Below are 57671 nucleotides of genomic sequence, written 5' to 3'. Positions count from 1 at the left end.
GGCCACCCCGTTCATGGTGGTGCACGCCGCGTTCGCGGTACTGCTGGCCCGACTCTCGGGCACCTCGGACATCGCCGTCGGCGCTCCCGTGGCCGGTCGCGGCGCGGCCGCGCTCGATGATCTGGTCGGCATGTTCGTCAACACCCTGGTGCTGCGCGTCGAGGTGACCGGCGCGGAGAGCTTCGCCGAGGTGCTGGGCCGGGTCCGCGAGACCGACCTGGACGCCTTCGCCAACGCCGAGACGCCGTTCGAGCGGTTGGTCGAGGTCCTCGACCCGCCGCGCTCGCAGGCCCGCCACCCGCTGTTCCAGGTCGCGCTGTTCTTCCAGAACCTCGCCGCCACCGGAATGCGCATGGACGGACTCGGACTCGACGAATACGCCGTCGACCACGAGACCAGCCGCTTCGACCTGCAACTGACCGTCACCGACGACACGCTGCGCTTCGGCTACGCCACCGACCTGTTCGACCGCGCCACCGTCGCGGGCTTCGGCGCGCGCTTCACCCGCTTGCTCACGGCGGTCACCGCCGATCCGGCGCTGATCGTCGGCGATGTCGATCTGTTCGGCGCGGGGGAGTTGGACCGCGTCGTGCGGGTGTGGAACGACTCCGCGCACACCGCGTACGTCGCCGAGATGCTGCTGGACGAATTCGAGGCCCAGGCCGCGGCGACTCCCGAGGACCCGGCCGTGGTCTACGTCCCCGAGCACGGCCCGAGCACCGTGCTCAGCTACGGCGAACTGGACCGTCGCACCAACCGCCTCGCGCGCCACCTGATCGACCTGGGCGTCGGCCCGGAATCCCTGGTGGCCCTTGCCATCCGGCGCTCGACCGACCTGGTGACCGCGATCTACGCGGTGCTCAAGGCCGGCGGGGCCTACGTCCCGATCGACCCGGACCACCCGGGGCAGCGCATCGCCCACATCCTCGACACCGCCCGTCCCGTCGCCCTGCTGACCGCCGCCGACGGCGACGCCTTCGGCTTCACCGGACCGGTCGTCGCGGTCGACGCCGTCGACCTCGCGGGCCACGACGACGGGCCGATCGCCGTCGAGGAACGTCGCGCGCCCGTGCACCCCGACCACCCCGCCTACGTCATCTTCACCTCCGGTTCCACCGGAAAACCCAAGGGCGTCAGCGTCTCGCACGCCGCGATCGTCAACCAGATGACCTGGATGCAGGCGCAGTACCGGCTCGACGCCGACGACGTCTACCTGCAGAAGACCGCCACCACCTTCGACGTGTCGCTGTGGGGCTGGTTCCTGCCGCTGCGGGTCGGCGCGACCCTGGTGCTGGCCACCCCCGACGGGCACCGCGACCCCGGCTACCTGGCCGAGGTGATCGGCGGATACGGCGTCACCGTCACCGATTTCGTGCCGTCGATGCTCACGGTGTTCGCCGGACACGTCGCCGCGGCCGACCTCGCCGCCGCGCTCACCTCGCTGCGCACGGTGTTCGTCATCGGCGAGGCGCTGCCCGCCGAGACCGTGCGTGCGTTCCGCGCGGTGAGTTCGGCGCGGCTGCACAACCTGTACGGGCCGACCGAGGCCGCGGTCAGCATCACCTACCGCGACGTCACCGACGAGACCGAGCGCGCCGTCATGCCGATCGGCAACCCCGAGTGGAACAGCCGCGTCTACGTGCTGGATTCGCGGCTGCGCCCGACGTTGCCCGGTGTCGCGGGCGAGCTGTACCTGGCGGGCGTTCAGTTGGCGCGCGGCTACCAGGACCGTCCCGACCTGACCGCGGACCGGTTCGTGGCCAATCCCTTCGGGCAGCCCGGCGAGCGCATGTACCGCACCGGCGACCTGGTCCGCTGGGACACCTCGGATTCCAGCGCGGAACTGGTCTACCTGGGCCGCACCGACTTCCAGGTGAAGTTCCGCGGCCAGCGCATCGAACTCGGCGAGATCGAGGCCGTGCTGGCCGGGGCCACCGAGGTCGCGCAGGCCGCGGCGCGGGTGGTCGCCACCGCCGCCGGGGAACACCTGGTCGGCTACCTGACCCCGCGTCCGGGCGCGGATCTCGACCGCGACCGCGTCCTGCGAGCCGCCGCGGCCGCGCTGCCGTCCTACATGGTGCCCTCGGCGCTGGTCTTGCTGGCGGAGTTCCCGCTCAACGCCTCCGGCAAGCTCGACCGCGCCGCGCTGCCCGAACCGGTCTTCGACCGCGTCGCCTACCTGGCCCCGGTCACCCCGGCCGAACGACTGGTCGCGGCCGCCTTCGAGGCGGTGCTCGGCGGTCGGATCGGCCTGGACGACGACTTCTTCGCCCTGGGCGGCAACTCGCTGAGCGCGACCAGGGTCGCCGCCCGCCTGGGCGAACTGCTCGGCCGCCGCGTCGCGGTGCGGATGCTGTTCGAGACGCCCGTGGTGCGCGCGCTGGCCGTGGCGCTGACCGCCGAGGCGGACGCGTCCGCCGCCGTGGTGCCGCTGATCGCGGGACCGCGCCCGGAGGTCGTGCCGCTGGCCCCGGTGCAGCACGGCATGTGGCTGCTCAACCGGCTCGACCCCGCCTCGGCCGCGCACAACATCCCGGTCGCGCTGCGCCTGCGCGGCGAACTGGACGAGGTCGCCCTCGCCGCCGGTTTCGCCGACGTCGTCGCCCGGCACGAGGTCCTGCGCACCACCTATCCCGCCGACGCGAACGGCGTGGGGCGGCAGGTGATCCTGCCCGCCGAGCCGGCCCCGGTGCGCCTTGGCCTGGAATCGGTGTCCGAGGACGGCCTGCACGCCAGGATCGCCGAGATCCTCGGCGCGGGCTTCGACGTCACCGGCGAGGTGCCGGTGCGCGCGGTGCTGCTGCGGGTCGCCGCCGAGGACCACGTGCTGGTCGCGGCGGTGCACCACATCGCCGCCGACGGCTATTCGATGACCCCGTTGCTGCGCGACCTGCTCGCCGCGTACCTGTCCCGGATGCTGGGGGCGAAACCGGCGTGGCCGCGGTTGGCCGCCCAGTACGCCGACTACGCGCTGTGGCAGGTCCGCGAGGTCGCCGAAGTCGAACGCGCACACCTGGAGTTCTGGCGCGAGACCCTGCGCGAGTTGCCCGAGGAGATCGCGCTGCCCGCCGACCGCCCGCGCCCGGCGGTGGCGAGCAAGCACGGCGGCACGGTCCGCGCGCGGATCGGCGGCGGAGTCGGCCGGCGGGTGCGCGAGTTGGCCGCGCGCGCGGGCGTCACGCCGTTCATGGTCGTGCACGCGGCGCTGTCGGTGCTGTTGGCCCGGCTGTCCGGGACCACCGACATCGCCGTCGGCACGCCCGTGGCCGGTCGCGGCGCGGCGGCGCTGGACGATCTGGTCGGCATGTTCGTCAACACCGTGGTCCTGCGCGTCGAGACCGACCCGCGCCGTGACTTCCACGACCTGCTGGCGCGCGCCAAGGCCGCCGATCTGGCCGCCTTCGCCCACGCCGCTGTCCCGTTCGAGAAGGTGGTGGAGGACCTGGGCGTGCCGACCTCGCTGGCCCGGCACCCGCTGTTCACCGTGGCCCTGAGCTACCTGGACACCGGCGCGGACACCTTCTCGCTGCCCGGCCTGGATCTCGCGCCGGTCGCCTTCGAGGAGGCGGTGGCCCGCTTCGACCTCCAGTTCACCGTCGCCGGAACCCCCGACGACGACGGCCATCTCGGCGTCGAACTGGACTACGCGACCGATCTCTACGACGCCGACACCGCCGCTGCCCTGCTGCGGCGCTTCGGCAGACTGCTCGGCGCGCTCACCGCCGACCCGGCCGCACCGGTCGGCGCGGCGGATCTGCTCGCGCCGGCCGAGCGCGACGAACTGCTGTCACGGCGCGGCCCGGCCGCGCCCGCCCCGCTCACCTTGGCCGACCTCATGGCCGCCGCGGTGGCCGCCAACCCGGACGGCCCCGCGGTCCTGGCGGGCGAGCACACGCTGACCTACCGCGAACTCGACGAGCGGTCCGCGCGCTTGGCGCGCCTGCTCCTCGGGGCGGGCGTCGGCGCGGAGGACGTCGTCGCCGTGGCGATCGACCGCGGCCTGTATTCGGTGCTCGCCGTCTGGGCGGTGACCCGCACCGGGGCGGCCTTCGTCCCGGTGGACCCGGACCATCCGGCCGAGCGCATCACCCACATGCTCACCGATTCCGGTGCGGCACTGGGCCTGACGACCGCCGCCGCCCGACCGAACCTGCCCGACGACGTCGAGTGGACCGTGCTCGACGCCGAGACCACCACGGCCCGCCTGCGCCGCCACAGCGCCGCGCCGCTCTCGCCCGGCGAACTGGTCCGTCCGGTCCGAGTGCACAACCCGGCCTGGATGATCTACACCTCCGGGTCGACCGGCCTGCCCAAGGGCGTCGTGGCGACGCACACCGGCATCGCGGGTGTGGCGCTGGCGCAACGGGACCGGTACGCGGTCACCGCCGCCTCGCGGGTCCTGCACGTGGCCTCGCCCAGCTTCGACGCCTCCATGTTGGAGTACCTGCTCGCCCTCGCGGCGGGCGCGGCGCTGGTCGTCGCGCCGTCGGGTTGCTACGGCGGCGCGGAACTGACCGCGCTGATCCGCGACCGCCGCGTCACCCACGCCTTCCTCACCCCGGCGGTGGTGCAGACCCTCGACCCGACGGTGCTGCCCGAGTTCGCGCACCTGACCGTCGGCGGCGAGGCGTACGGCCCGGATCTGGTGCGGCGCTGGGCTCCCGGCCGCGCGTTCCACAACACCTACGGGCCGACCGAGACCACCATCATCACCACGATCAGCGCACCGCTGCGCCCCGACGCCGATTTCGACATCGGCACGCCCATCCACGGCATGTCCGCCGTGGTGCTCGACACGGGACTGCGTCCGGTCCCGGTGGGTGTGACCGGTGAGCTGTATCTGCGCGGTCCCGGTCTGGCCCGCGGCTACCACGCCCGGCCCGGACTCTCGGCGCAGCGCTTCGTCGCCGACCCGTACGGCCCGGCGGGCGGACGCCTCTACCGCACCGGTGACCTGGTGCGCTGGACCGCCGCGGGGGCTGTCCAGTACGTCGGCCGCTCCGACCAGCAGGTCAAGGTGCGCGGTCTGCGCGTGGAACTCGGCGAGATCGACGCCGCGCTCAACGCCCATCCCGCCGTCGACCACGCGGTGACCGTCGGCCACACCGACGCCAACGGCGTCGTGGCCCTGGTCGCCTACGTGGTGCCCGTCGACGGCGCGAGCGTCGACGTGGACGATCTGCTGAGCTTCGCCGGTCGCTCGCTGACCGCCTACATGGTGCCCGCCGCGGTCACCGTGCTCGACGCCCTTCCGCTCACCCCGGTCGGCAAACTCGACCGGAAAGCGCTGCCGGAACCGGTCTTCCGCACCGCCGAGTTCCAGGCGCCCGCCACCGCGGCCGAACGGACGGTGGCCCGGATCTTCGCCGAGGTCCTCGGCCTGCCCGAGGACGCGCGCGTCGGCCGCGCCGACGATTTCTTCGCCCTCGGCGGCAATTCGCTGACCGCCACGCAACTCTCGGCCCGCCTCGGCGCGGCGCTGGGCGTCGTGGTCGGCGTGCGCGCGGTGTTCGAGCACGGCGCCGTCGCCGCGCTGGCCGCCGCCGTCGGCGCGGGAGCGGGCGACGCGCGTCCGGTCCTGGCCCCGCGCACCGGGACCGGTCCGGTCCCGCTGTCGCTGGCCCAGCAGCGCATGTGGTTCCTCAACCGCCTCGACCGCCAGTCCACCGCCTACAACATCCCGCTCGCGGTGCGCCTGACCGGACTCGACGTCGACGCGCTGAACGCGGCCGTCGCGGACGTGGTGGCCCGTCACGAGGTCCTGCGCACCGTCTACCCGTCCGGCGAATCCGGTCCGGTGCAAGTGGTGCTGCGGCCCGAGGACGCGGGCACCCCCGTCCTCGCGCCGGTTCCGGTCCCCGCCGACGACCTGCCCACCGCCGTCGCCGATTTCGTCGGCGCGGGCTTCGACGTCGCCGAATCCGTGCCGTTGCGCGCCCGACTGTTCGCCCCGACCGACGAGACCGACCGCCCGGCGGCCGATCACGTGCTGGTCGTGGTCGTGCACCACATCGCCGCCGACGGGTCCTCGCTCGTGCCGCTGGCCCGCGACGTGATGACCGCCTACGCGGCCCGACTGCGCGGCACGCCGCCGGACTGGTCGCCGCTGCCGGTGCAGTACGCCGACTACAGCCTGTGGCAGCGCGCGCTGCTCGGCGCGGAGGACGACCCGGATTCGCTGATCCGCCGGCAACTGGACTTCTGGACCGCGACACTGGCCGATCTGCCCGCGCAACTGGACCTGCCCGCGGACCGGCCGCGTCCGGCGGTCGTGTCCACCCGCGGCGGTCACGTCGATTTCACCGTCGAGGCTAGCGATCACGCCGCGTTGGTCGAACTCGCCCGGTCCGGGGGAGCGACGCTGTTCATGGTCGTGCACGCCGCGTTCGCGCTGCTGCTGGCCCGGCTGTCGGGCACCTCCGACATCGCCGTGGGCACCCCGGTGGCCGGTCGCGGCGACGCCGCCTTGGACGACGTGATCGGCATGTTCGTCAACACCCTGGTGCTGCGCGCCGACGTGCGCGCGGACCAGGATTTCCGGCACCTGCTCGAGCACGTCCGCGAGGCCGATCTTGCGGCGTTCTCGCACGCCGACGTGCCGTTCGAGCGCCTGGTCGAAGTCCTCAACCCGGAGCGCTCGACCGCGCGGCATCCGCTGTTCCAGGTCGGTTTCTCCTTCCACAACCAGGCCGAGGCGGCCTTCGCGCTGGACGGATCGGCTGCCGCCGCCGTCGATTTCGAGTCGGAGGTCTCCCAGTTCGACCTGCACCTGGTGGTCACCGACCGCTACGACGCCGACGGCGCGCCCGCCGGTCTCGCGGCCTCGCTCGCCTACGCCACCGCGCTGTTCGACGAGACCACCGTCGCCGGTTTCGCGGGCCGGTTGCAGCGCCTGCTCGCCGGGATCTGCGCCGCGCCGGGCACACCCGTGGGTGATCTGCCGCTGCTGGAGGCCACCGAGGCCCAGCGCGTCACGCGCACCTGGAACCTGCCGGACCGCGTCCTCGAAACGGGCACGCTGCCCGACGGTTTCGCCGCGCAGGCCGCCGCCACGCCGAACGCCGTCGCGGTGGTCGACGGGGACGAGGAACTCACCTACGGGGAGTTCGCGGCGCGGGTCAACCGGCTGGCGCGGGTGCTGATCGGGCGCGGCGTCGGCCCGGACACCCTGGTGGCGCTGGCCGTTCCGCGTAGTGTCGACCTGCTGGTCGCGATGTACGCGGTGGTCACCGCGGGCGGGGCCTACGTCCCGCTGGACCCGGCGCACCCGCTGGAACGCACCACCGCGGTCCTCGCCGCGGCCGCACCCCGACTGGTGCTCACCTCGGCGCGACGACCCATGCGCCCGCCGGTACCCGAGGACACGGTCCTCGACGTCACCGCAGTCGACCCGGCGATCTCCCCGGAACCGGTCCGCCAGGACGAACGGCTGTCCCCGCTGACCGGGGCGTCGCTGGCCTACGTCATCTTCACCTCCGGGTCCACCGGCACGCCCAAGGGTGTCGCGGTCCCGCACGCGGCGGTGACCCACCAGCTGTCCTGGATGCAGTCGGAGTACCGCCTCGGCGACACCGACGCCGCGCTGCTGATGACCTCGGCCGCCTTCGACCTGTCGGTGTGGGAGTTCTGGTGGGCGTCGCGCACCGGGGCGAGACTCGTGCTCGCCCCCTCCGGGGCGCAGCGCGATCCCGAGGCGTTGCTCGCGCTGATCGCCGGGCGCGGGGTCACCACCGTCACCCTGGTGCCGTCGCTGCTCGCGATGCTCACCGAGGTCACCGGATCGGGACGGCTGCCCGCGACCCTGCGCCGCGTGCTGGTCATCGGCGAGGCCCTGCCCGCCGCGACCCTGGACCGCGCCGTCGCGGCCACCTCCGCCCGGATCGACAACCTGTACGGCCCCACCGAGGCCGCGGTCTCGGTGACCCGGTTCCGCACCGACGGCGACGGACCGCGCCGCGCGGTCGTCCCGATCGGCCGGGTGCAGGCGGGCAACACCGTCTACGTCCTGGACGACCGGTTGCGTCCGGTGCCCGCGGGCGTCACCGGTGAGCTGTACCTGGGCGGCGCGCAACTGGCCCGCGGCTACCTGGGCCGCGCCGACCTGAGCGCGGAACGCTTCGTCGCCGACCCGTTCGGCGCGCCGGGCGCGCGCCTCTACCGCACCGGCGACCTGGTGCGCTGGTCGGCCGACGGCGATCTCGAGTACGTCGAGCGCCGGGACTTCCAGGTCAAGGTGCGCGGCTACCGGATCGAACCCGGCGAGGTCGAGCACGCCCTGCGCGGGCGTCCCGGCGTCGCCGACGCTCTCGTCCTCGCGCACGGCAACGGCGAGAACGCGCGGTTGGTCGGCTATGTCGCGGGGACCTCGGACCTGGACACCGACGCGCTGCGCGCCGAACTGGCCGAAACCCTGCCCAGCTATCTGGTGCCCGCGGTGCTCGTGCGCCTGGACGCGCTGCCGCGCAACGCCAACGGCAAAGTGGACCGGGCGGCCCTACCGCGGCCCGACCTGGACACCCGCGCCTACCGCGCGCCGGAGTCCGAAGCCGAGCGGACGGTCTGCGCGGTCTTCGCCGAGGTGCTCGGCCGCACGCGGATCGGCCTGGACGACAACTTCTTCGAGCACGGCGGCAACTCGCTGCTGGGCACCCGGTTGGCGACCCGATTGAGCGCCGAACTGGGCGAACGGGTTCCGGTGATGTGGCTGTTCGCCGCGCCGACTCCCGCGGGCCTGCTCGCACAGGCCGACGCGGCGCGCGCCGGACGCGGCCGGGTCGAGGTCGAGGCCGCCTTCGAGGTGCTGCTGCCGCTGCGGCGCGGCGGCACGGGCGCGCCGCTGTTCTGCCTGTCGCCTGCGGGCGGTGTGGCCTGGTCCTTCGCCGGCCTGGCCGCGCACCTGGACACCGACCGCCCGCTCTACGGCCTCCAGTCGCCGGTGCTGAACTCGGCGGCGGCGCTGCCGGAGTCGATCGAGGACTGGGCCGCGCGCTACGTCGAGGAGATCCGCGCGGTCCAACCCGAGGGCCCGTACCACCTGCTCGGCTGGTCGCTGGGCGGCGTGCTCGCGCACGCCGTCGCCGTCCGCCTCCAGGAGCAGGGACACCACGTCGCGACGCTGGCCATGATGGACAGCCCGCGCGTCCTCCCCGACACGGACCTCGCGGACACGGCCGTCCCGCTGGCCGACCTGGTCGGCGGCCTGCTCGGTGACCGGATCGAGGTCCTGCCCGCGACGGCCGAGGCCGCGCGGTTGCTCGAGCACCTGGACGACCTGCCCGAACCGTTCGCCTCGTTCGGCGCGGAGCGGCTCACCCGCCTGCTCGACGCGGGCACCCGCTCGCTCGGGCTCATCGCCCGGTACCGGCCGCGCCCGTTCAAGGGAAATCTCGTGTACTTCACCGCGGCACCGGACGATCCCACCGGCGCGACCGGCGCGGCGAGTTGGGCCGACGCGGTGGACGGCACCGTGCACAACCACGCCGTCGAGGCGACCCACTGGCGGATGACCTCCGACGCCGCGCTCGCGCGCATCGGCCACGTCCTGACCGCCCTACGGGACCGCGCGACGCGCCACTGACCCCGTCCGGCACCGGACTCCCAGAGAAAGGAATGCTCGTGAACAATCCGTTCGACGACGACACCGCCCAGTTCTACGTGCTGGTCAACGCCGAGGGCGAACATTCGCTGTGGCCGATCTTCGCTGCCGTGCCGACCGGGTGGACCATCGCCCACGGCGCGGCCTCGCGCGCCTCCTGCCTGGCCTACGTCGAGGCGCACTGGCTCGACATGCGGCCCGCCTCGCTGATCGCGGCCATGGACGCGGGCACCCGCTGAACACAGTGGGCACCCGCTGAACACAGTGGGCGCCCGCTGAACACAGCGGGTGCCCGTGGGAACACCGACCCCCTGAATACCGCGGGGCGCACCGGTTCCCCCGCCTACCGGTGCGCCCCGCCCCCTCCGTCGAGCGCGACCACACGCGCGGACCCGACCCCTCGGCGGACGCGCGGACCGGTCGTGCGCTCACGCTCGGATGGGTGTCGGCCGCAGGGCCGAGGCCGCCTGTTCCCGCCAGGTGCTCCGCGCGCGGCCGTGCTGCGGTGACAGCGCGGCGTCGAACAGTTTGGCCCGCTTGCTCACCGTCAGACCCACGTAGGTGCGCTGGTCGGTGATCGCCGCGGTCGCGACCGCGCACGCCTCGTCGACCTCGCCGGAGCGCAGCAGCGCGGTGGCGTGCTCGAAGCGGACCAGCGCCGGTTCCATCGTCTCGCGCGGGTCGTAGAGCGAGATCGCCTCGTTGGCGGCCTGCGCGGTCTCCTCGGCGCGCCCGAGTCGGGCGTAGCCGATGGCCTTGTAGAACGAGAGCTTCTCGGGCCGGAAGGAGAAGATGCCGGTCGGGAAGTGCTGTCCCTCCACGCTGTCCAGCGCGAGCGCCGATTTCTCCACGCAGTGCTGGAACCGGTCGGCCTGACCCATCTCGGCGTGCGCCCGCGCGGCCATGCCCCACAGCCACGCCGCGGCCGCGCCCGTGCGCGGGTCCTCGGCCAGACGGGGTTCGAGCAGGGCCAGGACCTCCTCGGGTCGGTCGCTGTAGGTGGGCAGATAGCTCATGCCCGCCAGCGCGATGTCCTCGGAATAGCGGTCGCCGATGTCCTGGGCCGCGTGAATGGCGGTGGTATACCAGAGTCGGGCCTGACCGAAATGGCCTTCGTTGAACAGAATTTCACCGACGACATTGGCCAGGCGGCCCGCCGTGCGGACCAGCCGGATCTGATGGATCGTGGCCTGTCTTTCGCCGAGACAGCCTCGAACCATGCGGAATTGCTCTAATGAGGTTTGCAATAGTTGGTGCGGGGGTACCTGGACGACCTCGGCGCCGAGCGCCTCGGCGGTCTGTTCCAGCAACCCGAGTCTGCGTTCGCTGATCGATCCGGCGTCCAGGGTGGCGAGCATCCGCTCCGGCTCGCTCACGACCAGTTCCGCCGCGGTCCCCGCCAGCCCTACCCCCAGGCAGGCCAGCAACTCTCGACGATTCACGTCGTCTTCCTCGACTTCCTTGTCGAGCCCGATCGGCGCCGGCCGGTCCTCCGCCGGTACCGGCGCACTTTCCCTACCGAGCTTGGTGTTCCGCACGAGCGCCGTGCTCGCTTCTCCGGTTTCACTGGCCGCGTCGTGGCCCGCCGTGATCGCGCGCTCGAACCGCGCGACGACGACCGGATCGGCCTCGGAGAGCACTCGGTCGAGTAAGCGCCTGCTTGCGGCATGCATCCGGGTTGTCCGGCCTTTTTCCCACAAGACCACGGTGCGCGGGGTAACGCCCACCATGCGCGCGAACTCGTAGCGACTTCGCCGCATCGCCGCCCGAAGTGCTACAACATCTTCGCCGGTCCAGTCGATCTCAACCATAGGTCCTACTTCCTCGTACCAGGCTGATTCAACCGGAAATTACTCGTAATTACCGCATTCGGGACTGTTATCAACCGAATCGCAACGCGCACTCTTGAAATCGCATCCGGTACCGGGGTTCTGCCCAGACCTTACGGGGGCGCCCGCTCTCCGGAAACCCGTCGCACGGTCCCGGGGCGGTCCGATCCAGCCGCCCCGAGCGCGGTTTCCGGCGGCGCCCCCAGGTGCCGGATGCACTGAACTCCCGTGGAGGTGAACGATGGACGTATTGCACTCGGATATCAGGGAATTGTGGCTGATCCGCAGTCGCGACTGCGGCCAGGACCCCGCCCTGGACCCGCTGCCGCTCGACGACGAGCGCGCCCGGTTCATCCTGGCCACGCACGCGGGCCACGGCGCCGCGTGCCGCCAGTACTTAGCGGCTTCGGCGCACTGTTCCGGACGAGCCGCCGGCAGGTAGTCGTGGGATCGCTGTGGTCGGTCCTGACCGGCTGCGGACTGCTGCTCACCATCGCGGGCGTGCTGGGAAGTTGGCTGGGCGGCGGGCTTTCGACGCCGGAGCGGCGGCCCGCGCCCGAGCGGCTGACGCCCGCTCAGGCCCACGAGATCATGCAGGCCCATCGCGGCTGCTGCGCCGACACCTGCGCCCGCAAGGCGGCGGCCTTCCGCGCCTTGGTCGACGCCGGGCGCATCGTGCCCGATTCACGCGCGGAGGGTTACACCCGCTGACCCCCCGCCACGGCGTACCCGGATTCCGCAGACCCGGGTACGGCAGAGGCCCGGTGCCTCGCGTTCGCGCGAGCGCACCGGGCCTCCGGCCGGTCTGTGTCCGTACCGCCTCAGACCAGCTGCTTGTTCCCCTTCAGCCTGCGGCGGATGTCGGCCATCATCGTGTAGGTGCCGCCGAAGCGCAGCGGACGGGGGATGAACCGGTTGACGAAGCCGACGAACACGAACAGGTGCTCGAAGCGGCGCTGATCGGCCTCGGTCCACTTCACCTGCATCTGCTCGCGGAAGTGCGGCGCGAGGAACCCGATGGTCAGGAATTTCAGCAGGCCGCGGAACGGAATCCGCAGGTACCAGTGGATCATCCGCAGGTTGAGCAGGTCGTCGACGTAGGCGCGGACGTAGTCGTCCATGACGGCCTGTTCGCAGGCCGCGTTCCAGTAGGCGTCGAAATCCTTGCGGGTGGCGGGCCACATCTCCTCGGTCACCTGCAAGGTGGTGCCCAGCGTGGAGGAGGAGGCGTAGAAGGCTTCGGCCTGTTCCTCGTTCATCCGCCCGTGCAGCAGTTGGTAGGTGTCCTCGAAGCCGATGAACAGGCAGGCGGCCACCCACATCTGGAGGTCGCGGTCGAAGGCGTTGTACTTGACCGGGGCGCCGGGTTCGGAGCGCACGTGGCGGTGCACGGCGTTGACCGCTTCGCGGTAGGCCTTGCGCTCCTCCTCGGTGCCCAGGATGGCGACCGCGAGGTACTGGGTGGTGGTGCGCGCGCGCTTCCACGGATGCTTCATCAGCGATCCGGATTCCACCTTGCTCTGGGCCACGCCGTATCCCACCCCGGGCCGCGCCATCTGCATCGCCACGTTGGCGGCCGCGCCGGCGAAGGCCCAGAAGTCCAGCGCGTCGGTCAACTTCAGCGGACGCTTGGTGAGCGGTCGGTGCGCGGCGCTGATGTGGATGCGGGTGCGGTCCCCGCCGAGCGGGGCCGATTCCCGGTTGTCGGTGGGATGTGCGGCGGCGGTCATGGCAGTCCTTTCGTGGCGGTGCGTTCGAAGCGGGGGAGCCGGTGTCGCGGTGCCGTGCGCGCGGTCCCGTGGCTCCCCGGTGTGTTCCTGACTGGCACCCCGGCCGCTATGTTACTGGAAATTCTGCTGGGTCGGGAGGGGTTTCCGAGCCCGTTCGCGGTGCCTGCCGCGCCGGGTAATTCCTGGTACTTCGCGCCGTAAACACAGGTGGAAGCTGCCGAACCGCACGGAGTAGACAGTTCGGGGACAAGTGCCACTTCCGCAACGATGTGAATCGTGCGTAACATATGGGCGCACCGGTGCGATCGTGGACGATCGCACCGATCCGCGGCGTCGCGGTCTCCGGGCTTCTCCCCGGGTCGGCGAGCGGTCGGCCCGGTGCGCGAAAGGAGGCAACGCCAGTGCTCGCCAAGCTGGATAGATTGTTCAGCTATGAGATGAAGGTGTCGGAGTTCATCGGCACCCTGATCATTCTCGCGATCCCGTACGGGATCATCGGTTTGATCTGGTCGCTGACCCACACGAGTCATCTCAAGCAGCTACACGGAATCGACGTCGTCGTCTCCTTCCTGGGCTCGATCGTGTGCTGGCCCGTGCTCCTGTTCGCGAATGTGACCATGACCTGATGATGGCGCTGGTCTGGCTCATCGACATCCTGGTGATCGGCATCAAGATCCTCGGTGGGCGTAGGAAAGTCAATCCGGTCCTGCGCTTCGGGCTCTGGCTCGCCGTGCTCGGCGTCCTGGCCGCGGGCGTCGGCGGAATCGGCCTGCTGCTGGTCCTGCTCGAGGACCGCCTCTCCGCTCCCGCCTGACCGTCCGCCGATCCTGCGTTGGTGCAGGAGTGTCGGAAACTTATCACCACATGAGTGCGGGGTATTTGCGCCCCATTTAATTATTCATCGGCGAATAACGCCAGTTCACATTGATGGAAGATGTCGATGAATGCTCTGTCAGGGTGGCGGAAATCCCCGCTCATGGCCGAGAATCAACATTCACATATCGCTTGTGTCGCGCATCTCTCTGTGCGAGACTTCACACGCTCCGAGCCTCGTGGGAGCGACCGGCGGACCGGTTGTCGTGTGAGCGGCGGACCGCCGAGAAAGGAACTCGGGCACCAGTGACCACCACCGAACACCCTCGACAACGAACCGACCTGGAGTTGGCCGTCGAGGATCTCAAGGGGCTGTGGCGGCGACACCCGCAGCAATCGCTCGAGACCTTGGGCCGCCAGGTGATGCTGGGCCGCGACGCGATCATCGAGCTCTTCCGGGCCCTGGCCGCGCGCCGATTCCCGTTCCACGAGTTCATCAAGCAGTGCGCGTTCATGTCCAGCGTCTCCGCCGCGCCGACGATCTTCGTCGCCATCCCCGTCGCGGTCGTGGTCTCGATCCAGGTGGGCGCCTTGGTCAACCAGGTCGGCGCGACCACCTTCATCGGCGCGGTCGCCGGCCTCGGCGTCATCCGGCAAGGCGCGCCCCTGGTCACCTCGCTCATGATCGCGGGCGCGGTCGGATCGGCCATCTGCGCCGACCTCGGCTCGCGCACCATCCGCGAGGAGATCGACGCCATGAAGGTCATGGGCGTCGACCCGGTGCGTCGCCTGGTCGCCCCGCGCCTGCTGGCCGCGGTCCTGGTCAGCATGCTGCTGTGCGGGTTCATCGTCTTCGTCGGCTTCGCGACCGCCTACATGTTCAACGTCTACGCCCAGGGCGGCACCCCGGGGTCGTTCATCGGCTCGTTCGCCTCGTTCGCGGTGTCCAGCGACCTGATCGTCGCGCTGATCAAGGCCGCCATCTTCGGCGCGCTGACCGCCATCATCGCCTGCGACGTCGGCCTGCACGCCAAGGGCGGACCCGGCGGCGTCGCCAACGCGGTGAACTCCGCGGTCGTCACCTCGGCGCTGATGTTGTTCGCCACCAACATCATTCTCACGCAGCTCTACAACACGCTGTTCCCGACGAAGGTCATCTGAGGTGGGTACTCGCTACACACCGCCCGCGCTCAAACCGCTGCGGGCGGTCCGCTCCGTCGCCCTGGTGCCCTACGGGCTCAACCAGCGCATCGGCCATCAGGTCGTCACGTTCTTCCAGGCCGTGGCCGCGATCCCGTTCGTGCTCAAGCACTATCGCAAGGAAGTGCTGCGCCTGACCGCCGACGTCGGCTGGGGCAACGGCTCGCTCATCGTCGGCGGCGGCACCGTCGGCGTGGTGATCATCCTGTGCGCCTTCGGCGGCGTCACCGTCGGCATGGAATCGTTCACCGCGCTCAACCTGCTGACCATGGGTCCGCTGACCGGCGCGATCTCCGGTTTCGCCACCACGCGCGAGATCGCGCCCATCCTGGCCACCTTGGCCTTCGCCATCCAGGCCGGCTGCCGATTCACCGCCCAGCTCGGCTCGATGCGGATCTCCGAGGAGATCGACGCGCTCGAGTCCATCGCCATCCGGCCGCTGCCCTACCTGGTGAGCACCCGGATGATCGCGGCCACGCTGACCATCATCCCGCTCTACACCGTGGGTCTGGCCACCGCCTACCTGGCGACCAAACTGTCGGTGCTGTTCCTCGGCGGCACCTCCGCGGGCACCTACGACCACTACTTCTACCAATTCCTGGTCGGCCCCGACGTGTTCGCCTCGCTGTTCAAGGTGGCGCTGTTCACCCTGCTGGCGACCTTCATCCAGTGCTACTACGGGTTCACCGCCACCGGCGGCCCCGAAGGCGTCGGCGTGGCCGCGGGCCGCGCGATCAAGATGGTCATCGTCGTCATGGTCTTCGCCAATCTGTTTCTGACCCTCGCGATCTGGGGTATCGACCCCGGATTCCGGATCTCGGGATAGGGGCCGGGAATGCTACTCGATCCCAGCGGCCGCGGCGCGACCGCGCGGCAGCTCACCACGGCGGGCATCGGCCTGATCCTGACGGTGATCCTGCTGCTCGGCCTGCTCATGCTGCGCTACAACGGCTACTTCGAAAGCAAGGTCCCGGTCACCGTCGAGCTGACCAGCACCGGCGACGGCCTGCCCACCCGCGCGGACGTGAAGTTCCGCGGCATGGTGGTGGGCGCGGTCGCCGAGGTGGAAGTCGTCGGCAAGGGCGCGTTGCAGCGTGCCAGCGTGCACCTGAAGCCGGAGTCGGCGGGCACCATCCCGGCCAACGTCACCGCGCGGGTGGTGCCGAACAACCTGTTCGGCGTCACCGCGATCGAACTGGTCGACAACGGCTTCTCCGGTGCGAAACTGGCCGAGGGCGCGGTCATCCCGGAGGACAAGGGCGAGGCGACGATCCAGTTGCAGACCACCCTCACGGTGCTGCGCAACGTGCTCGACAACATCCAGCCCGAGAAGTTGGGCAGGGTGCTGGCCACCCTGGCGACCGCGCTGGAACCCGGCGCCCGCGCGCCCGGTTCCACCGTCGAGCGGCTCGACCGCTGGATGACCGAGGTGCGCGGCACTCCCGGAATCGGCGAACTGCTCGGCGATCTGGGCATGGCGACCACCGAGTTGAGCAAGTCGGCGCCCGATCTGGTCGGCGTGCTGACCGAATCGGTGACCGCCGCGCGCACGCTCACCGAGCGCCGCGCCAACCTGGTCGCGCTGCTGGCCAACGCGAGCGACACCATCGACTCGGTCAATTCGCTGTTCGCGGCGAACCCGAACTCGGCCAAGGATCTCGTGCCCGGCCTGAACCAGCTCTTCGGCGATCTCGCCAAGGACCCGCAGGCCATCCCGTACACGATCAGCAACCTCAACAACTCGTTGGCGAAGCTGGCCACGACCTTCCACTTCGGGCCCTCGCGGCAGATGGCCTGGACGATGGACGTGAGCTTCACCCCGTTCCAGCAGTACACCGCCGAGGACTGCCCCCGCTACGGGGACATGTACGGCCCGCGCTGCGGCGGACCCACCGTTCCGACGGTCGCGCCCCCGCAGGAGTACCCGGCCTCGATGATGCCGCGCTGGCTCGACGCCGCGGGCCCCCAGCCGGTGGTGAACGTGCCCGCTCCGCAGGACATTCCGGGCGCGTTCGGCGCTCCGACCCTGCCGGGCCTGCCCGCCATACCCGGTCTGCCCGCCATCCCGGGCCTGACCGTGCCCGCGGCCAACGGCGCGAACGCGATCCCCGGCCTGCGGCCGATCGCGTCCGGACGCGGCCACGCGGGTGTGGCGGCGATGGTCGGCGGACAGCCGACGGCCGCGCAACTGCTGCTGCTCACCCCGCTGATCGCGGGTGGCTCGGTGACCGTCTACGACACCGCAGAGGGAGGTAACTGACCGTGAAATCCGGTAAAGCGCTGCTCGGCTTCAGCTTCTTCGCGGTGGTGGCCGTGGTGCTGACCTACACGATCTACTCGACCCTGCAACGCGCCGTCCCCGGCGACACCTCCACCTATTCGGCGACCTTCTCCGATGTGATGGGCGTGCGCGTCGGCGACGACGTGCGCATGGCGGGCGTGCGCGTCGGCCGGGTCGACTCGATCGACTTCGACGACGACTACAAGGCGCGCGTCGAGATCCGCATCCAGGAACGCCAGCGGCTGACCACCTCCACCAAAGCGCTGGTGCGCTACCAGAACCTGATCGGTCAGCGCTACATCGCGCTGGTGCCGGGGGAGGGCGCGAGCGAACCGCTCGGCGCGGGCGGACACATCCCGATCGAGCGCACCGAGCCGTCCTTCGACGTGTCCTCGCTGCTGTCCGGGTTCGAGCCGCTGTTCAGCGTGCTGCAACCGGATCAGATCAATTCGCTGTCGGAGACGCTGATCCAGGCGCTGCAAGGCGACGGCGTCTCGCTGAGCACCCTGGTCACCCAGGCCGCGGATCTGGCGGCCACCTTCGGTCAGCGTGACGAGATCCTCGGCCAGGTCATCACCAATCTCTCCAGCGTGATGAGCGGCCTGGCCAATCGCAGCGGTGAACTCGAGACCCTGATCACCCAGGCGCGCGCGCTGGTGGAGGCGCTCTACGCCGAGGGCGAGTCGCTCAAGGCGTCGGTCACCCAGATCGCCACCGCGACCGATTCGTTGGTGAATCTCGTCGCGCAGGTGAAACCGGACCTGGCGGGCGCGCAGAACGACGCCACCACCGGTATCGCGCTGCTGCTGCTCAACGGCGCCGCGCTGGACAAGGCCGCGGTCCAGTTCCCGGTCGTGCTGAACGGCCTGGCCCGCTTCACCAGCTACGGCGGCTTCGGCAACGCCTACCTGTGCAGCCTCGACGTCTCGCTCTACGGCGTGCTGCTGCCGCCGGGACTGTTCTCGCAAGTCGGCGGAAACTCGCATTCGGAGGTGTGCCGATGATGGCGCGGATCAAACTCCCGCGGTACTCCCGCAACCGCTACCTGTGGCTGGGCGTCCTGGCCGCGGCCGCGGTGGCGCTGCTGCTGGTCGGATCGAGCGCGATCTCGCAGGCGCGCCTGTCGGACCGGACGATCCACGCCGAATTCGCCCAGGCCGCCGGTCTGCGCGCGGGTGCGACGGTGGACGTCTCCGGTATCGAGGTCGGCGCGGTCCGCTCGGTGCGCCTGGACGGCGACAAGGTGGTGGCCGACCTGCGGGTGCGCCGCGACCTGCGCCTCGGACCCGACGCGCGCGCCTCGATCAAGATGTCGACCATCCTGGGCCGACTGCACATCGAGTTGGTGCCGGGCAACGGCAAGGGCCTGCCCGAGGACACCATCCGCCTGGAGAACACGGCCGTGCCCTACAACCTGGCCAAGGTCATCCAGGACCAGCGCTACAAGTCCTCCTTCGAACGGATCGAGAAGGTCGACCCGGAGAAGCTGCGCGAATCGCTGAACCTGCTCGACAAGCAGATGGGCGACTCCCCGCAGTTGACGGTGGCGGCCCTGGACAGCATCGGCTCGCTGGCCAAGGTCATCAACGAACGCCGCGACGAGGTCGACACCCTGCTCAAGAGCATGGACAAGGTCTCGGAGTTGGTGTCGGACAACCAGAACAGCGTGCTGTTGCTGCTGACCCGCGGTGAGGCGATCGGCGACGCGGTGGCGTTGCGCCAGAACCTGCTGCGCCAACTGCTCGACAACGTCGCCGCGCTCTCGGCGCTGTTGCAGGAGATGGGCGTGGAGAACAACGGCCAACTCGGACCGCTGATCGAGAACCTCAACACCATGACCGAGGGACTCGAGAAGAACCGCGACAACCTCGATCACCTCTACGAGATCCTGCCGGTGACCTTCCGGCAGTACAACAACGCCCTCGGCAACGGACCCTACGGCGATGTCTGGGCGCCGTGGGCCCTGCCGGACAATTGGCTGTGCTTCGCCCAGGCGGTGCCGGGATGCAACTGATGAGAATTCGAGCCTTCGTCAAGCTGGCCGCGGTCTGCGTGATCGCCGCCTTCGCCTCGGGTTGCTCGCTGCTGCCCGACAGCCTGACCTCGCTGCCCGAGGACTACCTCGGCGAGCGGATGCGCGTCAGCGCGGATTTCGAGAACGTCGCCGGTCTGTACGCGGGCAACGAGGTCGCCATCCTCGGCGTCCCGGTCGGCCAGGTCGACAGCGTGACCCCGCGCGGCAGCTACGTCGAGGTGATCATGTCCCTCGACAAGACCGTCAAGATCCCCGCCGACGTGATGGCCGCGCTGATCTCGCCGCAGTTGATCACCAACCGCCACGTCGAACTGGCCCCCGCCTACACCGGGGACGGCCCGACGCTCAACGACGGCGACCACATCCCGTTGGCGCGCACCAGGACCCCGGTCGAACTGGACCGCATCCTGGAGAACTTCGACGAACTCGGCGCCGCGCTCAAGGGCGACAGCGAGGAGGGCCCGATGGCCAGCCGCGTGCTGTTCCCGCTGCTCGACGGCAACGGCGACCGGTTGCGCGAAACCCTGGACTCGCTCTCGGCGGCGTTCGAGGTGACCTTCGCCAACAAGGACCAGATCGCCAACACCATCGTCAAACTCAACGACATCACCCAGGTCATCGCCTCCAACGACCAGACCGTGCGCGACTTCAGCGCCCGGCTCACCGAATTGGTGCGCCTGCTCGGCGAACAGTCGCCGGGCCTGCAGGCGGTGCTCACCCAGCTCAACGACTTCGTCGCCAACACCTCGGCGGTGGTCGGACAGAACCAGGACCAGTTGGCGGGCGCGCTGACCCGCTTCGTGGCGATCACCCAGCAGATGCGCGACAACGCGCGCGAACTGACCGAGACCGTCGACGTGGGGCCGCTGTTCCTGCAGAACCTGGCCAACGCGGTCAGCCCGGAACACCGGGCGCTGCGCCTGCACGGCCTGCTCGACAAGGCGGTGCTCGACGGCGAGGCGCTGGCCCTGTTCTGCGAACGCGTCCAGATGCGCCTCGATGGCTGCCGTACCGGAAAGATTCAGGATATGGGCCCGGACTTCGGACTCACCGCCGCGCTGCTCGGGATCACCAAATGATGGCCCGCGCACGCACGCGCGTGTGGAAGATCGCGGCGGCGGCGTTGACCGCGGCCGCCGTCGGGGCGGCCTCCGGCTGCACGATCACCGTCGAGAACGTGCCGATGCCCAAACCGGGGATCGGCGGGGACGGCTACGTCATCCGCGCCGCGTTCCGCGACGCGTTGAACCTGCCCGACCGCGCGCACGTCAAGATCGGCGGCACCGACATCGGCGTGGTCACCTCCATCGACACGACGAATTTCATCGCCGACGTCGAGATGCTGATCCGCGAGGACATCCAACTGCCGCAGGGCACCACGGCCGAACTGCGCCAGGGCACCCCGCTCGGCGACATCTTCATCGCCATGACCCTGCCCGAGGCCGATCCGAACGCGCCGTTGATGCGCGACGGCGACACCATCGGCACCGACCGCACCGGCGCGGGCGCGTCGGTGGAGCAGTTGATGGTCTCGATCGCGATGCTGCTCAACGGCGGCGGCCTGAACCAGGCCGCGCGGATCACCGCGGAGATGAACTCGATGTTCGGCGGGCGCGCACCGCAATTGGCGCACCTGCTCACCGAACTGACCGCCACCATCGCCGCGCTCAACGTCCGCACCGCCGACATCGACAGCACCTTGGGCGGCATCTCGGTGCTGACCGGCGAACTGGCCCAGCGCAAGGCCGAACTCGGTCAGGCCGCCGACACCTTCCCGGCGCTGCTGGGCCTGGTGGCCGAGAACAACCGCGACATCTCCTCGCTGATCAACAAGGTCTCGGTGACCATGGCCGCACTCGGCGACTTCACCGACACCACCGGCCCGGAGTTCGTCGGCCTGTTCGACAGCATCAAGAAGTTGATGCAGGGCTTCAGCCAGTCCACCGAACTCGGTGAGGCGCTGGACCGTTTCGACAAGCTGTACCCGTCGCTGACGGCGTCGCTGCAAGGGCCGACCCTGGCCGTCGCGGCCACCGTGTCCTACCTGAGCGTCGGTGCGCTGACCGACCAGAACGGCAGTCGCGCACCGGAAATCGGTGACGTGCCCGCCTTCATCGGCAGCCTCACCCAGGTCATCGAGAAGGTGATCGGCCGCCTGGGCAGCACGCCCCAGGCCCCGGCCGCGCCCCAGCCGGGAGGCGGACGATGAACATCCCGCTCTGGAACTACCTGGTCCGCCACCGGATCGGGTTGGCCAACCTCGGCCTGATCCTGGTGATGATCGCGGGCTCGTCCTACCTGGCGGTGGCGGTGCTGCGGTTCAATCCGCTGCCGAATACCTATCGGGTCACCGTGGAACTGGCCACCTCGGGCGGTCTGCTGGCCAACCACGACGTCACCTTCCGCGGCTCCCGGGTCGGCAAGGTCGACAAGGTCGAGGTCTCCGAGACCGGCATCGTCGCGATCGCCGAGATCGACGGCGACGCGCACATCCCGGTCGGCGGCACCGTCGCGGTCGGGCGGCTGTCCGCGGCCGGTGAGCAGTACCTGGACTTCCGGCCCGACTCCGACTCCGGCCCCTACTTGGTCGACGGCTCGGTCATCCCGCGGGCCCAGACCCAGGCGCCGGTGGCGGTGAACTCGCTGCTGACCAACCTCAGCGGCCTGATCGGCGGCCTGAACCCGCAGCGGCTCAACGTGATCATCAACGAACTGGACAAGGCCCTCGGTGGCGGTCCCGACCGGTTGCGCGACCTGATCTCCGGACTCAGCCGCGCCACCGCCGGCCTGGACAGCGTGCTGCCCCAGACCAAGCAGCTGATCCAGAACCTCGAGGTCATCGCCGAGACCACCTCGCACGCGCAACCGGACCTCACCACCCTGACCACCGGCGCGGGCGCGCTGTTCGAGCAGCTCACCGCTTCCGATCAGGAGTTGCGCCGCTTCCTGGACCTGGCCCCCGGCCAGTTGGCCACCCTGGGCGGGTTCATTCAGGAGACCCAGGACCCGATCACCAACCTGGTCACCAATTTCGTCGCCATCACCAAGGCCGCGAAACTGCGCGCCCCCGCGATCGCCGCGCTGTTCCCGGCGGTGCGCGAAGGCGTGGGCGCGGTCGGCATCCCCGCCTGGGACGGCTCCTTCCACACGCTGGTCGACCCGTGGCCCCGCCCGACCTGCGACTACGACACCATCCCGGTGGTGCCGACCCTCGAGCAGACCGACACCAGGGTTCGGCTCTACAACTACTGCATCACCGACAACCCGGCCCTGCAGGTCCGCGGCTCGGCCAACGCCCCGCGGCCCAACGTGCCCGACAACGGCTCCGGCCCGCCGCCCGGCGTGACCGGCAACGAGTTGTCCCGACCCGCCCCCCGGTAGACAAGGAAGACGAAAGACAGTGAGCGACGAAGTCAACAACACCGAAGACACGACCGGTTCGACTCCGGCGGCAGCGGGGTCCGACGCGGTCGAGTCCGCGGCGTCGGCGACCGAGTCGAGTGCCTCCGCGGCCGCGGCGAGCGACGCCGCGGCCGAGAAGACCACGGCCGAGAAGACCACCGCGACAAGCGCTTCGGCGGCGGACGCGGTGGTCGATTCCGCCAAGGTCGATACGGCGAAGGTCGATACCGCGAAGACCGGAACCGCGAAGACCGATACCGCGAAAGTCGATGCGGCGAAGGCCGAGACCGCGGCGGCGATCCCGGTCGCGACCGGAACCGCCACCGCCGAGGCGGTTCCGGCCGCCGCGAGCGCCGAGGCTCCCGAGGCTTCGGGCGGGCGGCTGTCGCGCCTGAAGTCGTCCGGGAAGGGGAGCATCGCGGTCCGCGCCGCGGCCGTGTTGGTGGTCGGCGCGTCCGTGGCCGCCGCGGTGTTCTTCTTCCTCCAGGACCGCGACAGCCAGGCGAAACTGGACGCCCAGGAACAGGCCCGCGCGGCCGCCTGCGCCTACGCCCCCGTACTGGCCGAGTACGACTCCAAGAACCTCGACACCTACTTCCAGGCCGTGCTCGCGGGCGCGACCGGCGACTGGAAGAAGCAGTTCGACGACACCAGCAAGGAACTGCGCGAGGTCCTGACCCAGGGCGAGGTCGTCTCCAAGGCCAACGACGTGCAGTGCGCGATCAAGTCCGGTGACGAGAACGCCGCGGAGGCCATCGTGGTGATCGGCCAGACCATCACCAGCCTCGGCACCCAGGGCAAGCCCGCGCCGGGTCAGCTCTCGATGGTCATGCGACTGGAGAACGCCGACGGGAAATGGCTGGTCAACAAGGTCAATTCGCCGTTGATGCCGTCGGGGGCGCAGTAGCGCCGAGCGAGGTCCCGGCGCGTCCGAACAGGATGACCTGCATGAGCCGCATCACCCGGGTGGGGGTGCTGCTCGGATGCTCCGGGCCCAGCCACTGGCCGATGTCGACCACGAGCGCGAGCGCGGCGTGCACCAGCACGCGCGCCTCGGCCGAGGTCAGCTCCGGCCGGATCTCGACGACCAGTTTGGCCCATTCCTCGACGTTGAGGCGCTGGATGTTGCGCAGCACCGTGCGGTCCTCGGGCGGGACGTTGCTGATCTCGGCGTAGTAGACGAAGGTCAGTTCGCGTTCGTCGAACGAGCCGCGCACATACAGTTCGATGAGCGTGGTCAGCGCCTGTTCGGGGCCGTCGGAGGCCGCGATGGCCGGGCCGATGGCGGCCGACACGCGATCGGCGGCGCGACGGAAGGCGGCGGCGAGGATGTCGCCTTTGCTGCGGTAGAAGCGGTAGACCGCCGAGGAGGCGGGCAGTTCGGCCGCCACGGCGATGTCCTCGACGCTGACGTTGGGGTAGCCGCGTTCGTGGAACAGTTCGATGGCCCGCTTGAGCAGCAGTTCGTGTTTGAAGGTCAGCGGGATCTCGGTGGCGGGCGGGAAGCCCGACTCGGCGTCCACGGCGGGCAGGTCGGCGGCGAGCACGTGCAGGCAGGCCGAGCGCAACAGGGTGGTCAGCGTCCGCACGGGCACCGAGACGTGGTGGTCGGCGATGCTGCCGATGATGCTGAGGGTGGCGGTGGCCAGCACGACGCGGTCGGCGCGGGCGAGTTCGGGACGGGTCTGGGCCAGCAGGTCGTCGGCGACGCGGTAGGTGCGCACGAGTTGGTCGATGAGCTGGCGGTAGTCGTCGGGTTCGAGGTAGCGGCTCTGCCAGCGCAGCAGCGCCGCGCTGCGCCGGTTGGCGATGGAGGTGGCGATGAAGTTGTCGAGGATGGCCTCGAGTCGGACGCCCGCGGGTTCGGCGGCGAGGCGGTCGGGCAGTTTCACCGACTCCTCGCTGATCGCGCTCAACCGCAGGGCTTCCTCGCGGAAGATCGCGTATTTGCTGGGGTAGTGGCGGTAGAGCGCGGTGGAACTGATGTCGAGTCGGGAGGCGATGTCCTCCATGCTGACCCCGTGATAGCCCAGCGTGCCGAAGGCTTCGGCGGAGGCGGCGGCGATTTGTGCCCGCCTGTCGCGGGGGCGACGGCGCACCACCCGCGGTGTCGCGCCGTCGTGGCCGGTCGCCTCGCGGCGGGCACGGCGTTTCGGGGCATCCATTCAGCGATGGTAACTCGAGGAAAGCCCTCGGAAGGCGTCCCGACCTGCGTGGAAATAGTATTGAACGATAGATCACAAATACGGCGTAACAATGCACTCTACGTGCGCGATCAACTTATCGAGGATAAGAATATCGCCTAACATACCCCCGCTGTGATCACCCGGAGGTAGCGGTGTCCGCCCCCGCCCGGCCCGTCGACGGACGGCCGAACAGCACCATCTGCATGAGCAGGCGCACCCGGGCCTGGCCGGCGAACGGGGCCGAATCGAAGGACCGCCCCAGGTCGACGACCAGCGCGAAGGCCGCGTGCACCAGGAAACGCGCCTCGGCGGGCGACAACTCCGGGCGCACCTCGCGCAGCAAGCGCGCCCACTCCTCGACGCTGGAACGCTGGATGCTGCGCAGCGTGGTGCGCTCCTCGGCGGGCACGTGGGAGAACTCGGTGTAGTACACGAATGTCAGCGCGCGCTCCTCGAACGACCCCGCGACGTAGTGGTCGATCAGCGTCGTCAGCGCGGCCTCCGGATCGGCGCTGCTCGCCACCGCGGGACCGATCGCGCCCGAGACCCGGTCGGCGGCGCGGCGGAAGGCCGCGGCCAGCAGATCGCTCTTGCCCCGGTAGAACCGGTAGACCGCGGAGGCCGCCGAAAGCCCTGCGGCGGCGGCGATCTCCTCCACGCTGACATTCGGGTAGCCGCGATCGTGGAACAACTCGACCGCGCGCCGCAGCAGCAGTTCGTGTTTGAACGAATCCGGGATCTCCGCCGCCACCGCGACCTGCGCCGTCGCGTCGGCGGGCGGGAGCGGGGCGGCGGCGATCGCCAGACAGGCCGAATCCAGCAGGCGGCCCAGCGCTTTCGCGGGCAGGGTGGCGTGGTGGTCGGCGATGCTGGTGATGGCGCTGAGCACGGCCGCGCGCAGCAGGCGGAGGTCGTCGGCGGTGTCCGCCGGACGCAGCGCGGCGAGTTCGGCGCCGATGGCCGCCAGGACCGTCATCTGCTGCTCGTCGAGGATGTCGCGGTCGGGTTGCTCGAGGTAGCGCCCCTCCCAGCGGACCAGGGTGACGCTGGGCCTGTTGTCGATGGTGACCGCGATCAGCGCGTCGAGGACCTGGCGCAACCGCTGTTCGGGCGAGGAGTCCCGCGACTGCTCGGGCAGGTGCACCGACTCGGTCATCGCCCGGCCCACGCGCAGCAGTTCCTCGCGGAACAACGCGTATTTGCTGGGGTAGTGGCGGTAGAGCGCCGCCGAGCTGATGCCGAGGCCGGAGGCGATGTCCTCCATACTGACGCTGTGATAGCCGTGCGAGCCGAACGCCGCCGCGGACGCCGCCGCGATCTGGGCGCGTCGATTCTTGGGCCTGCGCCGGATCTCGCGCGGTGCCGCCTCGCCGGTGACAGCCTGACGCGCCGATCGGCGGTTGTCGACACTCATGCGATTCATGGTATCGAGCCGGGGGCGCGAATGATTTGCCCAGGTGAGAACGTCGGGTGCACCGACGCGTTCGGGAGGCGGTCCGCGAACGCGTCGATGCGCCCTCGTGTCCGGCCACGCGGGCGGGCGTCACTGGTTGGCACCGGGAATGCGACGCCCGTTTCATGGACGAACAGTGAGCAACTTACAGCACTGAATATCCAGTGTGGTCCGCATCTCACAAACTGAATTGCCATTCACATAAGGGCGCGACGGCGAGGCCGGGGATGCTACCGTCTCGGACTGGAACCCGATGAGGAGATGGCGTGGGTATCGAGCAGGTCGCGATTGTCCTGTATCCGGGGATGACAGCGCTGGACGCGATCGGCCCCTACGAGGTGCTGCGATTCGCCCCCGGCGTGAAAGTGCGATTCGTCGGCCACGAACTAGGCCCCGTCCTCACCGACAGCGGCGTACTCGCCCTGGGGATCACCCACACCTTCGACGAGACCCCGAATCCCGACCTGGTCGTGGTGCCCGGCGGGCCCGGTGCGGTCGCGCACGCCGCCGACAAACCGTTGGTCCGCTGGCTGCGCGCGGCGCACGAGACCAGCACCTGGACCACCTCGGTCTGCACCGGCGCGCTGATCCTGGCCGGCGCGGGCCTGCTGCACAACGCCCCCGCCACCACGCACTGGGCCGCCCAGGATGTGCTGGCCGCCTACGGCGCCAAGCCGCGTCGCTCCGAACGCATCGTCAAGCACGGCCGCGTCGCCACCGCCGCGGGCGCCTCGGCGGGCATCGACCTGGCGCTGTGGCTGGTCGGCGAGAGTTTCGGCAGCGAACGCGCCGAGGCCATCCAACTCGACCTCGAATACGATCCGCGCCCGCCCTTCGACTCCGGTCACCCCGACAAGGCCAGCGCGGCCGTGCGCCGCATCGCCCTGACCGACCAGTTCCGGCTGGTCAACAGCAACGGCACCGTCTACGGCAACGTGACCGGTGTGCAGAAGGTGCTGTGGCGCACGATGATCCGCAAGATCCGCGGCTGACTCACCGCGCGGGTCGCAACCCCGCGTACCAGTCGAGCAACGCCGGGTCGTCGACCGCGCTCCGCTCGACCACCCGCGCGGGATCACCGCCCTGGAACAGCTTCTTGATCGGCACCTCGAGCTTCTTGCCGGTGCGGGTGTGCGGGATGCCGGGCGCGAGCAGGATCTCGTCGGGCACGTGGCGCGGGGACACCTCCGCGCGGATCGTGGCCCGGATGCGTTCGCGCAGGTCCTCGGTCAGCTCCGCGCCCGGCGCGAGCACCACGAACAGCGGCATCCAGTAGCCGCCGTCGGGCTGTTCGGCCCCGATGACCAGCGCCTCGGCGATCTCGGGCAGGCGTTCGACGGCCTGGTAGATATCGGCGCTGCCCATCCTGATCCCGTGCCGGTTCAACGTCGAATCCGAGCGTCCGTGCACCACGACGCTGCCGCGCTCGGTGATGGTGATCCAGTCGCCGTGCCGCCACACGCCGGGATAGACGTCGAAATAGGCGTCGTGATATCGGGTTCCGTCCGGATCGCGCCAGAAGGCCACCGGCATCGACGGCATCGGCGCGGTGATCACCAGTTCCCCGACCTCCCCGCGCACCGGCGCGCCGTCGGGATCGAAGGCATCCAGCGCCACGCCCAGATACGGCGCGGACAACTCGCCCGGCCACACCGGCACCGTGCGCACGCCGCCGAGGAAGGCCGAGACCACGTCGGTGCCGCCGCTGATCGAGTTGACCTGCACGCGCTCACCGACATTCGCGCTCAGCCACAGCGCCGAGGACGGCGGCAGCGCCGACCCGGTGATGCCCACCGTGCGCAGCGCCGACAGATCGTGCTCGACGCGCGGGACCGATCCGGCCTTGGCGCAGGCCAGCACGTAGCCCGGGCTGGTGCCCAGCACGGTGGCGCGCACGCGTTCGGCGATCCGCCACAGGCCGTCCGCGCCCGGGTGGGTCGGACTGCCGTCGTAGCAGACGATGGTCGCCCCGGTCAGCAGGCCCGCGACCTGGAAGTTCCACATCATCCAGCTCGGACTCGTGTACCAGAAGAAGACGTCCTCGCCGCCGATGTCGGACTGCAACGCCACGGCTTTCAAGTGTTCGAGCAGTACGCCGCCGTGCCCGTGCACGATGCCCTTGGGCAGTCCGGTGGTGCCGGAGGAGAACACGATCCACAGCGGATGGTCGAACGGCACCGGTTCGGTCGCGATGGGCGCGCCCGCGTCGTCGTCGGCCGCGACCGCCGCCGTCCACTCGATCGCGTCGGGCACCCTCGCCTCCGAACGCGGCACGACGATCACCGCGCGCAGGTCCGGCAGACCCGCGCGCAGCGCCGCGATGTCCTCGCGTTTGTCGTGGAAGCGCCCGCCGAAGCGGTAGCCGTCGGCGGTGACCAGCACCGTCGGCTCGAGTTGGCCGAGACGGTCCAGGGCCGCCTTGGCCGAATAGTCCTGTCCGCACGCGCTCCACACCGCGCCGATCGCGGCGGTCGCGAGAAAGGCGACCACGGCCTCCGGGATGTTGGGCAGATACCCCGCCACCCGGTCACCGGGGCCCACCCCGAGGCCGCGCAGCGTGCGGGCCAGGGCGGCGGTGTCCTCGATCAGGTCGACCCAGGACACCTCGCGCGGCTCGGCGTCCTCGCTCACCGCGACGATCGCGGGCCGGTCGGTGCGGGCCTGCCGCACGATCTGGTCGACGTAGTTCACCCGCGTGCCGGGAAACCACCGCGCGCCGGGCATTTTCGCGTCCGCCAGCACCGCGCCCGCGATCTCGCCGAGCGCGAACCAGTCCCACACCGCTCGCCAGAACTCGGCCGGATCGGCCACCGACCACCGCCACAGCGCGGCGTAGTCGGGAGTCGCCACGCCGGTCCGCTCGGTGACGAACTTCGCGAACTCGGTGATCGTGGCCTCGGCGACGTCCCGTTCCGTCGGCACCCACTGCGCGTCCACCGCTACCTCCTGACTCGACGGCTGCCCCGGCCCCGACACTCAGATCGCCCGGCGCAGAATCTGTTCGGCGTGCCGGATGACCGGCGCGTCGACCATACGGCCCTCGAAGGCGAACACGCCCCGGTGCCGCGGCACCGCGTCCAGAACCCGCCGCGCCCACGCCGATTCCTCGTCGCTGGGCGCGAAGGCCGCCCGGATCACCGACACCTGCGACGGATGGATGGCCACCTTCGCGTCGAAGCCGACCGCCACCGCGTCCTCGGTCTCGGCCCGCAACCCGTCCAGGTCCGCGATGTCGAGGAACACCGAGTCCAGCGCGAACCGGCCGTATGCCTTGGCCGCGAGCAGTGTGCTCGAGCGGACGTGCCGCGCCACGTCGCGGTATCCGCCATCGGAGCCTCGGCTCCCGGTGCCGCCGAGTCCGGCCACCAGATCCTCAGCACCCCACATCACACCGATCGCGTTGTCCGCGCGCACCGACTCCGCGACCGTCACCGCGCCCAGCGGCGACTCGATCAACGCGATGACCTCGAAGGCCACCAGATCGGTGATCTGCGCGGCGGATTCGGTCTTGGGCAGCATCAGCAGGCGGTAGTCGGTGCGCGCCAGCGCCACCAGATCCTCGGCGTGCTCGGCCGTGCCCGCCGCGTTGACCCGCACCACCGTGGCGGCCGGGTCCAACGGTGTGTCCACCAGCGCCGCGCGGGCCGCCGGTTTGTCGGCGGCGGCGACACCGTCCTCGAGGTCGAGGATCACCACGTCGGCGGCCGCGGCGGCCTTGGCGAAGCGCTCGGGGCGGTCCGCCGGACAGAACAACCACCCGGTCCCGGGCATCTCCCAGCTCACGACGCCTCCGGCGCGCGACGCACCAGCACCGTGCGGGTCGCGGTCACCACGATCACGCCGTCCTGGTTGCGGCCGGTGTGGGCCAAGGTGACCAGGCCCTCGCCCGGCCGCGACCGCGACTCCCGTTTCTCCGTCACGACCGTCTCGCAGTAGAGGGTGTCGCCGTGGAACAGCGGGTGCGGGAAGGTGATCTCGCCGAAGCCCAGATTGGCCACCAACGTGCCCTGGGTGAGCTGCCCGACCGACAGCCCGATCAACGTCGACAAGGTGAACATCGAGTTCACCAACCGCTGCCGATACGGCGGTTGCGTGTCGGCGAAGGCCGCGTCCAGGTGCAGGGCCTGCGGATTCATCGTCGTCGTGGTGAACAGCACGTTGTCGGCCTCGGTGACGGTGCGGCCGGGCCGGTGGTCGTAGACGACCTCGGTCTCGAACTCCTCGTACCAGAGTCCGCGTTGCTCGATGCGTTTCACAGTCCCAACTCCCGTCCGATCAGCATCAACTGGACCTCGGTGGTGCCCTCGCCGATCTCCAGGATCTTGCTGTCGCGGTAGTGCCTGGCCACCGCGTACTCGTTCATGAACCCGTTGCCGCCGAAGATCTGGGTGGCGTCGCGGGCGTTGTCCATCGCCGCCTCGCTGGCGACGAGTTTGGCGATCGAAGCCTGCTTCTTGAACGGCTTGCCCGCCAGCATCAGCGCCGCCGCGTCGTAGTAGGCGGTGCGCGCCACGTGCGCGCGCGTCTCCATCCTGGCGATCTTGAAGGCGATGGCCTGATTGCGGCCGATCGGCTGCCCGAAGGCCAGACGCTCTTTGGCGTAGCGCACGCTCTCGTCCACGCAGCCCTGGGCCGCGCCGACCGAGAGCGCCGCGATGGCGATGCGCCCCTCGTCCAGGATGCGCAGGAAATTCGCGTACCCGCGGCCGCGTTCGCCGAGCAGATTCGCCTCCGGCACCCGGACGTCGGTGAACGAGAGCGGATGGGTGTCCGAGGCGTTCCACCCCACCTTGTTGTAGGCGGGCTCCACGGCGAATCCCGGGGTGCCGCTGGGCACCAGGATCGTGGAGATCTCCTTCTTGCCGCCGGTCTGCCCGGTCACTGCCGTCACCGTGACCAGCGCGGTGATGTCGGTGCCGGAATTGGTGATGAACTGCTTGCGGCCGTTGATCAGCCAGTCGCCGCCGTCGAGCACCGCCGTGGTCCTGGTGCCGCCCGCGTCGCTGCCCGCGTCGGGTTCGGTCAGCCCGAACCCGGCCAGCGCGCGTCCGCTGGTCAGCGACGGCAGCCACTGCTCGCGCTGCTTGTCGGTGCCGAAACGGTGGATCGGCATGGCCCCCAGCGACACTCCCGCCTCCAGGGTGATCGCCACACTCTGATCCACCTTGCCCAATTCCTCGAGCGCCAGGCACAGGGCGAAGTAGTCGCCGCCCATCCCGCCGTACTCCTCGGGGAACGGCAGGCCGAACAGGCCCATCTCGGCCATCCCCTGCACCACCTCGTACGGGAAGGTGTGGTTGGCGTCGTGTTCGGCGGACACCGGGGCGACCACCGTGCGCGCGAACTCGCGCACCGTCAACGCGAGATCGCGGTAGTCCTCGGGCAGCGTGCCGGTGGACAGGTAGTCGGTCATGCGGGAAGTCCCTCTCCTTGCGGATCGTTCGACGCGGCCACCACGCGGGCCAGCGGTTGGTCGAGGCGCACCTGCGCGCCCACCTCGACGAGCAGTTCCACCGTGCCCGCCACCGGCGCGGTCAGCGTGTGCTCCATCTTCATCGCCTCCACGACGACCACGGGCGCGCCCACGGCGACCGCGGCGCCCGCCTCGGCGGGGATCGCGATCACCGAACCGGGCATGGGGCTGCGGATCTCGGCGTCGCCCGCGTGTTCGGCGCCGCCGCGCACGCTCGCCTCCGCGACCGTGCGCAGCACCGCGACACCGTGCGGCCCGCCCACCCACAGTCGGTCCTCCGCCTCGGCCACCCGGTAGTCGCGGCGCACCCCGTCCAGCGCCACCGTCAGCACGCCGGCCTCCGCCGCGTAGGAGACCGTCACCGGCAGTTCGGGGCCGTCGTCCACCCGCGCGGTGCCCGCGTTCGGGTTGCCGATCAGTCGCACGTGCGCGTCGCGGTCCCCGCCCGCCAGGCGCAGCGTCGTCGGCGCGGGCGCGCCCAACCGCCACCCGGACGGTATCGCCCACGGGTCCGCCGGACCGTCCGGCCAGCGCCGTATCCAGTGGAAAGCGGCGGCGACCACGAACAACTCGTCCTCGACCGGAGCGGGCGCGAAATCGGTGACCCGACGGTCCAGCAGGCCGGTGTCCAAGCGACCCGCCGCCACGTCGGGATCGGCGAGCAGGAAACGCAGGAACTCGACGTTGGAGGTCACGCCCAGCAGCGTCGTGTCGGCCAGCGCCCGGTCCAGGCGGGCCAGCGCCCCCGCGCGGTCCGGCGCGTGCGCGATGATCTTCGACAGCATCGGGTCGTAGTCGCTGCCGACCACCGTGCCGACCCGCAACCCCGAATCCACCCGCACGCCACGGCCGTCCGGTTCCACCAGATCCAGCACCGTGCCGCCCGTGGGCAGGAAACCCCGACCGGGGTCCTCGGCGTAGACGCGGGCCTCCACGGCGTGGCCGACCAACCGGATGTCGTCCTGCTCCGCGCCGATCTTCTGCCCGGCCGCCACCCGCACCTGACATTCGACCAGGTCGATCCCGGTGACCATCTCGGTGACCGGATGCTCCACCTGCAAACGGGTGTTCATCTCCATGAAGAAGAACTCCTCGGGCCGGTCGGCGGAGACGATGAACTCGACCGTCCCCGCGCCGACGTAGTCCACGCTGCGCGCGGTGTCACAGGCCGCCGCGCCGATGCGCGCCCTGGTGGCCGCGTCCAGCAGCGGCGACGGCGCCTCCTCGATCACCTTCTGATGCCTGCGTTGCAGGCTGCACTCACGTTCGCCCAGGTGGATCACGGTGCCGAACTGGTCGGCCAGCACCTGCACCTCGATGTGGCGCGGCCGGGTGACGAAGCGTTCCAGGAACAGCGTGTCGTCGCCGAAGGCCGCCGCCGCCTCACGCCGCGCGCTGGTCAACGCGCCGGGCAGCGCCGCCGGATCGTCCACCCGCCGCATCCCTTTGCCGCCGCCGCCCGCCGACGGTTTGACCAGCACCGGGTAGCCGATCCGGTCCGCGGCGGCGATCAGCGCGTCGTCGGTGAGGCCCGGTTCGGCGATCCCCGGCACCACCGGCACGTCGAAGGCCGCGACGGTGTTCTTGGCCGTGATCTTGTCGCCCATCACCTCGATCGCGCGTGCGGGCGGACCGAGGAACACCACGCCCGCCCGAGCCAGCGCGGCGGCGAACGCGGCGTTCTCGGACAGGAATCCGTAGCCGGGATGCACGGCCTGCGCGCCCGTGCGCACCGCGGCGGCCACCACCAGATCGATGTCGAGATAACTCTCCCGGGCGGGCGCGGGCCCCAGTCGCACCGCCACGTCGGCGACGCGCACGTGCTCGGCCTGGGCGTCGGCGTCGCTGTAGACGGCGACGCTGCGGATGCCCATCTCACGCAGGGTCCGCATGACGCGCACCGCGATCTCGCCGCGATTGGCGACCAACACGGTGTCGAAGGAGACCGGGTGATCCCGGTTCACGGGGGCGGGGTTCGGCACGTTCATCACATCCGGAAGACGCCGTAGGAAACGGGTTCGAGGGGAGCCTGCCCGCACACCGACAAGGCCAGGCCCAGCACGGTTCTGGTGTCGGCGGGATCGATGACCCCGTCGTCCCACAGGCGCGCGGTGGAGTAGTACGGATTGCCCTGATGCTCGTACTGTTCGCGGATCGGGGCCTTGAAGGCTTCCTCGTCCGCCGCCGACCAGGGGTTGCCGTCGCTGTCGAGTTGGTCGCCGCGCACCGTGGACAGCACCGAGGCGGCCTGCTCGCCGCCCATCACCGAGATCCTGGCGTTGGGCCACATCCACAGGAACCGCGGCGAATACGCCCGCCCGCACATCGAATAGTTGCCCGCCCCGTACGAACCGCCGATCACCACCGTCAGTTTCGGCACCCGCGCGCACGCCACCGCCGTGACCATCTTCGCGCCGTGCTTGGCGATACCGCCAGCCTCGTAGTCGCGCCCGACCATGAAACCGGTGATGTTCTGCAAGAACAACAGCGGGATCTCGCGTTTGTCGCACAGTTCGATGAAATGCGCGCCCTTCATGGCGGATTCACCGAACAGCACGCCGTTGTTGGCGACGATCCCCACCGGATGGCCGTGGATGCGCGCGAACCCGGTCACCAGCGTCTTGCCGTATTCGGCCTTGAACTCCTGGAAGCCCTCGTAGTCGCCCCCGGCTCCATCGACGATCCGCGCGATGACCTCACGCACGTCGTACGGCGTGCGCAGATCCACCGGAACCACGTCGTAGAGTTCGGTTTCCGGCGCGGCGGGCGGCGCCGAGGGCAGCACACCCCACGGCGCGCTCGGCCGGGGACCCAGCGTGCCCACGATCCGGCGCACGATGCGCAGCGCGTCGCGGTCGTCCTCGGCGAGATGGTCGGTGACACCGGAAGTGCGCGAATGCAGCGCGCCACCGCCGAGTTCCTCCGCCGTGACCACCTCACCCGTAGCCGCCTTCACCAGCGGCGGACCACCCAGGAAGATCGTGCCCTGATCGCGCACGATCACCGCTTCGTCACTCATCGCGGGCACGTACGCGCCGCCCGCCGTGCAGGACCCGAGCACCGCGGCGATCTGCGGAATCCCCTGCGCGCTCATCGTGGCCTGATTGAAGAAGATCCGCCCGAAGTGCTCCCGATCGGGGAAGACCTCGTCCTGGCGCGGCAGGAACGCCCCGCCCGAATCCACCAGATACAGACACGGCAGCCGGTTCTGCAAGGCGATCTCCTGCGCCCGCAGATGCTTCTTCACCGACATCGGGTAATAGGTGCCGCCCTTGACCGTCGCGTCGTTGGCGACGATCACGCATTCGCGCCCCGAGACCCGACCGATCCCGCTGATCACGCCCGCGCCCGGACACTGGTCGTCATACATCCCGGTGGCCGCCAACGGCGACAACTCCAGGAACGGACTGCCCGGATCGAGCAATTGATCGACCCGTTCGCGCGGCAGCAACTTCCCACGCGCCACATGCCGCTCGCGGGCCTTGTCGGGCCCGCCGCGGGCCGCCGCGCGCAACCTGCCGCGCAGATCCTCCACCAGCGCGCGATGGGCCGCGCGGTTGTCGGCCGCCGTCTCGGGGCCTGCCACTACACCGTGGGTCGCCGTCATCCCGCCTGCCGTCCAGTTAGTCGCCGATAACTGGAATTCAGGTTAATCTTGATTAACCGAGTTGTCCAGGTAAGCGGCAGTTGCCCAGGTAGGCGGAAGGAACGCAGGTGACCGGCATCGACTCCGGCGCGCTCACCCGCCGTGAGCAGATGAAAGCCGAACGACGGCGCGAAATCCTCGAGGCGGGCGCCCGCCTCATCGCCGACCGCGGCTTCCTCGGCGTCCGCCTCGACGACCTCGGCGCCGCCGTCGGCATCAGCGGCCCCGCCGTCTACCGCCACTTCGCCTCCAAAGAAGCCCTGCTCACCGAATTGCTCGGCGGCGTCAGCCAACGCCTGCTGGCGGGCGGCCGCCGCGTCGTCACCGACACCGACAACCCCCGCGACGCGCTCACCGCCCTCGTCGACTTCCACCTCGACTTCGCCTTCGGCGAACCCGAACTCATCCGCATCCAGGACCGCGACCTCGACAAAGTCCCCGCCGGCCCCCGCCGCGACCTGCGCCGCACCCAACGCCACTACGTCGAGATCTGGGTGCAGGTCCTGCGCGACCTGCATCCCGACCTCCCCGAGGAAACCGCCCGGGTCCAAGCCCACGCCGCCTTCGGCCTCATGAACTCCACCCCCCACACCGCCACCACCACCCGAGCCCGCCCCATCCTCCGCGCCATGGCCCTCGCCGCTCTCGGCTGACCCCGGTCCGCGGAGGTCGTTGTCACGCCTGAGCGGCGGTCTGGTCGCGACACGGGTGCGCGTCGGGCGCCGGAACTAGGCTGACCGGATGGCCTCACTGACGGATCCCAAGGTTCGCGAATTCCTGTCCCTCGGCACGCGCACCGGCAAGGTCGCGATCGTCGCCGCCGACGGTCGGCCGCTGGTCACGCCGATCTGGTTCCTGGTCGACGGTGACACCGTCGTGTTCAACACCGGCAAGAACACCGCCAAGGGCAAGGCGTTCGCGCGGGACCGGCGGGTCGCGCTGGTGGTCGACCAGGAGGAGCCGCCATACGGGTCGGTGCAGATCCAGGGCACCGTCAGCCTGTCCGAGGACCCCGAGGAACTGCTGCGCACCGCCACCGCGCTCGGCGGGCGATACATGGGGGAGGACCGGGCCGAGGAATTCGGTCGCCGCAACGGGGTGCCGGGGGAGTTGGTGGTCCGACTCCATCCCACGAAGGTGATCGCGCACTTCGACGCCACGGGGTAGACACCCCTCGGAGCGCCTCCCCGACTGCCCGACCTCGCCCCGAACCTAGACTCACCCGCATGACCGTGCACTTCATCGGAGCGGGCCCCGGGGCCGCCGACCTGCTGACCGTGCGCGCGGTCACCCTGCTGCGTGACTCGCCGGTCTGCCTCTACGCGGGCACCTACCTCGACCCCGAGGTCCTGGCGCACTGCGCCCCCGACGCCGAACTGATCGACACCCAGCGCCTCGACATCGACGCCATCACCGAGCACCTCGTCCGCGCCCACACCGCGGGCAAAGACGTGGCGCGCCTGTGCTCCGGCGACCCGTCCCTGTACTCCGCGCTGACCGAGCAGACCCGTCGCCTCGACGCCGCGGGCGTCCCCTGGGACGTCACCCCCGGCGTCCCCGCCTACGCGGCCGCGGCGGCCGTACTCGGCACCGAACTCACGGTGCCGGAAGTGGTCCAATCGGTCGTGCTGACCCGCACCAGGGTCCGCTCCACCACCATGCCCGCCACCGAGGACCTCGCCGAATTCGCGCGCACCCGCGCCACCCTCGCCCTGCACCTGGCCATCACCCGCATCCGCCCCCTGGCCGCCGACCTCGTCGCCGACTACGGCCCGGACTGCCCCGTCGCCGTCGTCCACCGCGCCAGCCAACCCGAACAACTCGTCCTGCGCGGCACCCTCACCGACATCGCCGACCAGGTCGAAGCCGCCGACCTACGCCAAGCCGCCGTCATCCTGGTCGGCCGCGCCCTCACCCCGGCTCTGACCTGCGTGACCTCGCACCTCTACGACCCCGCCCGGCCCCGCTGACCCGGAGAGCGCGGATTCAGAAATACGCCAGAACGGCCGCCTCGAACTCGTCCGTCGACGGCAGTGACGCGGGCGGCCGATACCCGGCCTCCCGCACATGGTGCAAGAACTCCTCCGGAATACTCAACGAATACCGGCTCAGATAATGGATCGAATCCACCCGCCAGATCCATCGACCGTCCGACATCAACGACGGCCCCGAAGGCACCACCACCGTCTCGTCGAACAGATCCCGCACATCCTCCAACACATCGAAAACCGGTGTCGCCGACCGCATATACCGGATCACCTCGGCCCGATCCGTCAACGCCTGCACCGGCTGCGGCTCCCGCACCGAAGGCAACCGCTCCTTCCCCCGCGCATACATCTCCCGATAGATCCCGACCGTCTCCAACCGCGTCACTACCCACCTCCCCGAGTCGCCAGTAAATCCCCACCGACGCCGCACCGACCCCGGCACGCGCAGCCTACCGCGCGGATCATCACCTGCCGCCCGCCCGCCGCTCAGAGTCCCTGGCGTCTACGCGACTCCAGCGCGGTGGGAAGGTAGTCGGCCAGCGAGGTGACCCATTCGGTGAAGGTCCACGGAGCCTCACTGACCGGCCTCGTCTCCTGATAGATCCAGAAACGCGGATCCGGAGTGTGCAGATCCTCGGGACGGAAGTAATAGAAGATGTAGCCCTGGTGGGTCTGGAAGACATACGCGTCCTCGAACGGCGCGAAATCGAGCCCCGCGTCCCCGGTCACCATCTCCCGCGCGTACCGCTTCGCGTCGAGCAACCATTCGTAGTCCCATTCCCCGTTGCGGCTCAACCAGTACGGATTCTTCCCGGCGACCGCGAGGAATTCGCGATAGGACCCGGGGACCGCGGTGACTCCCTGGGCCTCGAGGAGAGCGCCGATCTGCCCTTCCGTGCACCCTTCGACGGCTTCGCGAGTCACCAGGTCGCGAGCGATCAGCCCATCCACGAGCACGTCCATGAACGGCACAGTGTCCTCCTCGGGTCTCCGACTGGTCACAGGTAGGCCGATTCCGCGCCACCGGGGATACGGAGCCAACCGGACGGTCCATGGCCCCCACGCGGCAGTTCATTTCGCGATCACACAAAGGTGGAGCGGAACCCGCAGATCCGCCAGCGCCGCCAATCCACGCGTATCGAAGGTGAGAGTCGCGCCATCGCTCACGGCGGACATGATGGACAGCTCCGCCGACACCCCTGCCCCCACCAGACGTGCGAGCGGTTCCCCGCGCTCTGACAGTGTCGCGAGAGCAGTGGGAATCGGGTTGTCGAGACGAGTGGGGTGTCCGCTGAAGACCACCACCCGGAATCCGTCCGGCGAATCGCGCGACCCGCCGGGCTCTGTCGTCCGCGAGGGCGCGAGGCGCATCTCCCGCGTCACCTCGGCCGGAGGCAGGGTCGGATGACTCAATTGCAGCGTCACCTCCACGAGCGACCACCGGCATTCCGTGTAGTCGAAGCCACGCATCTCGCCGCAATCCCTCGTCTCGGAGGGTGTGCCGAGTACTTCGGCGAAGAATACGTCCACGTCGCTCGGGTGGCGACGGACGGTGAAACCGACCGGAACATCGGCCTCCGTCAGTGATTTCAAGACTGCCGGTGACAGCGTCAGATCGCGAATGCCCTCGGCCCATCCGCGTACGACGATCTCGACGGTGTGGTCTCGCTCGCGAAGCTCCTCGACTCGACCTCGGGTGGCGGCGAGCGTCGTTCCCAGTCGGGGCAATCGGTCTTGCAGCGTGCTCGTATCGGGCGTCGGACCGTCGACCAGTGCCCACACGCCGCTCCCACCCCGGAACCGGCGCAAGCGATCAGGGGGAGCGGTATGGGTCGCGGCCAATCGCAGAAGTCTTGTCACCTCCGCCGGCATCAAGCCGGCCCCGGTCACCAAGAGCACTACGTCGACATCGTGCAACGAGCCGGTCATCGGAGCCGAAGCAGTTGACAGAGGTCAAGAGGCCAGACAGCGAGGCGTCGGTTCGTTCCGCTCGGCGCTGTGACAGTCCCAGCCGCCGAAGCGAGGTCGGCATCATCAAACAACGGTGACGCCCAGCGTGCGCAGCAGCGCCGCGCACGCGTCGCACGGCGCGGCGGGACCACCGACCGCACCGATACGTCGAGCCGTCAACACAGCACCCGCGAAATGAGGTGCCGCCTCCTCGAGCGTCGTCGTCCGTCCCTCACCCCGTTCGGCGTCGAGCCGCCACAGCTGATCGGAGATGAGCGCCGATTCGGCGCAGCGACCGGAGAACCCCGCGCGCACCTCGGCGGGCAGAGATTCCACGAATCGAGTCACCACGGGATGGAGATCCGGGACACCGTCACCGACGAGATCGGTGTGACTGACCACCGTCCCGCCGATCAACAGCGAAGCCGCTACCGAAGGCTCGTTACTGGACACCGCTTTCCTCCAGGGGGGATCGTGTTGAGCGGACTCGGCCGGATTCGTCAGCCGGTATCTTCCGCCCGCCGATGTGTATCAGTGAGATTCTTCGCCGCGCTCAACGAAGTAATCCATCGCTTCCGGTTCGCGCACATTGCCGATGAAACGGGCGAAGGCATCCATCGCATTCTCTCCCATGTAGTAGCCGCCGGTGTGATGCAGCTGGAAGATCCGGCCGCGGTCGTCGGCGAGCAGAATGCCGTACTCGGAGGCTTCATAGCCGATCGGGAATAGTGAAGTCCCCAGGTAACCGCCCAGTTCTGTGATGGTGGCGGCATCGCCGTTGTAGCCGAAAGTCGGGTCCATGACCAGCACGCAGTCGGGCGTACGCGGGTGTGGAAGTCTCAGCATGCCGTAGCGGTGCACGAAGTCGACTGCCGGTTGGACGGGGATGAGGGGGAAGCCCTGTGCAGCCGAATTGCTCCTACGATATTCGATGAGCTCATCGGCTTCGGGGCCGATGTCACGCCCATCGCTCCACCCGTGCTGCTGGAGCCAATTCGTGACCTCTGATTCGGAACTGGGTTTACTCATGAGCCTCCACCTTCAGGCGTCGCGACCTTGATTCCTAGTTGCGGAAGTATCTGTGCGCAGGTTCGGCACGGCGGCAGAAAATCACCATGACGAGCGGATTCTTCATCTCTGCTGGCCAGATCGCCGATCTGACGGGTGTGCATCACTCCGCCCTCGAGCACCGCTCGCGCCTCGGGGATTGTACTCAGCTGAGTGCCGCTGGGGTCGACCTGGTGAAGGCGATCACTGATCAGGGATATCTCCGCGCACTTTCCGTGGCCGAGACCGACCTTCCCCTCGGCCGCGTCCGCGACCTGTTGGAGCATGTCCCTGATCACGGGGTGGGTTTCCGGCGCCTTCTGGCCGTGCATCTTGGTAGTACTCGTATGTGTGGTCATCACATCGTTGTGCACAAAGCTTCCCGCACAACCCGAATCGCGGCGATTGCGTCCCGGCGGAATATGCTCTGTTCCGCCATGGGGTGCGTTGATCGCCTCGTTCGCCAGTGCTTCCGCTTCTCTTCGCAGGACTTCGATCTGTTCCTCCGGAGACAGTCCGCTGACATCCAGCGCTTCGCCGCGGAAATGCCGCATTCTGCCCGCGGTCTGGCCATGCCAGGTGGGTTGGGGATCCAGCGGTATGCCGCGTGGTGGGTCAACTGAACCCTCCTCCGGTCGATCATCGCCCATGTAATCGATGTCGCTCGGTTCGTGTTCGACGGGGCCGGTCGGCGCTTCGGTCCTCGCCGGCTCCGGCGCGTCACCATCGGAGTCTGTGGGGTGATAGGTCACCCATGCGCCGCCATCGCGGACGTGGGCGGGGGAGTCGGGGCGGTTGGGGACACCGACGGCTTCGGTAGGGGCGTGGACCGATGCGCCGAGTTCGTCGGCCAGTTGCTGGGCGAGATCCGGGTTGTTCGCGGCATTGCAGGCGACCAGTCGGACCGGGGTGCCGGGCGTGTAGGCGGGGTTGTCGCGGATCGCTTCGGCGATCTGTCGCGGCGTGAGGTCCTCGAGCGGGTTGCCGTTCCTGTCGGCGTGGAAGATGACGTCGAAATCGCCCTCGTTGCGGAGATTCTCGCGCACACGGTGGGTGGCGGGATCGTCGCCGATCGATGTGCTGGTCGAGGTGTGGGTGGTGCTGTGCGGGGGCGAGTCCGTGTGCCGGTCGGTTGCGTCCTCCGGGGATAACGTGCCGGTCGAGCGCGGATCGCGGGTGTCGGTCGGCACCGTACCGGGCTCTTTGTCCTCGGGTGCCGAGCGATGGGGATCGTCAGACCTGGTGTGGTCGCCGGTCGTCGATGGTGCGGTCCGCGCGGGCTTCTCGACAGTCGCCTCGGTGACGGACGGCTTCGAAGCGCTCAGGGTCGGGCGCGTTGTCGTCGCGCTGTCAGGTGTGATGCCGCCCGGCTGGCCGGTACCGACCGTTGCTGCCGGAGATGCGACCGTGGGCTGGCCGTGGATCGATCCGGTCGGAGTCGGACCGGTATCGCGTGCAGAGCCCGCATCCGTCGCCTGCTGTGACGTCTCCGCAGACGCGGAGTTCGCGGTAACAGCGTCCGTAGGCGCGACCTGATCGGGCTTGCGATCTCGCTCTGTCGAGTCGGAAGGATCTACCGCAGGTACGTCCGTGTTTCTGCCGGAGACCGATTCCGCGTTGTCGGGTGATTCCGCCTCGGATCTCGTCGGCGTCTCGGCGTCCGAGGTGATCGTGGGGTCGTTCAGAACTCGAACGTCGCGGTCTGTGGCCAGGTCCCGTTCCGGCTGTTGAACTCCGCCCAGCTCATCGCCTGGATGCCGACCTCGTGTGCAGTCGGTGGATCGGTCTGGAATCGCTGATTGTTCTTGTTGATCCGCAGAGTGAGGTCGATCGGCGGAAGAGGCGGTTGAATCAGGGATTCCGCTGTCACCCGGTACTCGATCTCGTGTTCGGTCTCCCAGTTCGTCCGTAGCTGAACCCGCCAGGTCGGCGGGTACACTTGGAACCCCTGGACCGGATTCCCCGCTTCGATCGCCTCGTCGTACATCTCCCCGATCGTCATCGGGTCCAGACTCGAATGTGCCGTGATCACCCCGGTCCGTTTGTTGACCATGTAGCAGCCCAGCCCCAGGTCTTGACCGGTCGCTCGTTCCTCCGCTGTCGGTTCGGTCTGGCACGCCCACCCGTGCTTGGTCTCCGTCACCGTGAAGTGGCGATCCTGTCGAAGATGAGTGCGGAGGTGTTCCCGGACCTGCTGACTGGTCAGTAGCGGAGGCTGCACTGCGGTCGACTCCTGAAGCGGTGTTCGGAGAGAGCGATTCGGTGGCGTTCTGCGAGGTCGACGCGTCGAGAGGTGTGGTCGAGCCGTTCGTCGGTTCGGTGTCCCGGGTGGGGTTCAGAACAGGAACGTCCCGTCCGGGGGCCACCTCCAGCCCCGGCTGAGAGCTTCCGCCCAGCTCGCCGCTTCCCGCGCGGCTTGATGCATCTGCGGTGGATTCGTGCGGAAGCTGCCGGTGTTCTTGTCGATCAGCAGGTATTGGACGATCGGGGGCTCCGACGGTCGAGTCACGTTCTGGGCGGTCACCCGGTACTCCACCTCGTTCGGGCTCTCGCGCAACAGTTCCACCCGGACTTCCCAGTCCCGGGGATACACCTGCTCGCCCGGCTTCGCCTGTCCCGATCGGATCGCTTGGTCGTACTCCTCCCCGATCAGATCCGGGGGCAGACTCCGGTGTGCGCTGACCCGGCCGGTCTGCTTGTCGATCACGTAGTTCCCCAGGCCCAGGCCTTCCCCCGCTTCGATCTCCTCCTGAGTCAGCACCGGCCGGGCCACCCACCCGAACTCGCTCTCCAGGATCCGAAACTGCTGCATCGGATAGATTTCCCGCAGGTACTCCTGCGCTTGATCCATGGTTCGGAACCGGTCCGGCATGATTGCTCACTCCTCCATTGGGTGGTATAGGAATCGACCAAAGGTCACAGGTTCGGTTCACCAGGTGTGTTGGGGGTGAATCGGAGGTTTGGCCAGTCTGTGGATCCCACCAGACCGGCCCTGAGGCTCCAGGTGGGTAAACGATCACTGTGGCATGCGCGCCGTCCGTGATCGGCTTGCCGTCTTTGTCGAACATGGGCTTACCGCTCGGGTCGCGAGCTTGCCATGTGTTCACTACCAGGGCGGAGGAGCCCGGCCCCATTGCCGCGATCCGATCGTGTAGTTCGGCGAACTGCGCCGGCATCGGCAGACCACTGGCAGAGTTGTGTTCGTACGGTCGGCCGATCCACTGCATCGCGCGTTTACTGCCGCCGTGCTCACCGTTGCGCTTGTCTACATCGCCGTTTGGTAGCCGATCCGGATAGCGAGGGGCAGAGACCAGCGGTTCACCGTGAAACGAGGACAACGCTGAGAGTGAACAATCGAGGCAGTTGTTGCTGCGGCCCGGCCTTGTCGGTCCACCGTCGTTGATCAATCGGCCGTAGGGATGGGTTCGAGGGTCTGCGCCGACGGTGAACTCGTTGCCATCGCGGAGCGAATCCTCGACATCGTGCTGATGCGACGCGCTCTCCAGCGGTGCCAGTCGGCGTGGCCCTTCGGGACGCATATGTGAGGGATTGTCGAAAGGCGGATTTGTATTGGCATTGGCGACGTCGTTGCTCACTTGGCGGAGATCTTCCGGAGTGAGAGACGGGTCGCGGCCCAGCGTCGGCATAAGTCCGAGCTGCATGCGGACGTTGTCGGCCAGTCGGGCCGGATTGTCGTTGTGCGACCAGCCTTCTCGGCTACCGCCGAGGTTGCTGAGGCTGGTGGCGCGCACATGGAGATTCGCGTCGTTCGGATTGTTGGTGAAGACCACATCGACCAAGACGCGGTCGCCGCTGAGCAGGCTCGGGGCGCTGTTGAACGCGGCGTCGGTGGTGTGTTGGGCGTTGGCCATCAGACGTTGCAGGTCTTGCGGTGAGACATCCGAATTGGGTGTGACGTGGACGCGTACCGACAACACCGAGACATATTCCCCAGACGGCAACCGGTAGCGGCGGACCTCGTAATTCGGTCCGCCCAGCCCTATCCGGACCGGTGTGGGATCACCGATCGGTGGTTGATTGCGGTAGAACTCCCGCGCGGTTCTGGCCTGCTCGATCTGTTGCTGCCAACGGGTCTGTTGGGGGTTCGCGTGCGGGGGAGTGTGGGTGGGGTTCGGTTGGTTGTGGTGTTGGTTCGGCGAGTTCTGGTGGTGTGGCATTCCGGGGTCGCGGGGAGGAACGCGGGAGCCCGGATCGGGTTGGGTGGTGCGTGAATTCGGATCGGTTCGCGGTGTGTCCCGGATTCGCGGATCCGTGGAGTGATTCGGATCGGCGGAGTTCGCGGCCGGGGTGGTCGCACGCGGATCGATGGATTGTGGTGTGGGATTGGTGCGGGACTCGGGGGAGCGCGCGGGGGCGTCATTCGAGTTGTTCGGGTTGGTGTTTCGCGACGGTGAGCTGTCGCTTGGAACGGTCGGCCTTTGTGCTCCGTGATCTGGTGATCCGACCGGTGGGGAGGGTGGGCGGTTGCTCGCGGGCGGTGACGCCGGGGCAGGTCGTGGGTCGAGATCGTGGGGGCGGTTCTGTTGCGGGGTGGTCGATTCCGGGGTGCGCGAGCGGTCCGGATCGGGGCCGGGGTTTCGGCGTGTCCGGGTGTCCGGATCGGTGTCGGCGGGCCTGGTGGGGGTGTCGCCCCACGGGGTTGCCGACGGGTCGTGCTCGCGTTGTTTCTGGTTGAACCAGTTCTGGAAGTCTTCGCTGGTGCGGCGGTAGGGGGCCGGGGAGTTCGGGGGCTGTCGGTCCGCGGGATGCGCTTGGGTCGGGCGCGAGTGGGATTCGGGCGTGGTGGTCGAAAGGGGCGCGCGTGTGTCCGGTAGGCCGGTGAGCGGGGATTGCTGTCGGGGCCGCTGGGGCGTCGGGTCAGCCGGCGACGACTGGGGTGCGCGGGTGTCGGAGAAGCCGGTATTCGCGGGTTCGGGCGTGCGGGGCGTCGTGGAATTCGAGGGTGTGGACAGCGGCGCGCGACTGTCGGGGAGATCGGACAGCGGGGAGGGGCGTGCACCAGGCTGGTCCGGCGTGGTCTGGGTGGGGTAGGCGCTGTTGCCCGGATGCGGGGTGGTCGAGCGTCCTTCGTTCGGCACGGTGTTCGGTCGGGTGCCGGTTTCGCTGGGCAGCGAGGGCGGCGACGCCGGGTAGGCCGAGTTGCCGGGGTGGGTGTCGATCGGCTGAAGATCGGTCGGGCGGGATTCGCTCTGATTCGGGCTGGGCGAGGTGTCGGGGTGTGGATCGGTCCTCGAAGGCTGGCGGGTCGTCCGAGGGGAACCTGCCGAGGCGGCGTCCCGATTCGATGGTGAGTGCTCGGGCGGTGTCGCAGGTTGTGGAGAAGTGGGGTTCGCGGTCGCGGTCGCGGTGCCGGCGGGGCGGGGCTCAGCCGAATGCTGCGGCGCTGAGGAAGGTTGGGGATCGTTGCCGCGGGGTGCTCGGTTCGGGGTCGGCGACTGTGTAGACGCGCTCGCGGGCGATGCGGGCGATGCGGGCGATGCGGGCGATGCGGGCGATGCGGGCGATGCGGGCGATGCGGGCGATGCGGGCGATGCGGGCGATGCGGGCGATGCGGGTGGCGGCGTCGCGGGAGTGGTTGGTGTGGCCGGGGTTCGAGCGGGAGCAGGTGTAGTGGCGGAAGCCCCTGGACTACCGCTGCCGGTATCGCCAGTGGTGGGAGTGGTGCGCGGCGTCGCGTCCGCCAGGTTAGGGGTGGCGGTTGCGGGCGTCGCTGTTGCGGTCGCCGACGCGGTGGTGGTCGCGTCAGCCGCGGACTGGGGAGTGTTCGCGGTCGCGTCCGGGGCCGTTCCAACCGGTGTGGATGACACAGGGGTGCCGGTGGCGTTCGGGTCGGTGGCCTGGGATGGAGCGCGTGAGGTTTCGGAAGCCGTGGTGGGCTGGCCGAGTCCGGTGGGCGACTGTGGTGTCGCCGGCTGGGCGGTGGCGGACTGTGCGCCTTGCTGGGGGGAGTCGCTGTCGTTTCGACGGCCAGTGGAATGGTCGGTGGACGACTGTGGACTACCGGGCTGGCCGGACAGTTGTTGGGTGCCGGACTGTTGGCCGCCGTCCTGACGGCCTTGTTGATCGGTCGCATTCGATTGGGTCGGGTGGTCCGGGAAGGGCTGTGGAGCGTTCGCTGGCTGCGCTGCGGACTGCTGCTGGCCGCCCGTTCCCGATAGTTGTGGGGAGCCCGACTGCGGAGGCGTCGATTGCTGACCCGAGGACTGCTGGGTGCTGGGTTGTTGGGTGCCGCTCTGGGGCGGTTGACCACTCGGCTGTGACTGGCTCGATGACTGGTCGGGCTGCGGAGCGCTCGTTTGCTGAGCTCCGGTCTGCTGCTGGGGAGCCGAGCCGGAAGGTTGGGGGAGCCCGACTGCTGACCCGAGGACTGTTGGCCGCTGTCCTGTTGGTTCGGCTGACCGTTCGAGGAGAACTGGCTCGAGGACTGGTCGGACTGCGCCGCGTTCGATTGCTGCTGTCCCGACGGCTGATTCGGCTGCTGCTGGTCAGGGGACTGTTGGGTGGGAGCCTGCTGTTGCCCTGTGGACTGTTGGGGATCGTTCGAGTCGGCGTCGTTTCGGCTACCGGTCGGCTGTTCTGTGGAGGTTTGGGAATCGGTCGGCTGCTGACCGTGCGGCTGTTGCGGGTTCGACTGTGATGAATCCGGCGTCTGCTGCCCTGGGGATTGCTGCTGGCCCGACTGTTGATCGGAGTTCTGTTGCCCAGGCGACTGCTGGGAGCTCTGGGACTGCTGATTCTCTGTGTGATCGCCTGTGGACTGTTGTTGCCCGGGTGACTGCTGGTTCGACGCTTGGTCGCCTGTGGGCTGCTGCGAACCAGTCGACTGCTGGCTGGACGCCTGGTCACCGGGGGGCTGCTGTTGACCGGGCGACTGCTGATTCGGCGTCTGGTCGCCGGTGGACTGTTGCTGAGTGGGGGACTGCTGCCCCGGGTTCTGTCCCTGGGACTGCTGGCCGGGAGACTGCTGTCCCTGGGACTGGTTCGAGGAGTCGCCGGCATTGGCCGGGTTGGTCGACGCGCCGTTGTCGGGAGTATTTCCCCCACCTTGACCGTTTTCATTGCCGTCGCGCGGACCGCTGCCGGTATCACCCCGGTCGCCTGCCCCCGAGCCATTGCCGTCCCCCGCCCCGGAGCCGTTCCCCTCATCCGCCCGGTCCCCGTTTCCAGCGTCGGAGCGGTTCCCGTCCCTGGAGCCGTTCCCGTCCCCAGAGCCGCTTCCGTCCCCGTCCTCTGACCCGCCCCCATCTCCAGACCCCTCCCCCTCCGAGGAATGATCCCCACCCCGCTCCCCGGCGGATTCGATCCCGGACTGCACCCCGCCCGCGAGCGACGACGTCAACGTGTCCGTGCTGAGCACATCCTCGAGACTGAACGGCTGATCGTTGAGCGCGGCGTCGGTGGCCGCGCCCGCGACTTCACCGACCAATCCGACGCCGACGTCCTTGGCCCCCTCCGACAGCGCGTTGGTGAGCGGATTCCCACCGCCTCCGGTGCCCGTCCCGGTGCCGCCGCCGAGCCCGCCGAGCGCGCCTTCGGTGGCCCCGGAGACGGCGGCCGTGAGCAGGGTCTTGCCGGAGTCGATCCATTCTTCTCTGGAGAGCGGGTCGCGGCGGTCGGTGGCGACCTGGGCGAGTTTGATGCCGATGTCGAGGACGGCTTCTTCGAGGACGGCTTCCCAGGCGCCGCGCAGGGCGGCGCGTCCCGCGGCTTTGAGGGCGGCTTTGGTCAGGATGCTCTGGAGGAGCTTCTTGATGGCGATCTTGAGGGTGATCCTGGTGGCGGCCTGGGCGGCGGCGGCTTGGGCCGCGCCCGCGGGGGCGCCGACGCCGGTGGCCATCTCGGCGAGCGCGATGGTCATCTCGACGGCGAAGATCACCAGCGAGGCGATGATGACGAGTTTGGTGTGCTCGATGTCGGCGGCGCCGTCGCCGATCTGGTCGGCGAGGGTCTCGATGTGTTGGGTGAGCCCGTCGAAGGCGCCTTTGCCGCCGCCGAGTTTGTCCCAGTGCTGCGCCAGCGCCTGCCCGGTGGCCCCGTCGAGCTGGGACAACGCCTGGCCGATCGCGTGGGTGGCCTCGCCGTCGAGTTCGCCGAGGCTCTGCGCGAGACCGGTCCACGCGGCTTCGACGCGGCGCATCGCCGTCTCGTCGCCTTCGGGCCAATCACCCGCGCCCACAACGTATTTCGCAGCCCATTGCAGTGACTCGGGTATTTCGATGCCCACCCCGCCGACCCCTCCCCGCACTCCGCCCGCCGCTTCGGGCACGAACATACCTACATCCCGATAGACGCGGCGGCCCCCGGGGCGGTTCCATCCCCCTCCTCGCGACCCGGCGAACGCGCGGCAGGCGCGCGGGCGCAAGCCGGGGAGACGGGCCCAGCAAACCGGACTCGCGCCCGCTGCCAGCGCCGATGTTCGTCGGCTATGGATCTTGGTTGGTCGGGCGCGGTGGGCGACGGTAGATTGTTGCGGTGGTCAGCACTGGAGGTCCCGGCACAGCCGGTCGGTGGGTACGAGGCACGGTCGGGCCCATGTAACAAGATCGGCCTCGAACAGATAGTGCCTATGAACATTTTTTTGCCTGATTGATGAGAACTGAACCTGGAATCGCAGACGCCGCCCTCGGTTGGGGTGCGCGTCCTGTCCGGGTGTCGTCGGGGAGCGCTTGCGTGGTGTTCCGGAAGCGAGGTTACGGTTGGACCGGCTGGATTTCGGCGGGAACGGCGAAGCTGGTGGCGAGTACTTCCCACTGTCGCCCGCGCAGCTGGGCATCTGGTATGCCCAGCACGTCGATCCGCAGGTGCCGATCAATATCGCACAGTATGTCGATCTGCACGGGGATCTCGATGTAGCCGCGCTGGAGCAGGCCAGTCGTGACGCCGCCGTGGAGATGGGCTCGGGCTTCCTCCGCATCGTCGAGGTCGACGGCGAGCCCGTCCAGACCGTCGATCCCTCGCTGGACTCCACCCTCGAATACATCGATCTGCGCGACGCCGAGGACCCCGAGGCGGCCGCCGCGGAGTGGATGCGGGCCGAGTACAGCCGTCCGCTGACCATCGTCGAGGACCGGCTGATCCGCGCCGCGGCCCTGCGTCTGGCCGATTCGCGCTGGTACTGGTACTCGCGCGCCCATCACATCGTGCTCGACGGCTTCGGCGCGATGACGTTCATGCAGCGCATCGCCGAGTTGTACACGGCGGCGGTCAACGGGGAGACGGCCGCGCCTGCCAAGGCCACCGATCTGCGCACCCTGTACGAGCAGGAGATCGCCTACCGGGATTCGAGCCGGTTCCAGTCCGACAAGGCGCACTGGGCCGAGCGGGTCGCGGGGCTCGAGGAGGGCTCGAGTCTGGCCGGTCGTTCCGCGCCGCCGTCGCCGGTGAACGGAGTGGCTAGCGCCGCGCTGTCCGCCGAGCAGGACGATCTGCTGGCCGCCGCGGTGCGGCGCTACGACAGTTCGCCCGCCGGGTTGCTGATCGCCGGTTTCGCGGGCTACCTGGCCCAGTTGACCGGCGCGCAGGACGTGATCCTGAGCCTGCCGGTGACCGCGCGCACCACGGCCGCCATGCGCCGGTCGGGCGGTGTGGTGTCCAACATCGTGCCGCTGCGGTTGACGGTGTCGCACGACACGACCGTCGCCGACCTGCTCAAGGCGGTGACGGTGGAGGTCTCGGGCGCGCTGCGCCACCAGCGCTACCGCCACGAGGACATCCGCCGCGATTCCGCGGGCGAGGGTGTGGTGACCACGGAGTTCTTCGGCCCGTGGGTCAACATCATGCTGTTCCACAGCGAGATGGTGCTGGGCCCGATGGTGGGTCAGCTCAACGTGCTGTCCACGGGCAGCATCGAGGATCTGGGCGTCAACTTCTACCAGTCGGTGGCGGGCACCCGGTCGCACATCGATTTCGAGACCAACCCGAACCTGTATTCCGAGGCCGAGGCGCGCACCCATCACGCCCGGTTCCTGGAGTTCTTCGAGCGTTTCCTGGCCGCCGACGGCGCGGCCGCGGTGTGGGATCTGCCGGTCACCACCGAGGACGAGCGCGAACTGACGCTGCTGGAGTGGAACGACGCCCAGCAGGAGGTTCCCGAAACCACGCTGCCCGCGCTGCTGGACGCGCAGATCGCGGCCACGCCCGACCGGGTCGCCCTCGACTTCGAGGGCGACACCCTGACCTACGCGGAGTTCGACGCGCGGGTCAACCGGTTGGCGCGGTCGCTGATCGCGGACGGTGTCGGGCCGGAGTCCCTGGTCGCGCTGGGGATGCGGCGGTCGCTCGACCTGGTCGTCGGCATGCACGCGGTGCTGAAGGCGGGCGGCGCGTACGTGCCGATCGATCCGGATCATCCGGCCGAGCGCACCGCCTACATCCTGGAGTCGGCCGATCCGGTGTGTGTGCTCACCGTCACCGGTGACGAGATCGAGTTGCCGGAGTCGGTGCGCTCGGTCCGGATCGACGCCCTGGATCTGTCGGCGCTGTCCGCCGCGCCGGTCACCGACGCGGAACGGCGGGCGCCGCTGCGGCCGGACAACACCGCCTACGTGATCTACACCTCGGGTTCGACCGGTCGCCCGAAGGGCGTCGCGGTGACCCACCACGCCATCGTCAACCAGCAACTGTGGATGCTCGACGAGTACCGGTTGACCGCCGAGGACGTCTACCTCCAGAAGACCGCGACCACGTTCGACGTGTCGCTGTGGGGTTATTTCCTGCCGCTGATGGTCGGCGCGAAACTGGTCGTCGCCGCGCCCGACGGGCATCGGGACCCGCTCTACGTGGCCGACATGATCGAGCGGCACGCGGTGACGGTCACCGACTTCGTGCCCTCGATGTTGACGGTGTTCGTCGCGCACGCGACCCGCGAGCAGTGCGCGTCGCTGCGCGCGGTGTTCGTGATCGGCGAGGCGCTGCCGCCGGAGACGGCCGCGGGTCTGCGCGCGATCTCCTCGGCCGGACTGCACAACCTGTACGGGCCCACCGAGGCCGCGGTGTCGGTGACCTATTGGGAGGCCACCGCCGCCGACACGGTGACCGTGCCGATCGGCATCCCGGAGTGGAATGTCGAGGTCTACGTCCTGGATTCGCGGCTGCGGCCCGCCGCCGTCGGCGCGCCCGGTGAGCTGTATCTGGGTGGCAGGCAGTTGGCCCGCGGCTATCGCGGCCGCGCCGATCTGACCTCGGACAGGTTCGTGGCGAACCCGTTCGGCACGCACGGTCAGCGCATGTACCGCACGGGCGACTTGGTGCGCTGGAACTCCTCGGGCACGCTCGAGTACATCGGCCGCACCGACTTCCAGGTGAAGTTCCGCGGTCAGCGCATCGAACTCGGCGAGATCGAGACGGTCACGCTGGCCCATCCCGCGGTCAGCCAGTCGGCGGTGCTCGTGGTCGACACCGCGACCGGTCAGCAGTTGGTGGCCTACCTGGTTCCCGCGCCGGGCCATTCGATCGACCCGGCCGAGCTGACCAGGTTCGCCGCCGAGCAGTTGCCGAGCTACATGGTCCCGGCCTCGGTGATGGTCCTCGAGGCGTTCCCGCTCAACACCAGCGGCAAGCTGGATCGCAAGGCGCTGCCGGAACCGGTGTTCAGCGCCGACGCCGCGGGCTACCGCGCGCCGCGCACCCAGTCCGAGCAGATCGTGGCGGGCATCTTCGCCGACGTGCTGTCGCAGCGCCAGGTCGGCATCGATGACAACTTCTTCGATCTGGGCGGCAACTCGCTGGTCGCCACCCAGGTGGTGTCGCGGATCAGCGCGGCGTTCGGTGCCCGGATCGGGGTGCGGGCGCTGTTCGAGACCCCGACCGTCGCCGGGATCGCGGCGCGCGCCGAGCAGGCCACGCCGACCGACGCCGCCCGTCCGCCGCTGGTCGCCCAGCAGTTGCCCGCGCGGGTGCCGCTCTCGCCCGCGCAGCAGCGCATGTGGTTCATCAACCAGTTCGACCCCACCGCGCCCACCTACAACCTGCCGTTCGTGGTGCGGTTGCGCGGCCGCGTCGACCTGGCCGCGCTGGAGACGGCGCTCAACGACGTGATGGCGCGGCAGGAATCGCTGCGCACGATCTTCCCGGAGTCCGGCGACGGCGGCTACCAGCAGGTCATCCCGGACGACGAGATCAACTTGGCCATCACGGTGGCCTCGATCGATGAATCCGAACTCCAGGCCACGCTCACCGAATTCGCCTCGACCGGCTTCGACGTCTCCCGCGAACTGCCGATCCGGGTGCGCATCTATCAGGTGACGGGCGGGTCGACCAACGGAACGCCCGATCACGCGGTGGCCTTCGTCGTGCACCACATCGCGGCCGACGGCTTCTCCTTCGGTCCGCTCTCGCGCGATGTCGCCTCCGCCTATCTGGCGCGCGCGGCGGGTCAGGCGCCCGCCTGGTCGCCGCTGCCGGTCCAGTATCAGGACTACAGCGTCTGGCAGCGCGAACTGCTCGGCGCGGAATCCGATCCCGGTTCGATGGCCGCGCGCGAGATCGCCTACTGGCGTAGGCAATTGGCGGGTCTGCCGGATCAGCTCGACCTGCCGACCGACCGCAAGCGCCCGCCGATGCAGAGTTTCCTCGGCAGCCGGGTGAACTTCGAGATCGACGCCGACCTGCACGAGCGGCTCATCGGCGTGGCTCGCGCACAGGGCGTTTCGCTGTTCATGGTCGTGCACGCCTCGCTGGCGTTGCTGTTGGCGCGGTTGTCGGGCACCGAGGACATCGCCATCGGCACCCCGGTCGCGGGTCGTGGCGAGCAGGCGCTCGACGATCTGATCGGCATGTTCGTCAACACCCTGGTGTTGCGCTCCGAGGTGGACCCGACCGTCTCGTTCACCGAACTGCTCGCGCGCACCAGGGAAACCGACCTGGCCGCGTTCGCCTACGCCGACGTCCCGTTCGAACGGCTCGTGGAGGTCATCAACCCCACGCGGTCGCAGGCCCGGCATCCGCTGTTCCAGGTCATGCTGTCGTTCCAGGAGATGTCGCACGCGGGCCTGGAATTGCCGGGTCTGTCGGTCACCGCCGACGAACTCGACGTCGACATCGCGAAATTCGATCTCCAGTGGACGATCACCGAGGGCCGCGGCGCGCAGGGCGAGCCCACCGGCATGTCCGCGGTGGTGTCCTTCGCGACCGACCTGTTCGAAGCCGACACCGTGGCCGGGTTCGCCCGCCGCTTCCTGCGGGTGCTCGAAACCGTCGTCGCCGCACCGGAATCCAAGGTGCACGACATCGACATCCTGGACGCCGCCGAACGCGCCCAGGTGCTCACCGACTGGAACCGCACCGAGCGCGCGGTCCCCGAGGCCACCCTGGTCTCGCTGTTCCGCGACCAGGTCGCGGCCACTCCCGACGCCCCCGCGCTGAGCTTCGAGGGGACGACTCTGTCCTACGCCGAGTTCGCGGCGCGGGTGGACCGTCTCGCCCGGCACCTGATCGCGCAGGGCGTCGGCCCGGAGTCGATGGTGGCGCTCGGCATGAGCCGGTCGATCGATCTGGTCGTGGGCATGTACGCGGTGAGCGTGGCCGGTGGCGCGTATGTGCCGTTGGACCCGGATCATCCGGCCGACCGCACCCGCTACGTGCTGGAGACCGCGTCGCCGGTCTGCGTGTTGACCACCACCCGCGACGCGTTCGCGGCAGGCGCGGCCCAGACCATCGCCATCGACACCCTGGACGCGGACGCCTACTCCGACGCGCCGGTCACCGACGCGGATCGTCTCGCGCCGCTGCGTCCGTCGAACACCGCCTACGTGATCTTCACCTCCGGTTCCACCGGTCGTCCGAAGGGCGTCGCGGTGTCGCACGAGGCGATCGTGAACCGCCTGGTGTGGATGCAGTCCGAGTACGGACTCACCCCGGCCGATGTGGTGTTGCAGAAGACGCCGGCCACCTTCGACGTGTCGGTGTGGGAGTTCTTCTGGCCGTTGCAGACCGGTGCGCGTCTGGTGGTGGCCAAGCCCGACGGTCATCGTGACCCGGGCTATCTGGTCGATGTGATTCTCGACGAGGGTGTGACCACCGCGCATTTCGTGCCTTCGATGCTGTCGGTGTTCGTGGCCGAGGGCGGCGTGGACGAATGCACGAGTCTGCGGAATGTCTTCGCCTCCGGTGAGGCGCTACCCGCGGCGACCGCGCAGCGGTTGCGGGAACTGACCGGCGCGTCGCTGCACAACCTGTACGGCCCCACCGAGGCCGCGGTCGACGTCACCTATCACGAGGTGACCGACGCGGATCAGGTCGGCGTTCCGATCGGTGCTCCGGTCTTCAACACCCGTGTGTACGTGTTGGATTCGCGTCTGCATCCGGTTCCGGTGGGTGTGGCGGGTGAGCTCTATCTCGCGGGTGTGCAGTTGGCGCGCGGGTATGTGGCGCGTCCGGATCTGACCGCGGATCGTTTCGTGGCGAATCCGTTCGATCCCGCGGGCGGTCGGATGTACCGCACGGGTGACTTGGTGACCTGGACGGCCGACGGTGAGTTGGAGTACCTGGGCCGCACCGACTTCCAGGTGAAGTTGCGTGGTCTGCGTATCGAACTCGGTGAGATCGAGTCGGCGTTGACCGGTGTGGACGCGGTCGCGCAGGCCGTGGTGCTGGTCCGCTCGGACGATCGTCTGGGCGATCAACTCGTCGCCTACGTCATCCCGGCCGCAGGCCAGGTGATCGATGTCGAGGCGATTCGCGCGGAACTGTCCGCGGACCTGCCCGCCTACATGGTGCCCAACGCGTTCGTGACGTTGGACGCCTTCCCACTCAACGCCTCCGGCAAGCTCGACCGCAGGGCGCTGCCCGCCCCGGTGTTCGAGGTCAAGGTCTTCCGCGCGCCCTCGACGCCGATCGAGGAGATCGTCGCGCAGATCTTCGGCGAGGTCCTCGGGATCGCCCGCATCGGCGTGGACGACGACTTCTTCGAGTTGGGCGGCAACTCGCTGATCGCGACCCAGGTCGCCTCGCGCCTGGGCATCGCGCTGGACACCCGCGTCCCCGTGCGCATGCTCTTCGACGCCTCCACCGTCGGCGCGCTGGCCGCGCGGGTCGAGTCGCGCGCGGGCGACGGCGCCCGCAAGGCGCTGGTGGCGCGGGAGCGTCCGCGGGACGTGCCGCTGTCGCTGGCCCAGCAGCGCATGTGGTTCCTCAACCGGTTCGACACCGAATCGGCGGTCAACAACATCCCGGTCGCGATCCGACTGTCCGGCGAACTGGACGTGGCCGCGTTGCAGGTCGCGGTGATCGACGTCATCGACCGGCACGAATCGCTGCGGACCGTCTTCCCCGAGACCGCCGCCGGTCCGGTCCAGGTGGTGTTGGACGCCGCCCAGATCGTGCCCGACCTGACCCCGTACCGGGTCACCGAGACCACGCTGTTCGAGCATCTGATCGACCTGGCGTCGATGGCCTTCGACGTCACCAGCGAAGTGCCGCTGCACGCCCGACTGTTCGAGATCAGCGAGACCGAATACGTGCTCGGCATGGTCATGCACCACATCTCCGCCGACGGGTGGTCGATGGGCCCGCTGGCCCGCGACGTGATGGTCGCCTACGCGGCCCGCACGCTGTGGGAACCGCCCGCGTGGACCGCGCTGCCCGTGCAGTACGCGGACTACTCGCTGTGGCAGCGCGAAGTGCTCGGCTCCGAAGAGGACCCGAACTCGCTGATCGCCAACCAGATCGCCTACTGGACACGCGAACTCGCCGATCTGCCCGACGAACTCGTACTCCCCTCGGACCGTCCGCGTCCGGCGGCGGCCACCTATCAGGGCGGCGCCTACCCGTTCGTCATCTCCGGGGAGATCCAGCACGCGCTGGTCGACCTGGGTCGCCGCTACAACGTCTCGCCGTTCATGGTCATGCACAGCGCGCTCGCGGTGCTGCTGGCCCGCCTGTCGGGCAGTAGCGACATCGCGATCGGCACCCCCGTTGCCGGCCGCGGTGAAGCCGCGCTCGACGACCTGATCGGCATGTTCGTCAACACCCTCGTGCTGCGCACCGAGATCGACGGGACCGCGAGTTTCGCCGACCTGCTCGCCACCGCCCGCGAGAAGGACCTGCACGCCTTCGCCAACGCCGACGTCCCCTTCGAGCGCCTGGTGGAAGTGTTGAACCCGGCGCGCTCGCAGGCGCGGCACCCGCTGTTCCAGGTGATGCTGGCCTTCCAGAACACCAAACAGGCCAACCTGGAACTGCCCGGCCTGTCCATCAACGGCATCGACTACGACGCCGGCCTGGCCAAGTTCGACCTGCAACTGACCTTGCAGGAGATCCAGGACGACAACGGTGAAGCCACCGGCATGTCGGCCGAATTCTCTTATGCGCGCGACCTGTTCGACGAGGACACCGTCGCGGCGTTCGCGGTGCGTCTGGACCGCATCCTGACCGCGATCCTCGCCGACCCGGACGTGCCGGTCGGGGATATCGACCTGCTCGAACCGCACGAGACCGAACTGGCTCTGCGGGGGTGGAATGCGACCGAGCGTGGGTTGGATACCACCGGGACGTTGGTGGGTGATTTAGCTCGTCAGGTTGCTGTCTCGCCGGATTCGGTGGCGGTGGTCGATCCGCAGTCGGGTGTGGTTCTGACGTATGTGGAGTTCGCTGATCGTGTGTATCGGTTGGCGCGTAGGTTGATCGCGGAGGGTGTGGGTCCGGAGTCGTTGGTGGCTCTGGGTCTGCGTCGGTCGGTGGATCTGGTTGTCGCGGCTTGTGCGGTGCAGGCTGCTGGTGGTGGTTATGTGCCGTTGGATTTGGATCAGCCTGCTGAGCGTGTGGGGTATGTGCTGGAGTCGGCGGCACCGGTGTGTGTGTTGACGACTGCGCGTGATGGTTTCGATGGTTTCGGGTTGCCGACGTTGGTTGTGGATGATCTGGACTTGTCGGGGTTCTCGGGTGAGCCGGTTTCCGATGTCGAGCGTCTTGCTCCGTTGCGTGGGTCGAATCCGGCGTATGTGATCTTCACTTCCGGGTCGACGGGTCGTCCGAAGGGTGTGGCGGTGCCGCATTCGGCCGCTGTCAACCAGATCCGTTGGATCT

At 69.2% G+C, this 57671-nt stretch carries 40 protein-coding genes and 2 pseudogenes (1 of these 42 running past the window's edge); 22 read left to right on the top strand and 20 right to left on the bottom strand.

What is annotated here, in order from left to right:
* On the top strand, positions 1 to 9577 hold the end of the coding sequence (locus tag ON30_RS23975; protein ID WP_040710405.1) for a non-ribosomal peptide synthetase. It extends 15677 nt beyond the left edge of the window; the window shows 9577 of its 25254 coding nt (coding positions 15678–25254); the start codon falls outside the window, past its left edge; it ends in the stop codon at positions 9575 to 9577.
* Positions 9578 to 9615: 38 nt separating this feature from the next.
* A complete protein-coding gene (locus tag ON30_RS23970; protein ID WP_083911631.1) occupies positions 9616 to 9834 on the top strand; it encodes an MbtH family protein in 219 nt (72 codons plus the stop codon).
* A 189-nt stretch (positions 9835 to 10023) separates the two neighbouring features.
* Here the strand turns inward: ON30_RS23970 and ON30_RS23965 are convergent, their stop codons facing one another.
* Positions 10024 to 11406 carry an NsdA family TPR-like regulatory protein gene (locus ON30_RS23965; protein ID WP_501040347.1) on the bottom strand — a complete coding sequence of 461 codons (1383 nt, stop codon included), beginning with the start codon at positions 11404 to 11406 and terminating at the stop codon, positions 10024 to 10026.
* Between the two features lie 259 nt (positions 11407 to 11665).
* On the opposite strand from ON30_RS23965, the gene ON30_RS23960 reads away from it, so the two are divergent.
* Together ON30_RS23960 and ON30_RS23955 are read left to right on the top strand one after the other, a co-directional pair.
* The gene (locus tag ON30_RS23960) at positions 11666 to 11866 is read left to right on the top strand and encodes a hypothetical protein (protein ID WP_040710343.1); all 201 of its coding nucleotides are present in this window, start codon (positions 11666 to 11668) and stop codon (positions 11864 to 11866) included.
* Between the two features lie 2 nt (positions 11867 to 11868).
* A complete protein-coding gene (locus ON30_RS23955) occupies positions 11869 to 12135 on the top strand; it encodes a hypothetical protein (protein ID WP_040710342.1) in 267 nt (88 codons plus the stop codon).
* A 110-nt stretch (positions 12136 to 12245) separates the two neighbouring features.
* On the opposite strand, the gene ON30_RS23950 is transcribed toward ON30_RS23955, so the two are convergent.
* Complete coding sequence (locus ON30_RS23950) at positions 12246 to 13154, bottom strand: oxygenase MpaB family protein (protein ID WP_040710341.1); 909 nt, start codon at positions 13152 to 13154, stop codon at positions 12246 to 12248.
* Positions 13155 to 13555: 401 nt separating this feature from the next.
* Here ON30_RS23950 and ON30_RS23945 point away from each other — a divergent pair, with 401 nt between their 5' ends.
* From ON30_RS23945 to ON30_RS23895, 11 genes are all read left to right on the top strand, one after another.
* Positions 13556 to 13780 carry a hypothetical protein gene (locus tag ON30_RS23945; protein WP_040710339.1) on the top strand — a complete coding sequence of 75 codons (225 nt, stop codon included), beginning with the start codon at positions 13556 to 13558 and terminating at the stop codon, positions 13778 to 13780.
* On the top strand, positions 13780 to 13968 hold the full coding sequence (locus tag ON30_RS23940; RefSeq protein WP_040710337.1) for a hypothetical protein: 189 nt from the start codon (positions 13780 to 13782) through the stop codon (positions 13966 to 13968). Before ON30_RS23945 ends, ON30_RS23940 begins: the two co-directional genes overlap by 1 nt.
* Before the next feature lie 305 nt (positions 13969 to 14273).
* Positions 14274 to 15128: an MlaE family ABC transporter permease gene (locus ON30_RS23935; RefSeq protein WP_040710335.1), complete on the top strand. Its 855-nt coding sequence runs from the start codon at positions 14274 to 14276 to the stop codon at positions 15126 to 15128.
* A gap of 1 nt (position 15129) precedes the next feature.
* Entirely contained in the window at positions 15130 to 15993 is an 864-nt protein-coding gene (locus ON30_RS23930) for an ABC transporter permease (RefSeq protein ID WP_040710333.1), read from the top strand.
* Between the two features lie 9 nt (positions 15994 to 16002).
* Positions 16003 to 17427 (top strand): MCE family protein, encoded by a 1425-nt coding sequence (locus ON30_RS23925; RefSeq protein WP_040710331.1) that lies wholly within the window; start codon positions 16003 to 16005, stop codon positions 17425 to 17427.
* 2 nt (positions 17428 to 17429) lie between these two features.
* Positions 17430 to 18452 carry an MCE family protein gene (locus ON30_RS23920; RefSeq protein WP_040710330.1) on the top strand — a complete coding sequence of 341 codons (1023 nt, stop codon included), beginning with the start codon at positions 17430 to 17432 and terminating at the stop codon, positions 18450 to 18452.
* Positions 18452 to 19462 carry an MCE family protein gene (locus tag ON30_RS23915; protein WP_040710328.1) on the top strand — a complete coding sequence of 337 codons (1011 nt, stop codon included), beginning with the start codon at positions 18452 to 18454 and terminating at the stop codon, positions 19460 to 19462. Before ON30_RS23920 ends, ON30_RS23915 begins: the two co-directional genes overlap by 1 nt.
* Positions 19462 to 20562, top strand: coding sequence for an MCE family protein (locus ON30_RS23910; RefSeq protein WP_040710403.1), 1101 nt, complete (start codon positions 19462 to 19464; stop codon positions 20560 to 20562). Before ON30_RS23915 ends, ON30_RS23910 begins: the two co-directional genes overlap by 1 nt.
* The gene (locus ON30_RS23905; RefSeq protein ID WP_051029904.1) at positions 20559 to 21692 is read left to right on the top strand and encodes an MlaD family protein; all 1134 of its coding nucleotides are present in this window, start codon (positions 20559 to 20561) and stop codon (positions 21690 to 21692) included. The genes ON30_RS23910 and ON30_RS23905 overlap by 4 nt, the downstream gene beginning before the upstream one ends.
* Positions 21689 to 22864: an MCE family protein gene (locus ON30_RS23900; protein WP_040710326.1), complete on the top strand. Its 1176-nt coding sequence runs from the start codon at positions 21689 to 21691 to the stop codon at positions 22862 to 22864. The genes ON30_RS23905 and ON30_RS23900 overlap by 4 nt, the downstream gene beginning before the upstream one ends.
* A 19-nt stretch (positions 22865 to 22883) precedes the next feature.
* Positions 22884 to 23792, top strand: coding sequence for an Rv1363c family protein (locus tag ON30_RS23895; protein ID WP_245554190.1), 909 nt, complete (start codon positions 22884 to 22886; stop codon positions 23790 to 23792).
* Here the strand turns inward: ON30_RS23895 and ON30_RS23890 are convergent.
* Complete coding sequence (locus tag ON30_RS23890) at positions 23758 to 25050, bottom strand: TetR/AcrR family transcriptional regulator (RefSeq protein WP_051029901.1); 1293 nt, start codon at positions 25048 to 25050, stop codon at positions 23758 to 23760. The genes ON30_RS23895 and ON30_RS23890 overlap by 35 nt on opposite strands.
* Before the next feature lie 157 nt (positions 25051 to 25207).
* Entirely contained in the window at positions 25208 to 26485 is a 1278-nt protein-coding gene (locus ON30_RS23885) for a TetR/AcrR family transcriptional regulator (RefSeq protein WP_040710324.1), read from the bottom strand.
* A 311-nt stretch (positions 26486 to 26796) separates the two neighbouring features.
* Between ON30_RS23885 and ON30_RS23880 the strand changes: the two genes are divergently transcribed.
* The gene (locus tag ON30_RS23880; protein WP_083911630.1) at positions 26797 to 27516 is read left to right on the top strand and encodes a DJ-1/PfpI family protein; all 720 of its coding nucleotides are present in this window, start codon (positions 26797 to 26799) and stop codon (positions 27514 to 27516) included.
* Position 27517: 1 nt separating this feature from the next.
* On the opposite strand, the gene ON30_RS23875 is transcribed toward ON30_RS23880, so the two are convergent.
* The 6 genes from ON30_RS23875 to ON30_RS23850 are packed head-to-tail and all read right to left on the bottom strand — an operon-like array spanning position 27518 to position 35604.
* Entirely contained in the window at positions 27518 to 29461 is a 1944-nt protein-coding gene (locus tag ON30_RS23875) for an acetoacetate--CoA ligase (RefSeq protein WP_040710323.1), read from the bottom strand.
* 39 nt (positions 29462 to 29500) lie between these two features.
* Positions 29501 to 30307, bottom strand: coding sequence for an HpcH/HpaI aldolase/citrate lyase family protein (locus ON30_RS23870; RefSeq protein ID WP_040710322.1), 807 nt, complete (start codon positions 30305 to 30307; stop codon positions 29501 to 29503).
* On the bottom strand, positions 30304 to 30780 hold the full coding sequence (locus tag ON30_RS23865; RefSeq protein ID WP_040710321.1) for a MaoC family dehydratase: 477 nt from the start codon (positions 30778 to 30780) through the stop codon (positions 30304 to 30306). The genes ON30_RS23870 and ON30_RS23865 overlap by 4 nt, the downstream gene beginning before the upstream one ends.
* Positions 30777 to 31937, bottom strand: coding sequence for an acyl-CoA dehydrogenase family protein (locus ON30_RS23860; RefSeq protein WP_040710320.1), 1161 nt, complete (start codon positions 31935 to 31937; stop codon positions 30777 to 30779). The genes ON30_RS23865 and ON30_RS23860 overlap by 4 nt, the downstream gene beginning before the upstream one ends.
* Entirely contained in the window at positions 31934 to 33985 is a 2052-nt protein-coding gene (locus ON30_RS23855; RefSeq protein WP_051029896.1) for an acetyl/propionyl/methylcrotonyl-CoA carboxylase subunit alpha, read from the bottom strand. The genes ON30_RS23860 and ON30_RS23855 overlap by 4 nt, the downstream gene beginning before the upstream one ends.
* A complete protein-coding gene (locus ON30_RS23850) occupies positions 33985 to 35604 on the bottom strand; it encodes a carboxyl transferase domain-containing protein (protein WP_051029894.1) in 1620 nt (539 codons plus the stop codon). The genes ON30_RS23855 and ON30_RS23850 overlap by 1 nt, the downstream gene beginning before the upstream one ends.
* A 107-nt stretch (positions 35605 to 35711) precedes the next feature.
* Here ON30_RS23850 and ON30_RS23845 point away from each other — a divergent pair, with 107 nt between their 5' ends.
* From ON30_RS23845 to cobM, 3 genes are all read left to right on the top strand, one after another.
* The gene (locus ON30_RS23845) at positions 35712 to 36296 is read left to right on the top strand and encodes an SACE_7040 family transcriptional regulator (protein ID WP_501040348.1); all 585 of its coding nucleotides are present in this window, start codon (positions 35712 to 35714) and stop codon (positions 36294 to 36296) included.
* An 88-nt stretch (positions 36297 to 36384) separates the two neighbouring features.
* A complete protein-coding gene (locus ON30_RS23840; protein ID WP_040710318.1) occupies positions 36385 to 36810 on the top strand; it encodes a PPOX class F420-dependent oxidoreductase in 426 nt (141 codons plus the stop codon).
* Positions 36811 to 36869: 59 nt separating this feature from the next.
* Positions 36870 to 37613: a precorrin-4 C(11)-methyltransferase gene (cobM, locus tag ON30_RS23835; protein ID WP_040710317.1), complete on the top strand. Its 744-nt coding sequence runs from the start codon at positions 36870 to 36872 to the stop codon at positions 37611 to 37613.
* 16 nt (positions 37614 to 37629) lie between these two features.
* Here cobM and ON30_RS23830 read toward each other — a convergent pair whose 3' ends face one another.
* From ON30_RS23830 to ON30_RS42325, 9 genes and pseudogenes are all read right to left on the bottom strand, one after another.
* Complete coding sequence (locus tag ON30_RS23830) at positions 37630 to 37947, bottom strand: hypothetical protein (protein ID WP_157183819.1); 318 nt, start codon at positions 37945 to 37947, stop codon at positions 37630 to 37632.
* Positions 37948 to 38117: 170 nt separating this feature from the next.
* Entirely contained in the window at positions 38118 to 38594 is a 477-nt protein-coding gene (locus ON30_RS23825) for a hypothetical protein (RefSeq protein ID WP_040710315.1), read from the bottom strand.
* Positions 38595 to 38702: 108 nt separating this feature from the next.
* Positions 38703 to 39413, bottom strand: coding sequence for a DUF4279 domain-containing protein (locus ON30_RS23820; protein ID WP_040710314.1), 711 nt, complete (start codon positions 39411 to 39413; stop codon positions 38703 to 38705).
* A gap of 252 nt (positions 39414 to 39665) precedes the next feature.
* The gene (locus ON30_RS23815) at positions 39666 to 40034 is read right to left on the bottom strand and encodes a YwqJ-related putative deaminase (RefSeq protein WP_040710313.1); all 369 of its coding nucleotides are present in this window, start codon (positions 40032 to 40034) and stop codon (positions 39666 to 39668) included.
* Between the two features lie 78 nt (positions 40035 to 40112).
* The gene (locus tag ON30_RS23810) at positions 40113 to 40610 is read right to left on the bottom strand and encodes an SUKH-3 domain-containing protein (RefSeq protein WP_040710311.1); all 498 of its coding nucleotides are present in this window, start codon (positions 40608 to 40610) and stop codon (positions 40113 to 40115) included.
* Positions 40607 to 41818, bottom strand: a complete 1212-nt coding sequence (locus ON30_RS41250) for a YwqJ-related putative deaminase (protein ID WP_051029890.1) — start codon at positions 41816 to 41818, stop codon at positions 40607 to 40609. The genes ON30_RS23810 and ON30_RS41250 overlap by 4 nt, the downstream gene beginning before the upstream one ends.
* A gap of 491 nt (positions 41819 to 42309) precedes the next feature.
* A complete protein-coding gene (locus ON30_RS41245) occupies positions 42310 to 42849 on the bottom strand; it encodes an SUKH-4 family immunity protein (protein WP_501040349.1) in 540 nt (179 codons plus the stop codon).
* A 114-nt stretch (positions 42850 to 42963) separates the two neighbouring features.
* Positions 42964 to 43500, bottom strand: a complete 537-nt coding sequence (locus ON30_RS41240; protein ID WP_051029888.1) for an SUKH-4 family immunity protein — start codon at positions 43498 to 43500, stop codon at positions 42964 to 42966.
* A gap of 103 nt (positions 43501 to 43603) precedes the next feature.
* Positions 43604 to 44167: pseudogene (locus ON30_RS42325) on the bottom strand (toxin glutamine deamidase domain-containing protein); the annotation flags it as partial.
* A 1949-nt stretch (positions 44168 to 46116) separates the two neighbouring features.
* Here ON30_RS42325 and ON30_RS39350 point away from each other — a divergent pair.
* Positions 46117 to 46260, top strand: coding sequence for a hypothetical protein (locus tag ON30_RS39350; RefSeq protein WP_157183817.1), 144 nt, complete (start codon positions 46117 to 46119; stop codon positions 46258 to 46260).
* Between the two features lie 364 nt (positions 46261 to 46624).
* Positions 46625 to 46807, top strand: coding sequence for a hypothetical protein (locus ON30_RS23780; protein ID WP_040710303.1), 183 nt, complete (start codon positions 46625 to 46627; stop codon positions 46805 to 46807).
* A gap of 1670 nt (positions 46808 to 48477) precedes the next feature.
* On the opposite strand, the pseudogene ON30_RS42555 reads toward ON30_RS23780, so the two are convergent.
* Positions 48478 to 48921 (bottom strand): annotated as a pseudogene (locus ON30_RS42555) (WXG100-like domain-containing protein); the annotation flags it as partial.
* Between the two features lie 424 nt (positions 48922 to 49345).
* Here ON30_RS42555 and ON30_RS23770 point away from each other — a divergent pair.
* On the top strand, positions 49346 to 57671 hold an 8326-nt coding region (locus ON30_RS23770; protein ID WP_157183816.1), incomplete at its 3' end, for a non-ribosomal peptide synthetase.

The sequence above is a fragment of the Nocardia takedensis NBRC 100417 genome (assembly GCF_000308695.1).
GTDB lineage: Bacteria > Actinomycetota > Actinomycetes > Mycobacteriales > Mycobacteriaceae > Nocardia > Nocardia takedensis.
Note: the sequence above shows the minus strand (reverse complement) of the source record. Positions and strands in the feature narration are given on the sequence as shown.

Bases quoted from the DNA above. Each gene is read 5' to 3' on its own strand.
- ON30_RS23965 (WP_501040347.1), bottom strand. From the start codon at position 11,406: ATGGTTGAGATCGACTGGACCGGCGAAGATGTTGTAGCACTTCGGGCG.
- ON30_RS23960 (WP_040710343.1), top strand. From the start codon at position 11,666: ATGGACGTATTGCACTCGGATATCAGGGAATTGTGGCTGATCCGCAGT.
- ON30_RS23950 (WP_040710341.1), bottom strand. From the start codon at position 13,154: ATGACCGCCGCCGCACATCCCACCGACAACCGGGAATCGGCCCCGCTC.
- ON30_RS23940 (WP_040710337.1), top strand. From the start codon at position 13,780: ATGATGGCGCTGGTCTGGCTCATCGACATCCTGGTGATCGGCATCAAG.
- ON30_RS23925 (WP_040710331.1), top strand. From the start codon at position 16,003: ATGCTACTCGATCCCAGCGGCCGCGGCGCGACCGCGCGGCAGCTCACC.
- ON30_RS23915 (WP_040710328.1), top strand. From the start codon at position 18,452: ATGGCGCGGATCAAACTCCCGCGGTACTCCCGCAACCGCTACCTGTGG.
- ON30_RS23910 (WP_040710403.1), top strand. From the start codon at position 19,462: ATGAGAATTCGAGCCTTCGTCAAGCTGGCCGCGGTCTGCGTGATCGCC.
- ON30_RS23905 (WP_051029904.1), top strand. From the start codon at position 20,559: ATGATGGCCCGCGCACGCACGCGCGTGTGGAAGATCGCGGCGGCGGCG.
- ON30_RS23900 (WP_040710326.1), top strand. From the start codon at position 21,689: ATGAACATCCCGCTCTGGAACTACCTGGTCCGCCACCGGATCGGGTTG.
- ON30_RS23890 (WP_051029901.1), bottom strand. From the start codon at position 25,050: ATGGATGCCCCGAAACGCCGTGCCCGCCGCGAGGCGACCGGCCACGAC.
- ON30_RS23885 (WP_040710324.1), bottom strand. From the start codon at position 26,485: ATGAGTGTCGACAACCGCCGATCGGCGCGTCAGGCTGTCACCGGCGAG.
- ON30_RS23860 (WP_040710320.1), bottom strand. From the start codon at position 31,937: ATGACCGACTACCTGTCCACCGGCACGCTGCCCGAGGACTACCGCGAT.
- ON30_RS23855 (WP_051029896.1), bottom strand. From the start codon at position 33,985: ATGAACGTGCCGAACCCCGCCCCCGTGAACCGGGATCACCCGGTCTCC.
- ON30_RS23850 (WP_051029894.1), bottom strand. From the start codon at position 35,604: ATGACGGCGACCCACGGTGTAGTGGCAGGCCCCGAGACGGCGGCCGAC.
- ON30_RS23840 (WP_040710318.1), top strand. From the start codon at position 36,385: ATGGCCTCACTGACGGATCCCAAGGTTCGCGAATTCCTGTCCCTCGGC.
- cobM (WP_040710317.1), top strand. From the start codon at position 36,870: ATGACCGTGCACTTCATCGGAGCGGGCCCCGGGGCCGCCGACCTGCTG.
- ON30_RS23825 (WP_040710315.1), bottom strand. From the start codon at position 38,594: ATGGACGTGCTCGTGGATGGGCTGATCGCTCGCGACCTGGTGACTCGC.
- ON30_RS23810 (WP_040710311.1), bottom strand. From the start codon at position 40,610: ATGAGTAAACCCAGTTCCGAATCAGAGGTCACGAATTGGCTCCAGCAG.
- ON30_RS41240 (WP_051029888.1), bottom strand. From the start codon at position 43,500: ATGCCGGACCGGTTCCGAACCATGGATCAAGCGCAGGAGTACCTGCGG.
- ON30_RS39350 (WP_157183817.1), top strand. From the start codon at position 46,117: ATGCGGGCGATGCGGGCGATGCGGGCGATGCGGGCGATGCGGGCGATG.
- ON30_RS23780 (WP_040710303.1), top strand. From the start codon at position 46,625: ATGGTCGGTGGACGACTGTGGACTACCGGGCTGGCCGGACAGTTGTTG.